This window comes from Arthrobacter sp. ISL-72 (assembly GCF_018613755.1).
Classification (GTDB): Bacteria; Actinomycetota; Actinomycetes; order Actinomycetales; family Micrococcaceae; genus Arthrobacter.
The window spans coordinates 1-55,952 of sequence record NZ_JAGGPP010000018.1; the positions used below are offsets into that span (position 1 = coordinate 1).

At 65.6% G+C, this 55,952-nt stretch carries 53 protein-coding genes and 1 pseudogene; 19 read left to right on the forward strand and 35 right to left on the reverse strand.

Annotated elements, in window-relative coordinates; translation table 11 throughout:
• Positions 1–202: 202 nt before the first annotated feature.
• From eda to J7I92_RS15835, 6 genes are all read right to left on the reverse strand, one after another.
• Positions 203–829, reverse strand: coding sequence for a bifunctional 4-hydroxy-2-oxoglutarate aldolase/2-dehydro-3-deoxy-phosphogluconate aldolase (gene eda, locus J7I92_RS15810; RefSeq protein WP_214842026.1), 627 nt, complete (start codon positions 827–829; stop codon positions 203–205).
• Positions 822–2,207, reverse strand: a complete 1,386-nt coding sequence (locus tag J7I92_RS15815; RefSeq protein WP_214842029.1) for a mannitol dehydrogenase family protein — start codon at positions 2,205–2,207, stop codon at positions 822–824. The genes eda and J7I92_RS15815 overlap by 8 nt, the downstream gene beginning before the upstream one ends.
• Before the next feature lie 116 nt (positions 2,208–2,323).
• Positions 2,324–3,262, reverse strand: a complete 939-nt coding sequence (locus J7I92_RS15820) for a PfkB family carbohydrate kinase (protein ID WP_214842151.1) — start codon at positions 3,260–3,262, stop codon at positions 2,324–2,326.
• A 59-nt stretch (positions 3,263–3,321) separates the two neighbouring features.
• Positions 3,322–4,533, reverse strand: a complete 1,212-nt coding sequence (manD, locus tag J7I92_RS15825) for a D-mannonate dehydratase ManD (protein ID WP_214842031.1) — start codon at positions 4,531–4,533, stop codon at positions 3,322–3,324.
• Between the two features lie 51 nt (positions 4,534–4,584).
• Complete coding sequence (locus J7I92_RS15830) at positions 4,585–5,616, reverse strand: L-idonate 5-dehydrogenase (protein WP_214842032.1); 1,032 nt, start codon at positions 5,614–5,616, stop codon at positions 4,585–4,587.
• The gene (locus J7I92_RS15835; protein WP_214842035.1) at positions 5,613–7,019 is read right to left on the reverse strand and encodes an MFS transporter; all 1,407 of its coding nucleotides are present in this window, start codon (positions 7,017–7,019) and stop codon (positions 5,613–5,615) included. Before J7I92_RS15835 ends, J7I92_RS15830 begins: the two co-directional genes overlap by 4 nt.
• A gap of 183 nt (positions 7,020–7,202) precedes the next feature.
• Here J7I92_RS15835 and J7I92_RS15840 point away from each other — a divergent pair, with 183 nt between their 5' ends.
• Complete coding sequence (locus tag J7I92_RS15840; protein ID WP_214842037.1) at positions 7,203–7,934, forward strand: GntR family transcriptional regulator; 732 nt, start codon at positions 7,203–7,205, stop codon at positions 7,932–7,934.
• A 98-nt stretch (positions 7,935–8,032) separates the two neighbouring features.
• Positions 8,033–8,437, forward strand: a complete 405-nt coding sequence (locus tag J7I92_RS15845) for a hypothetical protein (protein WP_311380394.1) — start codon at positions 8,033–8,035, stop codon at positions 8,435–8,437.
• 42 nt (positions 8,438–8,479) lie between these two features.
• On the opposite strand, the gene J7I92_RS15850 is transcribed toward J7I92_RS15845, so the two are convergent.
• From J7I92_RS15850 to J7I92_RS15880, 7 genes are all read right to left on the reverse strand, one after another.
• Positions 8,480–9,601 carry a Gfo/Idh/MocA family protein gene (locus J7I92_RS15850; RefSeq protein WP_214842039.1) on the reverse strand — a complete coding sequence of 374 codons (1,122 nt, stop codon included), beginning with the start codon at positions 9,599–9,601 and terminating at the stop codon, positions 8,480–8,482.
• Positions 9,598–10,365 (reverse strand): ThuA domain-containing protein, encoded by a 768-nt coding sequence (locus tag J7I92_RS15855; RefSeq protein WP_214842042.1) that lies wholly within the window; start codon positions 10,363–10,365, stop codon positions 9,598–9,600. The genes J7I92_RS15850 and J7I92_RS15855 overlap by 4 nt, the downstream gene beginning before the upstream one ends.
• Before the next feature lie 68 nt (positions 10,366–10,433).
• On the reverse strand, positions 10,434–11,288 hold the full coding sequence (locus tag J7I92_RS15860; RefSeq protein WP_214842044.1) for a carbohydrate ABC transporter permease: 855 nt from the start codon (positions 11,286–11,288) through the stop codon (positions 10,434–10,436).
• Between the two features lie 7 nt (positions 11,289–11,295).
• Positions 11,296–12,282, reverse strand: coding sequence for a carbohydrate ABC transporter permease (locus J7I92_RS15865; protein WP_214842046.1), 987 nt, complete (start codon positions 12,280–12,282; stop codon positions 11,296–11,298).
• A gap of 9 nt (positions 12,283–12,291) precedes the next feature.
• A complete protein-coding gene (locus J7I92_RS15870) occupies positions 12,292–13,524 on the reverse strand; it encodes an extracellular solute-binding protein (RefSeq protein WP_214842048.1) in 1,233 nt (410 codons plus the stop codon).
• A 133-nt stretch (positions 13,525–13,657) separates the two neighbouring features.
• Entirely contained in the window at positions 13,658–14,680 is a 1,023-nt protein-coding gene (locus J7I92_RS15875; RefSeq protein WP_214842050.1) for a LacI family DNA-binding transcriptional regulator, read from the reverse strand.
• 137 nt (positions 14,681–14,817) lie between these two features.
• Entirely contained in the window at positions 14,818–15,561 is a 744-nt protein-coding gene (locus J7I92_RS15880; protein WP_214842052.1) for a GAF and ANTAR domain-containing protein, read from the reverse strand.
• A 383-nt stretch (positions 15,562–15,944) separates the two neighbouring features.
• Here J7I92_RS15880 and J7I92_RS15885 point away from each other — a divergent pair, with 383 nt between their 5' ends.
• Positions 15,945–17,249, forward strand: a complete 1,305-nt coding sequence (locus J7I92_RS15885; RefSeq protein ID WP_214842055.1) for a phosphoribosyltransferase family protein — start codon at positions 15,945–15,947, stop codon at positions 17,247–17,249.
• 26 nt (positions 17,250–17,275) lie between these two features.
• Here the strand turns inward: J7I92_RS15885 and J7I92_RS15890 are convergent, their stop codons facing one another.
• Entirely contained in the window at positions 17,276–18,331 is a 1,056-nt protein-coding gene (locus J7I92_RS15890; RefSeq protein ID WP_214842058.1) for a glycosyltransferase family 4 protein, read from the reverse strand.
• A 255-nt stretch (positions 18,332–18,586) separates the two neighbouring features.
• Here J7I92_RS15890 and J7I92_RS15895 point away from each other — a divergent pair, with 255 nt between their 5' ends.
• Positions 18,587–20,257, forward strand: coding sequence for a GAF domain-containing sensor histidine kinase (locus J7I92_RS15895; protein ID WP_214842061.1), 1,671 nt, complete (start codon positions 18,587–18,589; stop codon positions 20,255–20,257).
• Positions 20,258–20,296: 39 nt separating this feature from the next.
• Here J7I92_RS15895 and J7I92_RS15900 read toward each other — a convergent pair whose 3' ends face one another.
• Positions 20,297–20,914, reverse strand: coding sequence for a response regulator transcription factor (locus J7I92_RS15900; RefSeq protein WP_214842064.1), 618 nt, complete (start codon positions 20,912–20,914; stop codon positions 20,297–20,299).
• Positions 20,915–21,168: 254 nt separating this feature from the next.
• Between J7I92_RS15900 and J7I92_RS15905 the strand changes: the two genes are divergently transcribed.
• Together J7I92_RS15905 and J7I92_RS15910 are read left to right on the forward strand one after the other, a co-directional pair.
• The gene (locus tag J7I92_RS15905) at positions 21,169–21,486 is read left to right on the forward strand and encodes a DUF3040 domain-containing protein (RefSeq protein ID WP_214842067.1); all 318 of its coding nucleotides are present in this window, start codon (positions 21,169–21,171) and stop codon (positions 21,484–21,486) included.
• 186 nt (positions 21,487–21,672) lie between these two features.
• Complete coding sequence (locus J7I92_RS15910; protein WP_214842070.1) at positions 21,673–22,545, forward strand: NAD(P)-dependent oxidoreductase; 873 nt, start codon at positions 21,673–21,675, stop codon at positions 22,543–22,545.
• Between the two features lie 55 nt (positions 22,546–22,600).
• On the opposite strand, the gene J7I92_RS15915 is transcribed toward J7I92_RS15910, so the two are convergent.
• From J7I92_RS15915 to J7I92_RS15940, 6 genes are all read right to left on the reverse strand, one after another.
• Positions 22,601–22,819, reverse strand: coding sequence for a hypothetical protein (locus tag J7I92_RS15915; protein ID WP_214842072.1), 219 nt, complete (start codon positions 22,817–22,819; stop codon positions 22,601–22,603).
• Positions 22,820–22,829: 10 nt separating this feature from the next.
• Positions 22,830–23,039: a hypothetical protein gene (locus tag J7I92_RS15920; RefSeq protein ID WP_214842073.1), complete on the reverse strand. Its 210-nt coding sequence runs from the start codon at positions 23,037–23,039 to the stop codon at positions 22,830–22,832.
• 48 nt (positions 23,040–23,087) lie between these two features.
• Positions 23,088–24,395: a multiple monosaccharide ABC transporter permease gene (gene mmsB / locus J7I92_RS15925; protein WP_251040016.1), complete on the reverse strand. Its 1,308-nt coding sequence runs from the start codon at positions 24,393–24,395 to the stop codon at positions 23,088–23,090.
• A 5-nt stretch (positions 24,396–24,400) separates the two neighbouring features.
• On the reverse strand, positions 24,401–25,930 hold the full coding sequence (gene mmsA, locus J7I92_RS15930; RefSeq protein ID WP_214842074.1) for a multiple monosaccharide ABC transporter ATP-binding protein: 1,530 nt from the start codon (positions 25,928–25,930) through the stop codon (positions 24,401–24,403).
• Positions 25,931–26,029: 99 nt separating this feature from the next.
• Positions 26,030–27,157, reverse strand: a complete 1,128-nt coding sequence (gene chvE / locus J7I92_RS15935) for a multiple monosaccharide ABC transporter substrate-binding protein (RefSeq protein ID WP_214842075.1) — start codon at positions 27,155–27,157, stop codon at positions 26,030–26,032.
• Between the two features lie 233 nt (positions 27,158–27,390).
• A complete protein-coding gene (locus tag J7I92_RS15940) occupies positions 27,391–28,431 on the reverse strand; it encodes a DNA alkylation repair protein (protein WP_251040018.1) in 1,041 nt (346 codons plus the stop codon).
• A gap of 234 nt (positions 28,432–28,665) precedes the next feature.
• Between J7I92_RS15940 and J7I92_RS15945 the strand changes: the two genes are divergently transcribed.
• Entirely contained in the window at positions 28,666–29,448 is a 783-nt protein-coding gene (locus tag J7I92_RS15945; protein ID WP_214842076.1) for a phosphatase PAP2 family protein, read from the forward strand.
• Positions 29,449–29,454: 6 nt separating this feature from the next.
• Positions 29,455–29,760, forward strand: a complete 306-nt coding sequence (locus tag J7I92_RS15950; protein ID WP_214842077.1) for an MmcQ/YjbR family DNA-binding protein — start codon at positions 29,455–29,457, stop codon at positions 29,758–29,760.
• 21 nt (positions 29,761–29,781) lie between these two features.
• Here J7I92_RS15950 and J7I92_RS15955 read toward each other — a convergent pair whose 3' ends face one another.
• Positions 29,782–30,126 carry a MerR family transcriptional regulator gene (locus tag J7I92_RS15955; RefSeq protein WP_214842078.1) on the reverse strand — a complete coding sequence of 115 codons (345 nt, stop codon included), beginning with the start codon at positions 30,124–30,126 and terminating at the stop codon, positions 29,782–29,784.
• Positions 30,127–30,265: 139 nt separating this feature from the next.
• On the opposite strand from J7I92_RS15955, the gene J7I92_RS15960 reads away from it, so the two are divergent.
• From J7I92_RS15960 to J7I92_RS15975, 4 genes are all read left to right on the forward strand, one after another.
• A complete protein-coding gene (locus J7I92_RS15960; RefSeq protein ID WP_214842154.1) occupies positions 30,266–30,691 on the forward strand; it encodes an Hsp20/alpha crystallin family protein in 426 nt (141 codons plus the stop codon).
• 78 nt (positions 30,692–30,769) lie between these two features.
• Positions 30,770–31,159, forward strand: a complete 390-nt coding sequence (locus J7I92_RS15965; protein WP_214842080.1) for a J domain-containing protein — start codon at positions 30,770–30,772, stop codon at positions 31,157–31,159.
• Between the two features lie 14 nt (positions 31,160–31,173).
• Complete coding sequence (locus J7I92_RS15970) at positions 31,174–31,563, forward strand: hypothetical protein (protein ID WP_214842083.1); 390 nt, start codon at positions 31,174–31,176, stop codon at positions 31,561–31,563.
• Between the two features lie 41 nt (positions 31,564–31,604).
• Positions 31,605–33,134, forward strand: a complete 1,530-nt coding sequence (locus J7I92_RS15975) for a glycoside hydrolase family 1 protein (protein WP_214842084.1) — start codon at positions 31,605–31,607, stop codon at positions 33,132–33,134.
• A 41-nt stretch (positions 33,135–33,175) separates the two neighbouring features.
• On the opposite strand, the gene J7I92_RS15980 is transcribed toward J7I92_RS15975, so the two are convergent.
• Together J7I92_RS15980 and J7I92_RS15985 are read right to left on the reverse strand one after the other, a co-directional pair.
• The gene (locus J7I92_RS15980; RefSeq protein ID WP_251040019.1) at positions 33,176–34,234 is read right to left on the reverse strand and encodes an App1 family protein; all 1,059 of its coding nucleotides are present in this window, start codon (positions 34,232–34,234) and stop codon (positions 33,176–33,178) included.
• A 55-nt stretch (positions 34,235–34,289) separates the two neighbouring features.
• Positions 34,290–35,021 carry a DUF72 domain-containing protein gene (locus J7I92_RS15985; RefSeq protein ID WP_214842089.1) on the reverse strand — a complete coding sequence of 244 codons (732 nt, stop codon included), beginning with the start codon at positions 35,019–35,021 and terminating at the stop codon, positions 34,290–34,292.
• 47 nt (positions 35,022–35,068) lie between these two features.
• Between J7I92_RS15985 and J7I92_RS15990 the strand changes: the two genes are divergently transcribed.
• The 4 genes from J7I92_RS15990 (at position 35,069) to J7I92_RS16005 (ending at position 39,059) form a co-directional block, all read left to right on the forward strand.
• Positions 35,069–36,862, forward strand: a complete 1,794-nt coding sequence (locus J7I92_RS15990; protein ID WP_214842090.1) for a glycoside hydrolase family 15 protein — start codon at positions 35,069–35,071, stop codon at positions 36,860–36,862.
• Between the two features lie 137 nt (positions 36,863–36,999).
• Positions 37,000–37,872, forward strand: coding sequence for a fumarylacetoacetate hydrolase family protein (locus J7I92_RS15995; RefSeq protein WP_214842092.1), 873 nt, complete (start codon positions 37,000–37,002; stop codon positions 37,870–37,872).
• Between the two features lie 159 nt (positions 37,873–38,031).
• Positions 38,032–38,343, forward strand: coding sequence for a DUF1508 domain-containing protein (locus tag J7I92_RS16000; protein ID WP_214842095.1), 312 nt, complete (start codon positions 38,032–38,034; stop codon positions 38,341–38,343).
• A 14-nt stretch (positions 38,344–38,357) separates the two neighbouring features.
• Complete coding sequence (locus J7I92_RS16005; RefSeq protein WP_214842099.1) at positions 38,358–39,059, forward strand: HAD family hydrolase; 702 nt, start codon at positions 38,358–38,360, stop codon at positions 39,057–39,059.
• Here J7I92_RS16005 and J7I92_RS16010 read toward each other — a convergent pair.
• Complete coding sequence (locus tag J7I92_RS16010; protein ID WP_214842102.1) at positions 39,056–39,295, reverse strand: hypothetical protein; 240 nt, start codon at positions 39,293–39,295, stop codon at positions 39,056–39,058. The genes J7I92_RS16005 and J7I92_RS16010 overlap by 4 nt on opposite strands.
• Positions 39,296–39,616: 321 nt before the next feature.
• Between J7I92_RS16010 and J7I92_RS16015 the strand changes: the two genes are divergently transcribed.
• Positions 39,617–40,792 carry a zinc-dependent alcohol dehydrogenase gene (locus tag J7I92_RS16015; RefSeq protein ID WP_214842103.1) on the forward strand — a complete coding sequence of 392 codons (1,176 nt, stop codon included), beginning with the start codon at positions 39,617–39,619 and terminating at the stop codon, positions 40,790–40,792.
• A 15-nt stretch (positions 40,793–40,807) separates the two neighbouring features.
• Here J7I92_RS16015 and J7I92_RS16020 read toward each other — a convergent pair whose 3' ends face one another.
• From J7I92_RS16020 to J7I92_RS16045, 6 genes are all read right to left on the reverse strand, one after another.
• Positions 40,808–41,800, reverse strand: coding sequence for a CHAD domain-containing protein (locus J7I92_RS16020; protein ID WP_214842104.1), 993 nt, complete (start codon positions 41,798–41,800; stop codon positions 40,808–40,810).
• A gap of 65 nt (positions 41,801–41,865) precedes the next feature.
• Positions 41,866–43,026: a serine hydrolase gene (locus J7I92_RS16025; RefSeq protein ID WP_251040021.1), complete on the reverse strand. Its 1,161-nt coding sequence runs from the start codon at positions 43,024–43,026 to the stop codon at positions 41,866–41,868.
• Between the two features lie 132 nt (positions 43,027–43,158).
• Positions 43,159–43,971 (reverse strand): bifunctional allantoicase/(S)-ureidoglycine aminohydrolase, encoded by an 813-nt coding sequence (locus J7I92_RS16030; RefSeq protein ID WP_214842105.1) that lies wholly within the window; start codon positions 43,969–43,971, stop codon positions 43,159–43,161.
• Positions 43,968–45,302, reverse strand: a complete 1,335-nt coding sequence (locus tag J7I92_RS16035) for a DUF6986 family protein (RefSeq protein ID WP_214842106.1) — start codon at positions 45,300–45,302, stop codon at positions 43,968–43,970. Before J7I92_RS16035 ends, J7I92_RS16030 begins: the two co-directional genes overlap by 4 nt.
• A gap of 3 nt (positions 45,303–45,305) precedes the next feature.
• A complete protein-coding gene (aceB, locus tag J7I92_RS16040) occupies positions 45,306–46,904 on the reverse strand; it encodes a malate synthase A (RefSeq protein ID WP_214842107.1) in 1,599 nt (532 codons plus the stop codon).
• Between the two features lie 26 nt (positions 46,905–46,930).
• The gene (locus J7I92_RS16045) at positions 46,931–48,385 is read right to left on the reverse strand and encodes an NAD-dependent malic enzyme (protein WP_214842108.1); all 1,455 of its coding nucleotides are present in this window, start codon (positions 48,383–48,385) and stop codon (positions 46,931–46,933) included.
• A 220-nt stretch (positions 48,386–48,605) separates the two neighbouring features.
• On the opposite strand from J7I92_RS16045, the gene J7I92_RS16050 reads away from it, so the two are divergent.
• Positions 48,606–49,361, forward strand: coding sequence for an IclR family transcriptional regulator (locus J7I92_RS16050; RefSeq protein ID WP_214842110.1), 756 nt, complete (start codon positions 48,606–48,608; stop codon positions 49,359–49,361).
• A gap of 183 nt (positions 49,362–49,544) precedes the next feature.
• Here J7I92_RS16050 and J7I92_RS16055 read toward each other — a convergent pair.
• Positions 49,545–51,106 (reverse strand): annotated as a pseudogene (locus J7I92_RS16055) (NCS1 family nucleobase:cation symporter-1).
• 431 nt (positions 51,107–51,537) lie between these two features.
• On the reverse strand, positions 51,538–52,362 hold the full coding sequence (locus J7I92_RS16060) for a MurR/RpiR family transcriptional regulator (protein WP_214842113.1): 825 nt from the start codon (positions 52,360–52,362) through the stop codon (positions 51,538–51,540).
• Between the two features lie 206 nt (positions 52,363–52,568).
• Between J7I92_RS16060 and J7I92_RS16065 the strand changes: the two genes are divergently transcribed.
• On the forward strand, positions 52,569–52,805 hold the full coding sequence (locus tag J7I92_RS16065) for an SCO4226 family nickel-binding protein (protein WP_214842116.1): 237 nt from the start codon (positions 52,569–52,571) through the stop codon (positions 52,803–52,805).
• Between the two features lie 148 nt (positions 52,806–52,953).
• On the opposite strand, the gene J7I92_RS16070 is transcribed toward J7I92_RS16065, so the two are convergent.
• Positions 52,954–54,459, reverse strand: a complete 1,506-nt coding sequence (locus tag J7I92_RS16070; RefSeq protein ID WP_214842119.1) for a nucleobase:cation symporter-2 family protein — start codon at positions 54,457–54,459, stop codon at positions 52,954–52,956.
• 230 nt (positions 54,460–54,689) lie between these two features.
• Positions 54,690–55,598 (reverse strand): factor-independent urate hydroxylase, encoded by a 909-nt coding sequence (gene pucL, locus J7I92_RS16075; protein ID WP_214842122.1) that lies wholly within the window; start codon positions 55,596–55,598, stop codon positions 54,690–54,692.
• Between the last annotated feature and the right edge of the window lie 354 nt (positions 55,599–55,952).

Here is a 55,952-nt window from a genome sequence, read left to right on the forward strand (position 1 = left end):
TATTCAATAGGAACAAAACTAGCACTGATCACCGGAACGACAAGCGAACACACGGCAAGGGGCAACAACTCCCCGGCCAGTGCCTCCACATCCAAATACCCGCGCTGCGCGTCCTCGCGTCCCTGCATAAGACCAGTCTTAACCACCAGCCGCGCCAGTCCAGCCGACGCGCCTTGACGCTCGCGATTAATTCAGCAGGCTCCTAGCTCCGGAGTGCTGCAGCCTCCCGGGCGAGGGCGCTGATCCTGTCCCAGTCGTTGGCTTCGACCGCAGTCCTCGGCGTGAGCCAGCTACCGCCTACGCAGGCCACGTTCGGGAGCTTGAGGTAATCCGGGGCGGTGGCCAGGCTGATGCCGCCGGTGGGGCAGAACTGCACCTGCGGGACCGGTGCGCCGATGGCCGCGAGGTAGTCCGGGCCGCCTGCCGATCCGGCGGGGAAGAACTTCATGGCTTTCAGCCCGTGCTCCAGGACCATCATCACTTCACCCACCGTGGCAACACCGGGGAGCACCGGAATTCCGAGGCCCAGCATGTGCTGCAGCAGTCCCGGGGTGACGCCGGGGCTGACGAGGAACGCGGCACCCGCTTCGGCGGCGGCGTCCGCCTGGCCGGGGGTGAGGATGGTGCCCGCGCCGACGCAGATCTCCGGGACCTCGCTGGCGATGAGCTTCAGGGAAGTGAGCGCGTTGGCGGTGCGGAGGGTCAGTTCGATGATGCCCACTCCGCCGTCGGCCAATGCACGCGCCACCGGGACGGCGTGCTGCGGATCGTCGATGGTCACCACCGGAATGACGGGGGAGAGCTGCAGGATGCGGGTGGCGTCAGCCATTGGTGATCTCTTTTCTCAGCGCATCCAGTCCAGTGGAGTCCAGGGCGCTGTACCAGTGCAAGAGGAGTTTTTCGAAGGTGGGGTTGGCGGCGAGGGCTTCGTCGAAGACGCTGCGCAGGCCCAGCAGGGCGGGTACCACTGCGTCCGCGGTCCGGGTGCCCGGCAGGGCTGCGTGCAGCTCCGCTGCGAGCGGATCGTTGAGCTCGCCCGGAGGGGTGGACGCGAAGTGGCGCATCCACGCTGCGACGGCGAGCGCTGCCCACCGCGGTTCGCGTCCGGCGTCGAGGTTGTCCTTCACGGTGGTGAGGAGCCGCAGCCCGATCTTCTGGGAACCGTCGCTGCCTACCTTGGCGGTGGTATGGCCCAGTGCCGGATTCGCGAACCGGTCGAGGACACCGGCGCAGTACGCCCCGCCGTCGAGCTCCCGGGGGAGCTCGATGACGGGAAGGACGTCCTCCAGCATCAAACCGCGGCAAGCGGCGCGGAAGGCATCGTCGGCCACGGCGTCGCTGATGGTTTCATAACCGGCCGCCATGCCCAGGTAAGCAAGCAGCGAGTGGCTCGCGTTGAGCAGCCGGAGCTTGGCGGCCTCCCACGGTGCGACGTCCTGCGTGAACACCGCGCCGGCGTCCTCCCAGCGGGGCCGCGGCCCGGCGAAGTTGTCCTCGATGATCCATTGCCGGAACGGCTCGGCCACCACAGCCGCTTCGTCGCGCAGCCCCAGGACGCGTTCGACGCCGTCGAGGTCGCTTCCGGTGGTGGCGGGAACCATCCGGTCCACCATGGTGCTGGGGAACGCCGTGTTCGCCGTGATCCACTCCGTCAGCGCAGCAGCTTCCTGCGCCGGGAGGGAAGCGGCAAAGTCGAGCACCAGCCGCCGGGTGAGCCCGCCGTTGTGCGGCAGGTTGTCGCAGGAGACGACGGTGACGGGGCCAGCGCCGTTTTCGGCGCGGCGCTGCAGTCCCCGGGCCAGCTGGCCGACGGCGGTCAGCGGCGGGGTACCCGCGACGTCGGCCCGTACGAGGTCGTCCGAGAGGTCCAGGCCGCCGGTTCGGGGATCGAAGCGGTAGCCCTTTTCGGTGATGGTCAGCGTGACCACAGTGGTCGTGGCGGCGGCGATGCGCTCCACGACGGCGTTGGGGTCGTCCCGCCCGGAGATTGCCTCCGTGATGCTGGCGACGACCCGCGGCGGTGCAGCTCGGGCACCCCGCTCGGCCACGGTGAAGAGGCAGTCCTGCGGGGCGAGCTGCCTGGCCACAGTGTCCGAGCGCTGCGTGACGCCGGTGATTCCCCAGCCCAGGTCGCCAGTGGCAAGCATGGCCTCTTCGGTGAACACGGCTGTGTGGGCGCGGGCAAATGCACCGAGGCCCAGGTGCACGATTCCGGCGGTGACGGCCCTGCCGGCGAGCGGGGCCGTGTAGCCCGACCCGGCGTCGGGTCCTGAGGCGGCGGAACCCGGCGCGTCCGAACGTGATGCGGCCAGCGCGGCGAGGCTCAGACGTGTGATGGCAGGCCTCCTCCGTTGAGTGCGTTGGCCGGGGAGGCGGCGTGCGCACGGGTCTGCGCCAGCGTCGGGATGAACCCGGTGCCGCCCTTGCCTCCCACCACCAGCGAGGCCGCTGCCGCACCGTAACGGGCTGCATCGGAAAGGGCGTCGCCCAGGACCAGCCGGGCAGTCAGCGTGCCCACGAAGGCGTCGCCCGCGCCGGTCTGGTCCACCACTGCAGGAGCGGGAATCGAGTCGATCCACGCCGAGCCAGTTTCGCTTTCCAACTGGATCCCCTCCGCGCCGCAAGTTACGGCGATATTGGCCGTGCCCAGCGACCGCAGCTTTGCGGCGGCCTCCTGTGGCGAGGACGTCGCCAGCAGCGCCGACGTTTCGCCGGGGAAGGAGGGCGTGACCAGGAAGGCCTTCGGCGCAAGCTCGGCGAGGACCGCCGTCGCCTCTTCAACGGTGGTGAGCCGGGGACGGTAGTTGGGGTCGAAAACAAAGCGGCTGGAAACCTGGGCGGCCTTGACGACGGCGGCCCGGGAGGATGCCGAGATGGCGCAGGCAATTCCTCCGGCGATTACTGCCCCGGCAGCGGCAAACACGGCGGGGTCGACGTCGTCCGGGCCCAGTGAGGAGCCCACGCTGCCGCTTCTGGCGTAGGAAAATTCGCGCTGGCCGTCCGGATCACAGTGCACCAGGTACACGCCCTGCTGGCCGGAGCGGTACTTGAGCAACTCGGTGGAAACTCCCAGTCCGCGGATCCTGGCCGTGATCGCCTGGCCGAGGTCGTCGTCGGTGAGGACTGCCAGGAGCCCCACCCGGGCGCCGGCCGCCGCGGCTGATGCCGCGACGTTCAACGCGTCGCCGGAGATGCCCAGTTGCGCCGGGACACCGTGGCCGAACGGTACGTCCGTGGCAACCTCAAGCAGGATTTCGCCCATGACGACGACGTCGAAAGGCTGGGGGAGGGAATCGCGCACGGAGTTTTGGGTTGCGTAGTTCACCAGTCATGCACCGATCCGTCGAGCCGCCGGTTGATTGGCAGGTACTTCGGGGCGAAGGGGAACGCGGCGGCGGCTTCCTCATCGAACTCTACGCCGAGGCCCGGAGCGTCGCCGGGGTGCATGTACCCGTCGGTGAAGGTGTAGGAGGTCTTGAAGACCTCGCCGGCGGGGTCGCGGTGGCCCATGTACTCCTGGACACCGAAGTTGGGGATGCTCATGTCCACGTGCAGGGCAGCGGCGAAGGAGGCCGGGGACAGGTCGCCGGCGCCGTGCGATCCGGAGCGGACACCGTAGAGGTCGGCCAGGGAGAAGATCCGGCGCAGGTGGGTGATGCCGCCGGCGTGCGAGACCGAGGTGCGGATGTAGTCGATCAGGCGTTCGGTGATCAGCTGCTGGCAGTCCCAGATCGAGTTGAACACCTCGCCGACGGCGATCGGCGTCGTGGTGTGCTGGCGGATCAGGCGGAACGCCGACTGGTCCTCGGCCGGCGTCGGGTCCTCTATCCAGAACGGGCGGAACGGCTCCAGCGAGGCGCCCAGCCGGCCGGCCTCGATCGGCGTTAGGCGGTGATGGACGTCGTGCAGGACGTGCACGCCGTAGCCGAACTGTTCACGCACGTGCGCCATCATCTTCGGCGCGAAGTCCAGGTACGCAGTGGTCTCCCACAGGTCCTCCTGCGGAATGTTGCCGCTGGCGGGCTCATAGGTCCTGCCGTCCACCGGCGCGATCCCGTAGGTCTTTTCCAGCCCCGGCACCGCGGCCTGCGCGCGGATCGCCTTGTAGCCGAGGTCCAGGTGGTGCTGGAAGTCGGCGCTGAGGTCCTCCAGGGTGGAGCCGCTCGCATGGCCGTAGACCATGACACCCTCACGGGCCGCGCCCCCCAGCAACTCGTACACCGGCATCCCGGCGGCCTTGCCCTTGATGTCCCACAGTGCGACGTCGATCGCAGCGATCGCCGTCATGGTCACCGGCCCGCGGCGCCAGTAGGCGCCCTTGTAGAAGTACTGCCAGGTGTCCTCGATGCGCCGGGCGTCGCGGCCGATCAGCAGCGGGCACAGGTGCTCCGTCAGGTAGGAGGCGACGGCGAGTTCCCGGCCGTTCAGGGTTGCGTCACCGATGCCGGTGATCCCGTCCTCGGTTTCGATAACGAGCGTCACGTAGTTCCGTCCGGGCGACGAAACCACTACGCGTGCGTCGGTGATCTTCACTGGTTGGTCCTTTTTACTTCAGGGTGGGGCGTGGAATGTGAGGGCGGGCGGTTAGCTGCGGGAGAGGCGGAGCATGACCTTGCTGCTGTCCGCGGTGGGATCCGCGGCGGTCTGCATGGCTTCTGCCGCCTGGTCGATGCCGAACCTGTGCGTGATGACCGGGGAAACGTCCAGGCCGTCGGCCATGGCGCGGAGGGCGTCGGTGATCTCGTCCACGAAACGGTACGAGCCGATCCACGTGATCTCCCGGGTGACCAGGTCCCCAAGCGCGGCCAGCGCCGGGGCTCCGGGCAGGTTCCCCACCTGGACGATGGTGCCGCCGCGGGCGGTAGCCCGCAGGACGCCGCCCAGCACGGCCGGGATGCCGGTGGCTTCAAACACCAGTTCCATGTCCTCCGGCAGGGTGCGGCCGCCGGAGACGTTCAGGACCTCGTCCGCGCCCATGGCCTTCGCGATCCGCAGCGAGGCATCGTTGATGTCCGTGGCAATGACTGTCCTGGCACCCGCGTACTTGGCCGCCGCGACCACCAGCGAGCCTATCGGCCCTGCCCCGTTCACCAGCAGGTCCCGTCCGGCGAGGTTGCCGGCACGGCTGACGGCGTGCATGGCGACGGCGAGCGGTTCCGCCAGTGCCCCGCGGAGGGTGTCCACGCCGTCGGGCAGCGGACGGATCTGTGCCGCCCGGACCAGCTTGCGTTCGCTGAAGCCGCCGTCCGTGTGCGGATCAAACGCCGCTGAACCGAAGTACCGGACCTGCGGGTAGAGGTTCGTCCTGCCCTGGAGGCGTGCCGGCATGGACCCGTCGCCCACCAGTTCGGCGGGGTGCACTGTGACGGGCTGGCCGACGTCGAGGTGTTCCACGCCGTCACCCAGCCGGGCGATCCGGCCGGCCACCTCGTGGCCCAGGACGAGCGGGGACTTCAGCTGCGCGGTTCCCGAGGCGCCGTGGCGCCAGTACGAAAGGTCCGATCCGCAGATGCCGCCCCATTCGACGTCGAGCACTACCTCGCCGGGTCCGGCCACGGGCTCTGGAAGCTCGTCGATCCGCAGGTCGTTGGGTCCGTGGACTACGACGGCTTTCATACTGCGTCCTCGAGGCGGACCATGTCGCGGCCGCGGACCTCGGGGCCGACTACGGCGGAAACCAGCGTGATCAGCGAGTAGCCGACGAGCATCGCGGCGAGCGGCCACCAGTGCCCGGTGACCGCGGTGAGCGTGGCGGCGAGCAGCGGGCCGATGGCGGTGGCGAGGATGCCGCCGATCTCCTTGGCGAGTGCCAGCTGGGTGAAGCGGGTGCGGGCTCCGAAGAACTCGGCCATGGTGACGCTTTCCATGGCGAACAGGCTCAGCACGCCAAGATTCAATCCGATCACCATGGCGATGGTGATGACCGCGGTGTTGCCGCTGGTGACCATCAGCATCATGGGGATGGCGAACAGGGCGGTGAGGGTGCTGAGGGCCAGGTAGAGGGGCCTGCGGCCGAAGCGGTCACCCAGGAAGCCCATGATCGGGATGGTGATGAAGCCGAGCAGGGAGCCGTACATGATGGCGCTGGTGCCGACAGTCTTGTCGACCAGCAGCACGGTGGCGAGGTAGCCCACCAGGAAGGTCTGCACGAGGCCGGAGTTGCCGGCCTGGCCGAAGCGGAGGCCGAGGGCGATCAGGAAGGCCTTGCCCTTGCGCTGGTGGAGAGCGGCTTCGATGGTGCTGGTGCCGGCAGCAGCGGCCGCGGCGGCCTCGAGCTTGGCGTCCCGCTTGGCGATCTCTTCCTTGGAGAGTGCGACGCCGTCAACGACGTCGGTGCGCTGCTCGAAGACCGGGCTTTCCTTGAGGGAGCGGCGGATCCAGACGGCGAAGATCATCAGCAGGAAGCTGGCCAGGAACGGGAGGCGCCAGCCCCAGCTGAGCAGCTGGTCCTCGGACAGCACGGCAACGAGGATGGCCCAGAGGGCGGACGCGGCCAGAGTGCCGGAGTTGGTGCCGAGGCAGACCAGCGAGGAGATCAGGCCGCGGCGGCGGGCCGGTGCGTACTCGGCGAGCATCACGGTGGCTCCCGCGATTTCGGCGCCGGCGCCGAAACCCTGGATGAGGCGCAGGGCCACGAGCAGGATGGGGGCCCAGATGCCGATCATGGCGTAGGTGGGGAGGACGCCGATGAGGGTGGTGGAGGCGCCCATCAGGGCGATGGTGATGAAGAGGACCTTCTTGCGGCCGATCCTGTCGCCCATGCGGCCGAAGTAGATGGCGCCCACGAGGCGGGCAACGTAGCCCACGCCGTAGGTTGCCATGGCGGCGATGAGGCCGATCACGGGGCTGACGTCGGGGAAGAAGATCTTGTTGAAGACGATGGCCGCGGCCAGCGAGTAGAGCTGGAAGTCCATGAACTCCATGGCGGTTCCGAGCCAGCCGGAAACGGCAACCTTGGCTAGGTCCTTCGTAGTCCGGGACTCGGCCCGGGTGGTGGGCGGCGCGATGCTCTCGGTCATCAGTTGCTCCTTTGCAGGCGATGAAAACAAAAATTGGGGAAAGGTGCCGGTGATCTGGGAGGGCCGCATGCCAAGTGCTTGATGCCAAGTTCTGGAGCTTCATGATGGCCTCAGCAGCGCCGCCCGATAACTACCATACAAGCACTACCATTCTAGTTTGTCAACGACGGCTAGACTGATTCCGTGGCTACCAAAAAACCTGGAATCGAGGCGGCTCCCCGCCTTTCGGTGCGCGACCAGACCCTCGACAAGCTCCGCCGCCGGATTATTTCCCTGGAGCTGCCGCCGGGCGCACCGCTGTCCGAAAACGAACTGGCTCAGGAACTCGGAGTCAGCCGGACGCCGGTGCGGGAGAGCCTGATTCTGCTGCGCGAAGAAGGCCTGGTCCAGGTTTTCCCGCAGATCGGCTCGTTCGTCTCGCTCGTGGACCTGGCCCGCGTGTCCGAAGCCCAGTTCGTCCGGGAAGCCATCGAGTGCGCGTCGCTGCAGGACGTGGTGGTGGAAAGCGAGGGGATCTCGGGGCTGCGGGAGATCCTGAAAGACCAGAGGGACGCCGAAGCAGCGGACGACATCGACGCGTTCTTCCGGCTGGACGAGGATTTCCACCGGGAACTGCTGCGGCTGGCGGGCCACGAAACAGCCTGGACGGCCGTCAACTCGGCAAAGGCGCACCTTGACCGGGCGCGGCGCCTCAGCCTGCTCGACACCCGGCCCGTGTCCACGCTGATTGAGCAGCATACGGCCGTGGTGGATGCCCTGGCCAGGAATGACCGCCCGGCGGCGGATGCATCGCTGCGCGGGCATCTCCGCGGCGTGTTCGACGACGTCAAGCGGATCCAGGAGTCGACGCCGGGACTGTTCTCCGACGGCTCCGTCCAGCGGCCCACCCGGCGGAGCGTGGCCCGCCTCGCCTGAGCCGGCGCGTGCCCTCGCCCGGCGGCGACTGTGTGACAAACGAGTGCGACAAAGCGGGCCCGGCCGGGTGCAGCGGGCAGGGCAGCGACGGTACCATCATGACCATGCCCGGAGTTCTCGACATCGCAGGTCCCATCCTGGAAGTGCTCACCTGGATTTGCCTGCCCGCCGGCCTGGTACTACTGGTTGCCGTTGAAACAATGCGGCGGTTCGAGGACCAGTGGACGCAGTCGGAAGGCGTAGTCTATTCCGATGAAACCGGCGTGGGGTTCCGCTGGTATGACCACCACTACCAGGTCCACAACGCCCCCATGTCTCCGCACGACATCCGGCACATGGTCCCGGGGGACGCCGTCACCATTCACTACGCGGTGAAGACGCCTACCCGGTGGCGGACCAGCGCCCCGGAGGTCCGGGGCGAGGCGGCCGGAGTCCTTGGCTGGATCCTGAGCGGCATCGGCGCGGCGGCGTTCGTCGCCGGCTTCCTGCTTCCGATGTTCTAGGGCTTACATGTTCTACCCAGCTGATGTTCCAGCCAGCGCTGCTCAGACAGCTGACAGCGCGGCGCGGACCGAAGGCCAGGACTTCAGGATCTCCAGGGCTCCCGGATCGCGCTCGGCCAGGATGGCCTCCCGGTAGGAATCCTCCAGCAGCGCATCCACGGAGACCCGGCTTCCGGTTGACGCGCTGAGGACGGCGGCCTCCACCATGGCCAGGCTCATGATGTTCCGGTGGACCAGCCCCATGGGAGTGCTGCCGGTGCGCAGCGCGGCGACGAAGTCCCGCAGCGAACCGGCGATCTCCTGCCCGGGATCCCCGCTGGGCACTCCTTCGGACACACGGGCTGACTCCACCGTGGGTCCGTTGTCGCCGTCCCACAGCACGGTTCCGTGTTCACCGCTGATCCGCCAGGCCCCGTTCCAGGAGGTTTCCTGTCCCGGACTGCACCAACTGCCGGTGAAGACGAAGCGCTCCCCGCCTGTCATCTCGAAGATGGCGCTGGCCCCGGCATCGCCCCGGTACCAGCTCCAGGCCGGGTTGTATTCCTCGCAGAAGACCGAGACGGGATCGGCGTCGAGCAGGAAACGTGCCATATCGAACTGGTGGATGGCCATGTCCAGCAGCAGCGGATGGTCCATGGCGTCGCGGAAGCCGCCGAAATGCGGTGCCTTGAAGAACTCAGCCGAGACGATCCCTACGCTGCCCAGCGAGGACGCAAGGCGCTTGGCCTCGAACAGCTGCCGGTTGTACCGCCGGGACTGGCTGACCATAAAGAGCTGGCCGGACAGTTCCGCCGCCGCGGCCAGGGACAGGCCCTGCGCCACGGTGGATGCCACAGGCTTCTCGCCCAGGACCGGCAGCCCGGCGGACAGTGCCTCGGCCGTGACCGGGTGGTGCGCGGCCGGGACGGTAACGTTGATGACCGCCTGGGCGCCGACGTCGGACGCCAGCCGGGCGGTGCCCGCACCGACCGGAAGGTGCGTCCGCCCAAGGGCGGCTGCTGCCGCGCGGGCGGCATCAAGGTCTAGATCCACGATGCCGGCAAGCTCCACCAGCGGAGACTCATCCACCGTCCGAAGCCAGGCGCGGCCCATCCCGCCGGCGCCGACGACGACGACGCGCAGGGGAGTGCCGTCGGCGGGGATGGTGGCGAAAGTGGTGCTCACGCGTTGGCTCCCTGGTAGCTCTTGCCGTTGAAGAAGTCGTTCGTTTCGTAGCGCAGCAGTTCGGGGTTGGTGCGTTCGGGGCGGTCGGTGAGGGCCCATTCGACGGCGTTGGCGATCACGCGGCGGACGTCCTTGTGATGGTAGACGGGGTAATCCTGGTCGCCCGGGCTGAAGAAGAAGATCTTGCCGTGGCCGCGGCGGAAGGTGCAGCCGGAGCGGAACACTTCGCCGCCGCTGAAGGAGCTGATGAACACCAGCTCCTCGGGGGTGGGGATGTCGAAGAATTCCCCGTACATTTCCTGCTGGTCGATCACGATCGGGTGCGGCACGCCCTTGGCGATGGGGTGCGTCGGGTCCACGGTCCACACGAGTTCGCGGTCCTGCTCGGAACGCCAGCGCAGCGTGCAGGACGTTCCCATGAGCTTGGTGAAGATCTTGGACCAATGCCCGGAGTGCAGCACGATCAGGCCCATGCCGGACAGGACGTGCCGGTGCACCCGCTCCACGATCTCGTCGTCCACGTCCGCGTGGGACATATGGCCCCACCAGGTCAGGACGTCCGTGTTGGCGAGGATTTCCTCGGTGAGGCCGTGCTCAGGTTCGTCCAGGGTGGCGGTGCGGACGTTGACTCGGGCGCCGAGGTTTTCCTCAATGCCGGCCTTGACGGCGCCGTGCATGCCCTCGGGGTAGAGCCGGGCGACGAGTTCGTCGCGCTTTTCGTGCCGGTTTTCGCTCCAGACAGTGACGCGGATCGGTTCAGTCATGATTTCTCCTTGAAGGATGTTGGTGGTCTGTCGGGTGAGGTTCGACGGCGGTGCGCCGCCGTGCGCTGCTATTTGACCGCTCCGCCGGTGGTGCCCGCCGCGATGTACTTCTGCGCCGCCACCAGCAGGATGATGGCCGGGATGGAGGCCAGCACGGCGGTCGCCATGACCGAACTCCAGTCGTTCACGTAGGCGCCGATGTACTGGAAGATGCCCAGCGTCACGGGCCGGACGGCTTCGGTGGTGGTCAGGGTCAGGGCGAACAGGAAGTCGCTCCAGGCGAAGAGGAACGTGAACAGCCCGGCGGTGATCAGCGAGTTCCGGCTCAGCGGCAGCACGATGGACCAGAAGGCGCGGACGTGGCCGGCGCCGTCCACCCGGGCGGCCTCGATGACCGAGGCGGGCATGCCGTTCATGAATGCCCTGATGATCAGGATCGCGAACGGAATGCCGTGTGCGGAGTCCGCCAGGATCAGGCCCGGGATGGAGTTGAGCAGGCCGAGGTCGTTGTACGCGGTGTACAGGGCGTTGGCCACCACGATGCCGGGAATCATCTGGCTGATCAGGATGGCGAACAGCACCACGCCGGCGCCGCGGACCTTGAAGTAGGACAGGGCGTACGCGGCCGGGGCTGCGATGGCCAGGCTCAGCGCCACGCTGCCGAGCGAGATCACCAGGCTGGTGCCCAGGTTGCCGCCCTGTTCGCTGATGGCTGTGGCGTAACCGGTGAAATCCGGTTTCAGCGGCAGCCAGGATGTTTCCAGCGTGGTGCCGTTGGGCTGCAGCGAGGCGTTGACCATCCAGTAGACCGGGAACAGCATGACTGCCAGGAAGAAGACTGCCAGGGCTGTGGAGCCCCAGTTCCTGCGGTCCGCGGCCACGCGGGAAGTAGTTGCGGGGCGGGACATGGTTGTCGTCGTCATGGTTTGCTCACTCATCTACGGCTCGCCGGCTGGCGCGCAGGTACAGGACCGCGAACACCAGCGAAATGACCACCAGGACGTTGCCCAGTGCCGCACCCTCGCCGAACTTGAACTCCGCAAAGGAGAGCGCGTAGGACTGCGTCGCGATGGTCTGGGTGGAGTTGGCCGGGCCGCCGTTGGTCAGGCCCAGGATGATGTCCAGCACCTTGAGCGTGTAGACGACGCCGAGCACCAGGACCACGCTCACCACCGGCCGGAGCATGGGCCAGGTGATGTGCCGGAATGCCTTCCAGCCGGTGGCGCCGTCGAGGGAACCTGCCTCATAGAGCTCGTCCGGGATTTCCTGCAGGCCTCCGTAGAGGATGGTCAGGTTGAACGGGATGCCGATCCAGATGTTCACCCCGACGACGGCGATCAGCGCCAACGACGTGCTGGTCAACCACGGCACCCCGGTGTCCACGACGCCCAGGTCGCCCAGGAACCGGTTCAGGGTGCCGCTGTCCTTGTCCAGGATCCAGCGCCACACGGCGCTCGAGACGATCAGCGGCAGCAGCCAGGGCAGGAGCAGCAGGCTCCGGAGGATCCCATTGAGCGGGAACTTCCGCTGGAAGAAGATGGCCAGCGCCAGGCCGATCACGAACTGCCCGGCAATCGAGCCGACGGTGAAAAGCGCCGTGTTGAGCAGGGAGGTGGAGAACAACGACGACGACAGCACCGTCGCATAGTTCGCCAGCCCCACCCACGGCGCTTCGCCGGTAAAGAACGTGGCAGTGGTGTAGTCCTGGAAGCTCATAACAACGTTCTTCACCACGGGGTAGCCGAAGAACAGCGCCATGTAGACCACAGCGGGAACCAGGAACAGCCATTGGAAGAGGCGCTCCCGCCGCTGGCGGATGCCCCGCCGCGCGGCCGGTATGGCATTCCCCTTTCCGGCCTTCCCCGCACCCGTTTTCCCCTTGGGCGTTGCCCGCGACAAATCAGTTGTCAGTGCCATTGCCGGAGCCTACTGTCCCTGGGCTTGCTTCAGGGCTTCAGCCGGCGACGCCTTGCCGGTGAGCGAGGCCTGGATTGCCGTGTAGATTTTCGTGGCCTGGGCGGGCCACTCCTCGCCGAGCTGTCCCGTGCGGGCACGCGCCGTTTTTACCAGTTCGGTGAAGGTGGCAAGTTTCGGGTTCTCCGCGGCGAATTTGTCGGCCAGGGTGGTCTTCGAAGGGATGGTGTTGCGGACCTTGGCCATGCCCAGCTGGTTTTCGTCGCTGTTCAGGCAGTCCACGATTTCGGCGGCCTTGGCCTGGCGGGCCTTGTTTCCGGTCTGCGGAACTGTCCAGACTTCTCCGCCGAGAGGAGCAACCACGGTCTGGCCTGCTTCCCGGACCGGGATCTTCACCACGCCGTACTGCAGCGAAGCCTGCTTGTCCAGGGACGGGATCTGCCAGGGGCCGTTGACCATCATGGCGGCCTTGCCGGCCAGGAACTGGTCCTTGACATCGGCCTGCGTCCAGTTCAGCGCGGAGGAGGACACTGAACCGTCCTTCACCAGGTCGGTCCAGAGCTGCAGGGCCTGGGCGGTTTCCTCGGTGTCGATGTTCTTTTCGTTGCCGCCGTTGGACCACATGACCGGCAGGAACTGCCACGTGCCCTCATAGGTGGGGTTGGCGTTGAACGCGAGCCCGTACTGGTCCCCGGAGGTGAGCTTGGCGGCCGCTGCTTCCAGTTCGTCCCAGGTTGACGGCGGGGTCACGCCGGTCTTGGCAAGGATGTCCTTGTTGTAGAAGAGGGCGATGGTGTTCACCGTCGGCGCCAGTCCGTAGACCTTGTCCTTGTACGTGCCCGCGCTCAGGACGCCGGGGGCGAAGTTGTCCGTGCTGATGTTGAAGTCGGCGAGCGGAGCCAGCGCGCCCGTGGCCGCAATCTGCTGCAGGTCCGGGTTGTCCAGCATCAGGACGTCGGGCAGCGTCTTGGAAGAGGATTGCTGCAGGACCTTGGAGATCAGGGACTTTCCTGGAACGGTTTCGCGCTTGATAGTGACGCCGGCCTTGGTGCCGCAGGCAGTGAGGGCGTCACCGATGAAGGTCTTGTCCGGTTCGTTGTTGTAGTAGTCCATGACGGAGATTTCCGAGACGGATTCGCTGGAGGATGATGGGGCGGTGCCGCATCCGGAGAGCAGGACCGGCAGGCCCACCAGTGCGGTGACTGCGACGGCAAGGGGCCGGTTTTTCCTATTTGCTGACTTCATTGTCTGTTCCTTGTGTTGTAGGGACTTGAAGGGATGTGAGCCGTAGTGCGAATCGTCGATGCGTATCGACGATGGTCAAAAAGATTTAAGGTCCGGAAAGGTGGGCCGGTTTTTGCGTGCGGGCCGAGGGGCTTTACGCCGTGCGGGGTGGACAGAGGGTGCTGGCCCGGTGGGTGATGACCGTGGGTACCAACTCCAGGGATTCATGCGGTCCCTGCGAATCGGTGGAGAGGAGCTGGCAGATGATCTTGACTGCCCGGCGGGAAACTTCCCCCGGGCGCAGATCGATGGTGGAGAGCGGAATGGGCTGAAGTTCGGCGAGCGTGGGGGAGGCGCTGCCGATGACGGACACGTCCACTCCGGGGGTAAGCCCGCGTGAGGCCAGGGTCCGGCGGAGGATGTCCTGGACGGTACCGTCAGGGGCGATAAACGCCGGCACTCCGGTGGTCTGTGCCAGGGCCTTGTCCACGGAGGCGGCGATGGTCTCCCGGTCCGCGCCGCCGGGCAGGTGCTGCACTGTCACGCCCACGGCGCGGGCGGCCGTGTCCGTGCCGCCCATGAAGCGGTCCACGTAGTTGACGTGCCGGTCCACCACTTCGGGCTGCCAGTCGATGACGGAAATGACTGAGTGTCCTGCCGCGGCCAGGTCACGGACGCACTGCTCGCCGGCCATTTCGAAATCGGCATCGATGCAGACGAGCCCGGACGGGTCGCGGGGGATGCCGATCAGCACCACGGGGACGTTGAGGGTCCGCGCCACCGGGAGCCGCTCGTCCTCGCCTTCGACCTGCATGAGGATCAGTCCGTCGCAGATCTGCTGGCCGACCACGCGGCGGAGTCCGGCGGCTCCTTCGTCCTCGGTGACCAGCAGGATGTCATGGTCGTACTGCCGTGCCGTGGTGGCTATGACGGAAACGAACTCCATGATGGAGGCCATGTGGAGCTCGGGAATGAAGGGGATCACCAGGCCGATGACCCGGGTCTTCCGGCTGGCCAGCGCCCGCGCTCCGGCGTTGGGCTGGTACGTCAGCTGTTCGATGGCCGCTTCGACCTTTTTGCGCGTCTTTTCGGAGATGGGGCGCTTGCCGCTCAGGACGTAGGAGACGGTGCTCTGGGCAACGCCCGCCGCTTCCGCCACGTCTTTGCTGGTTGGCACGCCTTCCCCTTCCTGTGCTGGTTTTCGATGCGGATCCAAAAGGGTTGTCGATACGTATCGTCGATGCGCATCGAGAATGAGTATGGCACGCATCACACAAGGGTGCAAGGAAAATTTCGGGCAGGGCCCGGTGCCGCTTACAGCTCGAAGTGCGTTCTTACCGGACCCTGCCCCAGCGAATCGACAATGGCCGTGGCCACGCCATGGAGCTTGACGTTCCGTGAACTCGAGGCCGCCTTGAGGAGTTCGAACGCCTCGTCCTGGCTGCAGCGGTTCTGGGCCATGATGATGCCGATGGCAACGTCAATGGCGGTGCGGGATTCCAGGGTTGCCTTGAGGTTGGCTGCCGTCTCGCTGAAGTGGGCGAACCGCACGGCCAGCCGGAGGGCCATGGACGTCTGGCTGACGAAGTCCTCCGCGAGCTCCATAACTTTTCCTTCGAACCGGCGGGGGCGGTGGGAGTAGAGGTTCAGTGCAGCCCGGGTGTCGCCGTCCAACCGGAAGGGCACGGCGAGGATTGAGCGGACTCCATGCCCCAGGACGGTTTCGGAGTACTTCGGCCAGCGTGGATGCGCCTCGAGGTCGTCGATGTGCACCGTCACCTGGTCCCGGGAGGCTGTCATGCACGGACCGTCCCCAAAGGCGTACTGGATTTCGTCCATGGCCTGGGCTTCGGGGCTGCTGCTGGCAACCGTGGCTGCTTTCCGGTGCCGCAGCAGCGTGATCCCGCAAAGGACGGCGTCGCCCGGTTCGGAGAGGCTGCGCGCAGACACGCGCGCGAGTTCGTGAAGGAATTCTTCTACATCTGAGCTGTTCAACACCATCTCGTGCAGGTGCTGGCTGATGGACGTTCCGGTGTATGCGGTCGACTCGCTGGCCACGATGTTCTTGCTGCCGTTTCGTTCAGGTCAAAACGAACCGGCCGCGCGGCTGTCCACCCCGAAGTTCATCACGGGGGGAGCAGCAGAGAAGCCGGATCGTAGAACTATCCAACGGCTCTCTGCTAAACCGTACCGGGAAAGTATATACATCTGCCGGCAGGCTCCGGATGCGTGTGACATGGCCCACTGCGGGCCGGTCCGATAGCTGGGCGCGCTGCTTTCAGTGCAGGCCGAATACGGGCCGAAAGGCCCTCGCAGCCGCCCGCGGCCTGCCGGATAGTGGAATAGAGCGGCCGCTGAAGTCCCTCCCCGCACAGGCTTGCACCACACTGGATTGCCCGGAGCAGGCGGGCGGCCTTGAGCCATGACGCGAACGGCTTGCCATGAGCATTTTCGAGGACAGGGTTGAAGCGGGGCGGCGGCTGGGGGAGCGTCTCGGGTATCTGCGCGGCCAGGACATCGTGGTCCTCGGGCTGCCCCGCGGCGGTGTCCCCGTGGCGTCTGAGGTGGCCATTGCGCTGGACGCCCCGCTGGACGTGATCGTCGTGCGGAAGCTGGGCGTCCCGTTCCAGCCTGAGCTGGCCATGGGAGCCATCGGCGAAGGCGGCGCACGCGTGCTGGACAAGAACATCATTTCGCACGTGCGGGTGACGGAAACCGAACTGGCAGCCGTGGAGGAGCGGGAGCGCGCGGTGCTCGAATCCCGGCTCTCCCGGTTCAGGAAAGGCCGGACCCGTGCCGATCTCGGGGGCCGCACCGCAGTCATCGTCGACGACGGAATCGCCACCGGGTCCACTGCCCGCGTTGCCTGTCGCGTTGCCCGGGAGCTGGGCGCCGCCAAGGTGGTTTTGGCGGTTCCTGTGGCGCCCGCCGACACCCTCGCCGACCTCACGGAACCCGACGAAGTCATCTGCCTGGCCACGCCCCGCCGGTTCAACGCCGTGGGCTCCCACTACCGCGACTTCTCGCCAACGGACGACGACGAGGTGGTGGTCCTGCTCGATGCGGCGGCAAGCCGCTGGCACGGCAGCCGCAAAGCTGCGAACGGACAGCGCATCGACGAGGACATCCGGATCGACGCCGGGGCGGTGCAGCTCGAAGGCCACTTGTATGTGCCGGCGCCAGGTGCCGCCGTCGTGGTTTTCGCGCACGGAAGCGGCAGCAGCAGGCACAGCCCCCGCAACCGCTTCGTGGCCTCCTTCCTGCAGCGTGCCGGGCTGGGAACCCTGTTGGTGGATCTGCTTACACCGGCTGAGGAACTCCACCGCGCCAACGTGTTCGATATCGGCTTGCTCGCGAGCCGGCTTTCGGCGGCGGCCCGATCACTGGCCAGCCGGGAGGACACCGCCGAAAGCAGGGTGGGCTATTTCGGGGCGAGCACGGGAGCCGGTGCCGCATTGTGGGCCGCTGCGGAAACCGGTGCCCGCGTCGAGGCCGTGGTCTCACGGGGCGGCCGGCCGGACCTTGCCGGGGACAGGCTGTCCGCCGTACGTGCGCCCACGCGCCTCATCGTGGGCGGGGCGGACAGCGAGGTGCTGGAACTGAACCGCTGGGCGCAGGCCCGGATGCAATGCCCCAATGAACTGTCCGTGGTTCCCGGCGCCACCCACCTGTTTGAGGAACCAGGGGCGTTGTCCGAAGCTGCGGCGCTGGCTAGGGAATGGTTCGTCCGCTACCTTCCCCGCTAGCCGCCAACGCCCCTGGTTACACAGTGTTAGCGTCCCTCGTAGCGCCCGTGCCGCAGCACGTTGTCCTGCAGCAGCTGCTGGTACAAGGAGACGTGATCGGCCACCATGCGCCCGAGGCTAAAGCGCACCTCGGCGGCCCGGCGGCAGGCGTCCCGGTCCAGGCCGGGGGCCCGGGACAGGGCTTCGGCCAGCTCGCCGGTGCCGGTCCGGAGGTAGCCCGTCACGCCGTCGTCCACGATTTCAGGAGCCGCACCGTAACCGGTGCCGACTACGGGAGTGCCGGTGGCCAGTGCCTCGATCATCACCAGGCCGAAGGGTTCCGGCCACTGGATGGGGTTGAGGAACGCCACTGCGCCGCCCATCAGCTGGTACTTCTCCCGGGCGCTCAGTTCACCCACGAACTCCGCTTCCGGCCCCAGGAGCGGGGCAATCTGGCTCTCGAAGTAGTCCTCTTCCTGCCTGCCCTGGACACGGGCGGACATCAGCAGCCTGAATCCCGCCTGCCGGGCGATCAGGATCGCCTCCCGCGGCCCCTTGTCCGGACTCATCCGTCCGAGGAAGGCCACATACCCGCCGTCGCCCGCACCGCGCGGTACGGCAGCCACATCGATGCCGTGGTGGATCACCCGGTCCACCCTGGCACCGGCGGCGTCAGCGGCCTGGCGGTGTGAGATGGCCACCATGGCCACTTCGGGTCCTATCAGGCGGTACAGGTCTCCCAGGAGGGAGCTGAACGGTCCGTGGTTGGTGGTCACCACGGGAAGGGAAGCAGGCCGGTTCCGGAAGAAAGGCCCGGCCACGGTGTGGTCGTGCACCAGGTCCACATCCGTCATGGCGGCGTAGGCCCGGGCGACGTGATAGAGCTCGGTGACAGCCGACCAGCCGGCGGACGTGCCCGCGCCGGGCTCGGGCATGTCCGGCACCAGCGGAACCGGGCAGGTGCTTCCCGACGGCGCCGCCAGCAGTACCTCGTGACCGGCGGCAACCAGTCCGCGGGCCAGACCGTCCACCACCACTTCGGTCCCGCCGTAGCGGGGAGGAGGCACCGGCAGCCACGGCGGAGCGATCAGTCCGATGCGCACGCCGGACCACCTCCTCACATGCCGGGAAGCCACGGTAAGGCGCTCCTTCAGCTTCCCAGCCCCGGATGCGGTTTTACAGTGCCTTTAGTCCCGCTCGCCGCCCTTGAGCGCCTATGTCCGCCTTGGTAGTGTTGACTCATCAGTCTGGGGTTGATGCACAAAAGTACGGTGAAGCAGACCGCCGTCAGTGTGTTGCTGCCGTGGGGAGTCGCATGAGCCCGGACATTCGGGTATTTGAGCTTTATCAGTGGCGCCATGTGGCGTGAACCTATCCGACGGCGCACCGAGGACCTGTTGCGCGACTTCGTGTCCCGGGCGGACGAATTGGTGCGTGCCCAGGACCAGATGCAGGGCTTGCTGGGCGCCGTGGTTTCGCTCACCGAAGACCTGAGCCTCGAAGCAGTGCTGGACCGGGTGGTGCAGTCCGCGTGCGAGCTGGTCGGCGCGCGCTACGGCGGGCTTGGCGTGATCGATGACGACAACAAGCTGGGGCACTTCATCACCGTGGGAATCGACGACGACGGCGCGCGGCTGATCGGCGAGGTCCCCACCGGCCGCGGGGTGCTGGGACACCTGATCCGCCAACCGGAGGCGCTGCGGCTGGATAATCTCGGTTCGCATGAAATGGCCAGCGGCTTCCCGCCGAACCACCCGGACATGAAGACGTTCCTGGGCGTACCCGTCAGGGTCCGTGGTTCCGTTTTTGGAAACCTCTACTTGACCGAGAAGCTCGACGGCGGGCCGTTCACCCCTGAGGACCAGGAGCTGGCTTTGGCGCTCGCGGCGGCCGCCGGCGTCGCGATCGAGAACGCGCGGCTGTATGAGGACACAAGGCGGCGCCAGCGCTGGCTTGAGGCCGGGCTTGAGGTCAGCGACCAGCTCAGTTCGGCGCTCTTCCCGCACGAAATGGACAACCTGGACCTCGTGGCGGAGCGGGCATTGACTGTGTCCGACTCGATCCTGGCCGTGATCGCGTACCCCGATGCGGACGGCACCCAGCGCTGCCGGACGATGGTCGGGGTGCAATCCGGATTTGCAGGACAGGAATTGCAGGCTTCCGGAGTCACCGCCGAAGTCCTGGAAACAGGATTGTCCGCCCTGGTCCGGGACCCCTCCGAGGTTTTCGGAACCGAATCCGGGGAGAAGCTGGGTCCGCTGCTGGTGGCGGCGCTGGGGCGCAAGAGCAGCGAACGGGGGCTGCTGATCCTCGCACGTCCCGCAGGAGGCGCCGTTTACCTCCAGTCCGATCTGCAGTCCAGCGCCGTTTTCGGCTCCCGGGTGGGTCTCGCGCTCGGGCTGGTCCGCGCCCGGCAACGGCGTGAGGAGCAGCTGCTGTCCATTGACCGCGACAGGATCGCACGCGACCTGCACGACCTGGTGATCCAGCGGCTCTTCGGGGCGGGCCTGAGCATGCAGAGCCTGCGCCGGTACATCCCCGACCCCGTGGCCCAGGAACGGATTTCCGCCGTAACGGCCGAACTGGACGGCACCATTCACGAGCTCCGGGACACCATCTACTCCATGCGGACCGGCCACGGCCAGAAGGAACCGCTGACGGGCCTCATCATGCGGACCATCCACGAGGGCATCCGCAATTCGGATTTTTCGCCGAAGGTGCAGCTGACGGGACCCGTGGACGACGCGGTTCCCGACGCCGTCGTCGAGCAGTTGCTTCCGGTGCTTTCCGAGGGACTAAGCAACGCGGTCCGGCACTCCGGTGCTGACCAAATCGACATCTCGCTCACCGCCCGCCCCGACAGGGTGGAGCTACGGATCGCGGACAACGGCTGCGGATTCGAAAACCCCACGCGCGTCAGCGGCATCGCGAACATGAAACACCGGGCAAGGGTCCTCGGCGGGGAATGCTCCATTAAGAGCAGCCCGGGACGCGGCACCCGCCTGACCTGGGCCGCCCCTTCTATCTGAGTGGTACTTCGACGTGGGCGGCCTTGGGTCGAAGCGGCCCTAGAAGCGGAGCTCGAAGCCCAGCTTCGCGAGGATTCCGGCCACCTGGATCCTGACGGCAGTGTGCGCGAAGCTGGTTTCTTCGCTGATCTGGCGATTCGTCAGCCCCCGCCCCATGAGGTCCAGGACCCGCAGTTCATCGGACGTCAGGGCGCTGAGTACGCCGGCCTCCGTGTTGAGCAAGCCGTCCATCACCGAACGTCCAGCATTGGGAGCCAGCAACGATTCGCCGGTGGCGACCTTGCGGATTCCCTCGATAACGGCAGTCCCGGGTAACTGCCGGAGCACGTAGCCGGCCGCACCGGCCAGCACTGCGGCGCTGAGGGCATGCTCGTCGTCGTAACTGCTGAGGAGCAGGCACCGGAGCGTCGGGTTGTCGGAGAGGATTTCCCGGCAGGCCCCGATGCCGGTGCCGTCAGGCAAGTGGGCGCCGATGACCACCAGGTCGGGACGCAGTGCCGGGATCCGGCGGCTTGCCTCGGCAGCCGATCCGGTCTCACCGACCACCACGAAGTGCGCCTCTTCCAGCAGCTCGCGGAGGCCCAGCCGCACCAGGGCGTGGCTGTCGAGGATATACACACGAGCTCCCCCAACAACGCCCGCCGTTGTTGCCTTCATGACGCTCCCGGGATTTTGACACGCGGTGCTCACCGCGTTCATGCCTTCAGGTTAGAACCTCGATGCGAAGCAGGATCAGGGCATAAAGTCACTGAACGGCCCGCCCCGTTGATGTCCCTGACTACCGGCCGGGCGCCGCCTGGCAGCCGCTTGCGGGGGCCCAAAATAAACGGGACCTGACCATGACTTTCGGCACTATTGACTTAATCGAATCCGGGACGATCCTTAATATCAATCCGGTTCGGAGGTCAACGATGCCGCTTTCTGAACATGAAAGGGACGTCCTCAGGCAGATGGAGCAGTCGCTCCACGAGGATGATCCGCGATTCGCCGCGCGCATGGAGGGGCAGTCGCGTTCCCTGATGCGCCGGGTTGTGCTCGGTGCACTGTGCGTGGTCTGCGGATTCGCCGCCGTGATCGCGGGCGCTGCCCTGCAGCTTTTGTACCTGGGCATCGCAGGGTTCGCGGTCATGGTCGCGGGCGGCTACTACGCCTCGTTCGGCATCAGCCCGAGCAGGCTGCCCTTCGGCCGTCCGAGCATGGGCTTACCGGGCCAGTCGCAGCATATCTGAAGACCTGCTCTTCAGCATCCGACTCCAAACACCCCGCCGCGCTGGGCAGCGCCGGCAGGGCAGGGACGTCTTTTCCTAGGACTCGGAGGGCCAGCCAGAAGGGCTGCATCCGTACCTGCGCGCCTCTAGGGTGGAATGACGGGCGCCGCGGCCAGCGGGGGCCGCCACAAGCCAGAGGAGTTCCCGATGAGAGTTGCTGTTACCGGAGGAAGCGGAAAACTGGGCAGGAGCGTGGTCCGAAGGTTGTCCGAGGACGGCCACGACGTCCTGAACCTGGACCGTGCGGGCACCAGGGGCCGCGGCTTCGCCGAAGTGGACCTGCGGAACTACGGGCAGGTGCTGGACGTCATTCTCGGCCTCGATGACCGGCACCAGGGCTTCGACGCGATCGTGCACCTGGGGGCCATTCCCGCTCCCGGCCTGGCGCCCGACGCGGCCACGTTCGAGAACAACATGCTCGCCACCTACAACGTCTTCCAGGCCGCCCGCCGTGCCGGGATCAAGAAGATTGTGTACGCTTCGAGCGAGACCGTGCTGGGGCTGCCGTTCGACATCGACCCGCCCTATATCCCGGTGGACGAGGAGTATCCGGCCCGGCCGGAGAGCACCTACTCGATGGTGAAGCACCTGGAAGAGCAGATGGCCATCCAGCTGACCCGCTGGGACCCCGAGCTGAGCATCACCGGCCTGCGGTTCTCCAATGTGATGGATCCGGAAGACTACGAGGACTTTCCTTCCTTCGACGCCGACGCCACGCTGCGGAAGTGGAACCTGTGGGGCTACATCGACGGCCGGGATGGGGCCCAGGCCGTGGCGCGGGCCTTGGAGAACGGCCAGCCGGGGTTTGAGGCCTTCATCATCGCCAACAAAGACACGGTCATGAGCCGCTCGAGTGCCAGCCTTGCGGCGGAAGTTTTTCCCGACGTCAAGGTGGTCAAGCAGCTTGGCGAGCACGAAACCCTGCTGTCCATTGACAAAGCCAGGCGCCTCCTCGGGTTCGCCCCGGAGCACAGCTGGCGCCACTACCACTCGAACCGCACTACGCCCACCGAGGACTGAGGAACACCAAAGGAGGGCCGACGGCGGCAGGTGACTGCCGCCGTCGGCCCTCCTTTCAGTTCCCTTCAGTGAGCCCGTCGCGGACCGGGTAGACCGCATAACCGTCTGTCTTGGCAACCAGCTGACGGGGATGGGTGCCGTTGAACTTGAGCCACATGATGGACGAGTCGGACGTCACGGCTTCGACTTCGCCGGTGCGGACAAGCTGATCCCCGCGCCGCAGCTCGATCCAGCTGCCAATCAGCAGTTGCCAGTCCTCCGGTGCCTCGGACATGCGGCGTCCTCTAGCGAATCACTTCGCGGGTCATCCCGAACGGAACCTGGTCGGACAGAGCCGCGGTGTAGTGTCCGGGGCTGTTTCGCGTGATCAGGATGCCGTGGCTCCCGGTACGCATGGCAACCTCGCGGAGGTCGCGGACGGCGGCCTCGAGGCGTTCGTCCAAGAGGTGCCGGCTTGCCACTTCGATGTAGATCGGTGCAATGACAGTGGACATGGACCTTACCTTTCTGGCTGTATCGGGCTTCCGGCGCGGGGGACTGGCTCAGGGGTTCCGGACAGCCTGCTGGCTGCCGGCTGGAACAGCCACCGGACGGTCAGCAGCCGGTTCCTTGGTTTCCGTGCCGGCAGGGGGAGTGGTCTTGAGCTTGAACCGTTTACCGATGCCGGATCCGCCGCCGCTGCTGCGGTTCTTGTTGAAGATGTCGAATCCGACGGCAAGGAGGAGGACTAGGCCCTTGATGAGCTGCTGGTAATCAGTGCCGAGGCCCAGGATGGACATGCCGTTGTTGAGCACGCCCATGATCAGGCCGCCCACCATGGCTCCCGCCACGGTGCCGATGCCGCCCTGGACTGCGGCGCCGCCGATGAAGGCTGCAGCGATGGAGTCCAGTTCGAAGCCGGTGCCGCCGGCAGGCTGGGCGGAGTTCAGGCGGGCGGTGAACACCAGGCCCGCCAGCGCGGCCAGCACACCCATGTTCACGAACAGCCGGAACGTCACGGCCTTGGTTTTGATGCCTGACAGTTCAGCTGCGTGGAGGTTGCCGCCGATGGCATAGGTGTGGCGGCCGAAGATGCTGTTGTTCATGAGGGCCGAGTAGACGATGACGAGGACGGCCAGCACGATGAGCACGATGGGCGTTCCCCGGTAGCTGGCGAGCAGGAACGTGATGGCGAGCATCAGCAGCGCAATGAACCCGGTCTTGATGGCAAACCACGCCATCGGTTCGTTCTCCAGGTTGAAGCGGCGGCGGATCCTGCGCTCCTTGATGGCCTGGAAGAGGATCGCTGCCGTGCCTCCGACGCCTAGGATGACGGTCAGCCATTCCAGTACCGAATTGCCGCCGGAAATGTCGGGCAGGAAGCCGCCGCCCAGGGCGCGCAGTTCGGCGGGAAACGGGGTGATCTGCTGGTTTTTTAGCGTGATCAGGGTCAGTCCGCGGAAGATCAGCATGCCGGCCAGTGTCACGATGAAGGCGGGAATGCCCACATAGGCGATCCAATAGCCCTGCCAGGCGCCCACCAGGGCACCGACGAGCAGGCAGGCCGGGATGGCGATCCACCAGGCCCACCCCCAATGCACGATCATCACACCCGATACCGCGCCGATAAAGCCGGCGATGGAGCCGACAGAGAGGTCGATATGGCCGGCGATGATGACCATGACCATGCCTATGGCCAGGATCAGGATGTAGCTGTTCTGGACCACGAGGTTGGTGACGTTCTGCGGCTGCAGCAGGATGCCGTCAGTCAGGACCTGGAAGAGCAGGACGATGAGGATCAGGGCGACGAAGATGCCAACCTGGCGGAGGCGGCTTGTAAGAAAGCCAAGGGATTCTCGTAGGGCGGACATGTTCGCTATTCCTTCTCTTGGGTCATGAAGTGCATGAGGGTTTCCTGGCTGGCCTCGGCGATCGGAACCTCACCGGTGACGTGGCCCGCTGACAGGGTGTAGATCCTGTCGCAGATGCCCAGGAGCTCCGGGAGCTCGGAGGAGATGACGATGACGGCCTTCCCCTCTGCTGCCAGCTCGGCGATGATCGTGTAGATCTCGAACTTGGCCCCGACATCGATGCCGCGGGTCGGTTCATCGAGGATCAGCACGTCCGGGTCGGAGAACATCCATTTGCTCAGCACGACTTTTTGCTGGTTACCGCCCGAGAGCTTCCCCGTGATTGCTGCAACGGAGGGCGCCTTGATGTTCATGCTCTTCCGGTAGCGGTTGGCCACGGTGGTTTCTTCGTTCTTATCCACCCAGCCGCGCTTGGCCAGCTTGTGCAGGGCCGCCATGGAGATGTTGCGCTTGATGTCTTCGATCAGGTTCAGTCCGTAGTGCTTACGGTCCTCAGTGGCGTAGGCGATGCCGTGCCGGATGGCGTCGGAGACCGTGGCCGTGTTGATTTCCTTGCCGTACTTGAACACCTTGCCTGATACTGCACGGCCGTACGTCCGGCCGAAGATGCTCATGGCCAGTTCGGTCCGGCCGGCGCCCATGAGTCCGGCCAGGCCCACCACTTCGCCCTTCCGGACGTTGAGGCTGGCGTTGTGGACCACGGTGCGGGTGTGGTCCTGCGGGTGCTGTACGGTCCAGTCTTCGATGCGGAGGACTTCCTCGCCGATGCTGGGCGTGCGGTCCGGGTACAGGCTTTCGAGGTCGCGGCCCACCATGCCGCGGATGATGCGTTCCTGGGTGATCTGTCCCTGGTCGAGCCGCAGGGTCTCAATCGACTTGCCGTCCCGGATGATGGTGACGGCGTCGGCGACCTTGCGGATTTCGTTCAGTTTGTGGCTGATGATAATGCTGGTGACGCCCTGGCCCTTCAGGTGCAGGATGAGGTCCAGCAGGTGGTCCGAGTCCTCGTCGTTGAGCGCGGCGGTGGGCTCATCGAGAATGAGGAGCTTCACTTCCTTCGAGAGTGCCTTGGCGATTTCGACCAGCTGCTGCTTGCCCACGCTGATGTGCTGGATCGGCGTAACGGGGTTTTCGCTCAGTCCGACGCGCGCGAGCAGCTTGGCCGCTTCGAGGTTCGTTTTGCGCCAGTCCACCCAGCCGTTGCGGGCCTGCTCGTTGCCGAGGTAGATGTTCTCGGCGATCGAAAGGTACGGGCTCAGCGCCAGTTCCTGGTGGATGATCACGATGCCGCGCTTTTCACTGTCGCTGATGCTGGAAAAGTCGCATGGTTCGTTCTCGAAGAGGATGTCGCCTTCAAACGTGTTGTGCGCGTACACCCCGGAGAGGACTTTCATGAGGGTGGATTTTCCTGCGCCGTTTTCACCGCAGATGGCATGCACCTCGCCGCGGTTCACGTCCAGGGTGACGTCCTGGAGGGCTTTTACCCCGGGAAAGGTTTTGGTGATTCCCCGCATTTGAAGAATAGGTACGTTCATGGTGATTCCCGATGACTTGTCAGAGCCGGACTCCTGCGGATGCAGTGTCCCCGGTTGGGGTGCGGCCGGGCCTAAGCCCTGCCGCACCCGGTACGGCGGCTACTTGATGTCGGCCTCCGTGTAATAACCGGAATCGATCAGTTCCTTCTTGTAATTGTCGTTGGTGATGATCACGGACTCGAGCAGGTAGGCCGGGACCACCTTGACCTTGTTGTTGTAGGTTTTCGTGTCGTTGGTTTCAGGCTCCTGGCCCTTCAGGACGGCGTCAACCATTTTCACTGCCTGCTCACCCAGCTTGCGGGTGTCCTTGAAGATGGTGGAGTACTGCTCGCCGGCGATGATGGACTTCACGGAGCCCTTCTCGGCGTCCTGTCCGGTGACGACCGGCAGGCTTCCCTTGGCGTAGCCGCCGGTGCTGGTCAGGGCGGAGATGATGCCGATGGACAGGCCGTCGTAGGGGGAGAGCACGCCGTCAAGCTTGGTGCCGGAGCTGTATGCCGCGGTGAGGATGTCCTCCATGCGCTTCTGGGCAACCGGGGCCTGCCAGCGGAGGATGGCTGCCTGCTCGAACTTGGTTTGGCCGCTGGGGACCTTCAGGGTTCCGGCGTCCAGGAACGGCTTGAGCGTGTCCATCGCACCGGTCCAGAAGAAGTTGGCGTTGTTGTCATCCGGGCTGCCTGCGAAGAGCTCAACGTTGAACGGGCCCTTGCCTTCCACCTTCTTGCCGCTGGCGTCGAGGAGGCCCAGGCCGGTCAGAAGCGACGTCGCCTGCTGGACGCCCACTGTGTAGTTGTCGAAGGTGGTGTAGTAATCGACGTTAGGAGTGCCGTTGATCAGGCGGTCGTATGCGATGACCTTGACGTTCTGCTCCTTCGCCTTGGCGAGGACGTCGGTCAGCGTGGTGCCGTCGATGGCGGCGATGATGAGGGCCTTGGCGCCCTTGGTCAGCATGTTTTCGATCTGCGACACCTGGGTGGGGATGTCGTCATTTGCGAACTGCAGGTCCGCCTTGTAGCCGAGCTTCGTGACTGAATCGGAGACGTTCTTGCCGTCCGCGATCCAGCGTTCGGACGTCTGGGTGGGCATCGAAATGCCGACGAGCGCGCCCGCCGCATCGGCGCTGCCGGACGATGGACTCGCCGCTCCGCCCCGGCTTCCGCACCCCGTGGCCCCCACTGTGACTGCGAGGACGACGGCGACTGCGCCCAGGAGTTTCTTGATTCTCACGTATATCTCCTTCCGCGGACGACTCCGTCCGCGAATTGGTGCTAAGCCGGAAGGCATCTGCGCTTCCCGGCGGAGGCCAGCCGGTTGTGATATCCGGACGGGCGGTGAACTGCTGTATTTTTCGAACTGCTGTAATGTTAGCGCTAACAACATTGGAATGAGCATAACTGGCGCTGTTCTTGTGAGTCAAATCACATTTATTCGCGCGGTCCACCTTACCGTCACAATGAGGCTCAGACTACGACGACGAACTCTGTGTGAGCGTACCGGACGCCGTTGATCTGAAGTTCCAGGGCATGACTGCCCGGATGGTGCACCCGGGTGGTCATCTGGCGGAAGGAATGGCGTTTGGACACCGTTCTGGTTTCGCCGGGGTTCAGGGTCAGGGCAGAGAGCTTGAAGACCTTTTCCGCTTGTGAGCCGTTCGCCTTCATGTAATGCACGATGTAGTCCACTGCCAGCCGGGCAGGATCGGCGCCCGTGTTGGAAATCTCGAAAGTGAAGGAGAGGTCCGCCGGTGGCGACGACACCGTGCTCCGGTCCAGCTGCGGCGGCGTCACCGCCACCGACGCCGGCGTAAAGCCCTGCAGGGCCAAGGCGCCCGGGTGGGCTTTCTTGATCAGGGTCCGCAGTCCGTGGCGGACCACCCATGGCGTATTGGCGTCCGGCCTGGCTGTCCAGGCTGTGGCCGCTGCCAGCACCGCGTCGGGGGAGTGGCGGGCCAGGTCGTTGAGGTGACTGGCCACCGAGCGGCGGACATACTCGTGCGGGTCCCGGTACAGGGCGTCGAGGATGGGGATCGTGGCCTCGGGCCGCCGGACGAGCTCAGGAACCCTGACGGCCCAAGGAAGATAGGGGCGGGTGCCTTCGCTGGCGAGGCGGCGCACATGCTCATCGGGGTGGGTGGTCCAGGTCAGTGCGACGGCGAGCGCGCGGTCCAGGTCGGCGGCCAACAGGCGCCGGATGGCGAACTCGCCGGTCAGCCGTGGAGTCAGTTCGGCGAGCAACTGGAGGCAGTCTTCGAAATCGGCCTGTTCGAAGGAGCCGAGGGCCAGCGTCACTGCTGTTTCGGTAACCGGCCAGAGAGTCCATCCGGTGAACTCCTGGTCCAGGAGGGCGCGGCGGAAGATGCGCGCCGCCGCCGGGTAATCCGCCGCCGGAATGCCCGCGGCGGCGAGATCCGCGAGCATTCCCCGGCTCACGTGGTCGGTGCGTTCGCGAAGGCTGAGGTCCGCGAGCGAAGCCCCCGCCTCCGCGAGGCGGGACCAGGCCATGCGGGGGCGGCGTCCTCCAGCACGCGGATCAGCCTGCCCACGGCGGCTTGGTCTATCAGTTCGTTCATGGCGCCCATGCTGTCAGGCTACCGTCGCAGCCGGTTCCGGGGGAGGATGTTCCGGCCATGCGGCGCCGGCGGCCGCGGGTTGCCGTTCCTCCGGCGCCAAAACCGCGGAACCGGGATAATGTCAGCGGATATAAATCTTTCAGGACTGCAGAGGCGGAAGCGGCAAATGGTTGAGGATCGCCCACGGAAATCGCCCCGCTGGTGGCGGGTCTTCCACGAGAAATTCGTGGTTGAAGAGCGGTACATGAGTGCTGCCTCCAGGAAGAACCTCTACCGGATCGCCATGATCCTGATGGTCCTGGGCGCCGGCCTGTTCCTGCTGACCTTGACGGATGTCCTGGGGCGGGACGGACTGACCGGCCTGGACGAACCCGCCCGGTCCTGGCTGGTCAGTCAGCGGTCGGAGCCCCTCACCGGCGTCATGATCTTCCTGGCGATCGTTTTCGGTCCGGTGGCGCTGCCGATCATCATCCTGGTGGTCACCGTGGCCTGGGGCATCGCCGCCAAGCATGCTTGGCGCCCCCTGGTGCTGGCCGGGGCCATGCTCACCGGAGTTGCGCTGGCCCAGATCATCGGCCGGTCGGTGGGACGCCAGCGACCGCCGCTGGACCTCATGCTGTTCGGTCCGGACGTCACGTTCTCCTTTCCTTCCGGGCACGTGCTCGGTGCCTGCGATTTTCTGCTGGTCACAGCGTTTCTTATCTTCTCGCGGCGCCAAAGCACCTGGCCGGCGGTGGCAGGCTTTGCCGCGGCCGTCGTCGGGATTTTCCTTGCATCGATCAGCCGGCTCTACCTGGGTTACCACTGGGTGAGTGACGCGCTGGCTTCGCTGTTTATTTCCTTCGTGGTCCTGGGTGCGGTCATCGCAGTGGATACCTGGCGCACGGCCCGCATCCCCGGTGAGCAGATCACCGGTGAACTGTCCAAGGCCGATACGGTGGAAAGCTAGCAAAAAATGGCCAGCGAGGAGGACGTCCGCCGCCTGTGCACCGCACTGCCGGGCGTCACCGAGCGGCCCAGCTGGAACCGGCCCGCGTGGTTTGCCCGGACGCTTATGGCCAGGATCTGGGAGGACGGCATCCTCACCGTCAAGACCCGGGAGCGGGAAGCGCTCGCCGGAACTTACCCGAAGACGTATTTCTGGACTCCGCATCACGAACGCTCACCACAGCTCGTCCTGGTCCGGCTGGACCGGATCGACGCCGGGGAGCTGGCGGAACTACTCGAGGAGTCCTACCTGATCGCCGGCGGCCGGCGGTAGCAAACAGCCCGCGTTCCCGGCTCAAGTCCCCGAGCCGGATCCCGGGCTGGTTCCCGTGTTGGTGCCCGGGCTGGTGCCGGAGCGCCGGCGGGCCTGCTGCAGCTGCAAGCGAAGCTTGGCGTTGGCAGCCTCAAGCTCCAGCACCTTCGCCACTCCGGCGAGGTTGAGGCCTTCGTCCAGCAGTTCGGCGATCCGTTTGAGTACGGCCAGGTCCGAGTCGCTGTATTGCCGGGTGCCGCCGGAAGTGCGCTCCGGCGTCAGCAGGCCCTTCCGTTCGTAGAGCCTGATGTTCTGTTGTCCGGTCCCTACAAGATGCGCCACCACGGAGATCGCGTAGACACCTGCCTCCCCATCATGCGCTGCCATGATCCTCCAAAATTTTCCTCATTTTGCCCTTGCCACAGTTTCTCACCGGTGCTATAAAAAATCTATATCCGCCACCACAGATATTGGGGGCGGGTAGACCGATGGAACTGCAACAACCACGCTGAAGGAGTGGGAAATGATGTTGATGCGTACGGACCCGTTCCGTGAGCTGGACAGGCTGACCCAGCAGGTGTTCGGGACGCAGGCAAGGCCGGCTGCAATGCCGATGGATGCCTGGCAGGAGGACGGCACCTTCGTCGTCTCGTTTGACCTGCCGGGTGTGGACATCGACTCCGTCGACCTCAATGTCGAACGCAATGTCCTGACCGTTCGGGCGGAACGGCGGGATCAAACGCAGCCCAACGTGGAGCTCGTAATTTCGGAACGTCCCCGCGGTGTCTTCAGCCGCCAGCTCATCCTCGGCGACACGCTGGACACGGAGAACGTGAAGGCAACCTATGACGCCGGCGTCCTGACGCTGCGCATCCCCGTGGCCGAGACTGCGAAGCCCCGCAAGATCGAGATCGAAGGCAAGAAGGACAAGATGCACGAGATCAGCACCTAGTCCGAACCGGACATGGGGCGGCCGCCGATAACGACCGGTGGCCGCCCCCGTCCGCCGTAGAGGAGTAGGAGAGCGGCCATGAGCAATCACCCGCCTGACTACTACGCCATCCTGAAGGTGGGCAGGACAGCAACGGGGCAGGAAATCGCCCGTGCATACCGCGCCCTCATGCGCGTCCACCATCCCGACGTCGAGCGCGGTACGTCCGAGGAAGGAACCAGCCGCCTGCTGGGAATCATGGAGGCGTTCGCCGTCCTTCGTGATCCCAAGACCCGCGCGGAGTACGACCGCACGCTGCGGCCGGTCCAACCTGCCCCGAGCGCGCCGCGCCAGGCGACGGCCCGCCAGGTGCCGGTACGCCAGGTTCCGGTACGCCATGTGCAGCCGAAGCAACCGCCGCTGCTGCGGGTGACCCCGGTGCGTTGGGAACGCGGCCCCGGCCGGGGATCGAATGACAAACAAAGCTAACCGAAGGAGTATCCATGAGTGCGTGGCGCCGTTACGATTCCCACCTTATTCCGGCGTTTCATGAACGTTTTGAACAACGGTGGGGAGTGGGCACAGCCCCGTTCCTGGATCCGGAAGCCCATGAGGAGCCGCTCCCGCGGGCCCAGTGGATCAATCCCGAAACAGGCGCTGCGCTTGCGGTCGTTCCCATCTGGTCGGTGGACGACACCCAGCACCGGTCCTTTGGAGTCTTTTACCTGCCGCCGGCCGGTGACATTTGGGTGCTGCGCCCGGGCTTCACCGGATATCTGGAACCGACGGCGGACGACACGGAGCACCTGGTCATGCTCCGCAACGACGCCTTCAAAAAGGCACTGGCCCACGCCAAGGAATTCCTCTACGGTTCCGAGGCCCCCGTGCACTAAGATCAATCTACTACCCGGTAACTACATAGGGGATCGAGCCGATGACCTTCTCCGCCAAAGACCTGGCTGCCAAGATCCCGCCAGCCTTCACCCTGGGCATCGCCACAGCGGCATTCCAGATTGAGGGCGCCCTCGATGAGGACGGCCGGGGGCCGTCAGGCTGGGATGTTTTCGCCGCGAAGCCCGGTGCCATTGTTGATGACCACAGCCCGGCCATCGCCTGCGACCACTATCACCGCATGCCCGAGGATGTTGCCCTGATGAAGCACCTGGGCATCGATTCCTACCGCTTCTCGCTGTCGTGGTCCCGCATCCAGCCGGGCGGCAGCGGGCCCGTGAACAGCGCCGGGCTGGATTTTTACGACCGGCTGCTGGACCAGCTGCTGGCCAGCGGAATCTCACCCATGGTGACCCTCTACCACTGGGACACTCCGTTGCCGCTTGACGAGGCCGGCGGCTGGATGAACCGCGACACCGCGTACCGCCTTGGCGAGTTCGCAGCGATTGCCGCTGCAGCCTATGGTGACCGGGTGGCCCGCTGGTGCACCGTCAACGAACCCGCAACCGTCACCACCAACGGCTACGCCCTGGGCCTCCACGCCCCTGGCGAAGCGCTGCTCCTCAAGGCACTGCCCACGGTCCACCATCAGCTTCTGGGCCACGGGCTTGCGCTCCAGGCTCTGCGCGCGGCAAACGTTCCCGGTGAGATCGGTATGACCAACGTGTACTCGCCCATGCTGCCGGCGTCGATCAACCCGCTGGACAAGCTGAGTTCGGGCCTGATGGATGTGGCCCAAAACCGGCTGTTCGCAGACCCTGTCCTCCTGGGCAAATACCCGGACGCGATCCGGGCGGCCACGTTCTTCACCTCGTTCAGTCCCTCGGACGAGGACATGCGCCTAATCTCCCAGCCGCTGGACTACTACGGTCTGAATTACTACATGCCGACATGTGTCGCGGCCGGCCCCGGCGAGGGATCGGTTCCGCCCGGCATGGCGGAGGCCATGGGAGACGACCTCAGCGGGACGACGCCCGGGGCCCCGTTCCACATCACCTCGTTTCCGGACGCCGAAATAACCGCCTACGGCTGGCCCATCAAGCCTGAATACATGGCGGTTGCCCTCGGCGAAATGGCCGAGCGGTACCCGGACCTGCCTCCGGTGTTCATCACCGAGGGCGGGGCCAGCTTTGAAGATGTGATTATCACCGACCACGCATCCGGGCAGATCATGATCCCCGACGAACGGCGGATCCGTTATCTGGCACAGCACATCGCCACCGCGCTGGAAGCCACGGCGCCGGGCGGGCCCGCGGAATCGATTGACCTGAAGGGCTACTACGTGTGGTCGCTGCTGGACAACTTCGAATGGTCAGCGGGATACAAGCAGCCCTTCGGCCTCCTCCACGTCGACCCCGGCACGCAGGAGAGGACACCCAAGGCCTCCTACTACTGGCTTCAGGAGATGCTTGCTGCCCGCAAGGACGCCGCCGCGGCAGCCGTCGGCGCCGTCATCTCCACTGGGCTGGAACCTGAGGCGGAACCTGAGGCCGAACCTGCGGCCGAGGCCTAGGTTAGCCCGCGCCGCGGTGGCTTCGGCTTATTTGCCGGGGCTCAGACGATTTTCAGGTCGGCCAGGCCTTTGGTGATTCCCGCGCCGTCGGGGGAGTAGATCCACGGGACGGATGAGGCGCTGTGGTCGCCCGTTTCCGAGTGCCCGCCGGCCAGCACCGATTCGCTAACCGAGAGCTGGCGGATGGCTATGGCTGCGACGCGGTCGCCGTGGTCCCTGGCGAACCTGGAATAGATCTGTTCGTCGTGTTGGCCGTTGTCCCCGATCAGGAGCCACTTCACGTCCGGGAATTCCCGGGCCAGCCGGTCCAGGTTGCCGTTCTTATGTTCCTGGCCGCTACGGAACCAGCGGTCCTGCGTCAGCCCCCAGTCGGTCAGGAGCAGCGGGCCCGCGGGATACATGTTGCGGCTGAGGAACCTGGCCAACGTGGGGGCCGCATTCCACGGCCCGGTCGACAGGTACATCACGGGCGCGTCCGGGTGCTCAACCACCAGCCGGTCCATCAGCACAGGCATGCCCGGCGTGGCCATCCGTGCACGCTCACTGAGCACAAACGTGTTCCAGAGGGCCAGGAAAGGCCGCGGGAGGGCGGTGACCATCACGGTGTCGTCGATGTCGGACACGATGCCGAATTTGGTGTCCGGGCCGATCACCAGGATGCTGGCCTGCACAGCCTCGGTGCCTTGGGCGCGCAGGGTTGCCGTGTTCCACCCCGGCGGAAGCGCAACATCCACCACAGTGTCCACCAGCCCGCCCCGGTCCGCCTTGACGCGGGTGGTCACGCCGCCGATTTCGATGTCCACCTCGGTGAACTGCAAGGGCACGCTGGTGAAGGCCCGCCAGCCGCGGACGTTCTGGTTGCCGTTCTTCGCGGCGTGCTCGGCCCGGCTGCCCGGTTTGGGCTTGGTGGTCAGCACCACGCGGCCAAGGACCCGTACCCACGAAGTGGAGCCGTACCCCTGGTAAGCAACCGTCTGCGGAGAAAAGTTCCAGCGCCTGGCCAGCTGGATGCGGATGTTGTTGGTCGTATCCGAGACCTTGTGTGCCACCCGAAGCGCGTGGGTTCCGGGCAACTGTGATTCCTGCGACGCCAGTTCCATGCCTCCACTTTGCCATAACCGCGCTTCCCGAAGACGGCGACGGGGAAACATTCCGTCAGCCGTCCCCCAGGATCCACCGCAGTGTGTCCGAGTTCCGCACGGCGTTGCCGCCGCCGTCGTTGTTGAAATACACAAACACGTCCTTGCCTGAACTGCGCCACTCCCGGATCCGGTCCGCCCACCACCGGAGATCGTCGTCCGAATAGGAACCCCCGTAAAGGTGCTGATGGTCCGGGCCGTGCATGCGGATGTAGACGAAAGGCGCTGTTGCCCGCAGGATGCAGGGAAGGTTCGCGCCGCTCATGATGCAGTAGGCGGCGCTGCGGCGTTCCAGCAGGGCGTAGACATCGGGGTGGTCCCAGCTGGGATGGCGGAACTCCACGGCCACCCGGATCCACCACGGCAAGGCCGACAGGAAGTAGTCAAGGCGTGCATCGTCCCGGGCAAAATCCGGCGGGAGCTGGACCAGCAGCACGGCCCGTTTCCCGTCCAGCTCATGCCAGCACTTGATGATCCGGTCCACCCAGACTTCGGGGCCGTAAAGCTTCTTCCCGTGCGTCAGCCCGCGCGGCGCCTTAACCGACATCGCGAACCCCTCGGGCAGGCGTCGGCGCCAGCTGGTGAACGACGACTCACGTGGCCAGCGGTAGAAGCTCGCGTTGAGCTCCACGGTGCTGAAGCGGGCTACGTAGTGCGCCAGCCGGTCGCGGGCGGGAAGGCCCGGCGGGTAGAGCACGTTCTCCCAGTGGTCGTAGCTCCAGCCGGACGTGCCAATGTGGATCCCCATGCCTCGGATAGTAGTCGGCTGCGGCAGGTTGTGGCACTGTAAGGTCCATGCCACGCATCGAGGATTACGCAGTGGTGGGCGATACGCAGACAGCAGCGCTCATCAGCACTGAAGGCTCCATCGACTGGCTGTGCTTGCCCCGGTTTGACTCCCCGGCCTGCTTCAATGCGCTGCTGGACAGCCCGAAATCCGGGAGGTGGCTGCTCGCCCCGGAGGGAGCCGGCAACTGCACCCGGCGCCACTACCGCAAGGGCACGCTGATCCTGGAAACCGAATGGGAAACTGCCAGCGGCAAAGTGAAGGTTATTGACTTCATGCCGCCCCGTGACAACGTGGCGGATATTGTGCGGATCGTGGTGGGCGTGCGCGGCACCGTCAGGATGCGCGGCGAACTGGCGCTGCGGTTCGACTACGGGCACATCGTGCCGTGGGTACGGCACGACGACCACGGCATCCACGCCATCGCCGGTCCCGATGCGGCATACCTCGTCACGAAGGCGCCGCTGCGCGGCGAGAAGATGCAGACCATCAGCGATTTCACGGTGCGGGCGGGGGAGCGGATCCCCTTCGTACTGACGTGGACCCCCAGCCACTTCCGCCGGCCCCGGACTATCGATCCGGAGGCTGTGCTGGCGTCCACTGAAAAGTTCTGGCAGCAGTGGTCCGCGAAATGCACCATCACCGGACCGTACCGGGATGCCATCGAGCGCTCGCTGATCACGCTTAAGGCGCTGACCTACGCTCCCACCGGCGGGATCGTGGCGGCGGTGACCACGTCGTTGCCGGAGCAGCTGGGCGGTCCGCGGAACTGGGATTACCGCTACTGCTGGCTGCGGGACGCCACGCTGACGCTGCAGGCCCTGCTGGCCGCAGGCTACACGGAGGAAGCCGCCTCGTGGCGGGACTGGCTGCTTCGGGCCGTGGCCGGCGATCCGGCGGATTTGCAGATCATGTACGGCATCCATGGCGAGCGCCGGCTGCCTGAAATGGAGCTCCCGTGGCTGGAAGGCTACGAAAAGTCCACTCCGGTGCGCATCGGGAACGGTGCTGCCGGCCAGCTTCAGCTGGACGTCTGGGGCGAAGTGCTGGATTGCCTTGCCCTGACCCGGCACTCCCTGCTGAAGCACACCGACGAGGCCTGGGACGTGCAGGTCGCCCTCATGGAACATCTTGAACGCGCCTGGGACCGCCCGGACAACGGACTCTGGGAGGTGCGCGGGCCGCGGCGCCACTTCACGCACTCAAAAGTCATGGCGTGGGTTGCGGCGGACCGCATGGTCCAGGGTGTGCGGGAGTACGGGCTGGTGGGGCCGGCCGACCGCTGGGAGGAGCTGCGCGACACCATCCGTGCCGACGTCATGGCCAACGGCTACGACGCGGAACGCAATACCTTTGTGCAGTCCTACGGACGGCCCGAGCTGGACGCGAGCCTGCTGCTGATACCGCGCGTCGGCTTCCTGCCGCCCGATGACCCGAAGGTGGTGGGCACTGTTGAGGCCGTGCAGCGTGAACTCACCCATGACGGGTTCCTGCTCCGCTACCGCCCGGCCGACGTCGACGACGGCTTGCCCGGCGACGAAGGCGTCTTCCTTGCCTGCTCCTTCTGGCTGGTGGAAGCGCTCATCGGTGTGGGCCGGCGCAGCGAGGCCCAGGAACTGTTCGAACGGCTGCTCGCACTGCGCAACGATGTTGGCCTCCTCAGCGAGGAATGGGGCGTGGACTCGGGCCGCCAGCTGGGAAACACGCCGCAGGCCTTCAGTCATTTCGCGCTGGTCATGAGCGCACTGGAGCTGCACGAGGACAGTGTTCAGCGCAGCGACGCTCCCATGCACGGGCACTGATCGCGGCGGGTTCTTCCAGGCCCCGCGAGGCCGCCGGCTGCCGGCTGGTCACATTTGGTTCGGCTGGGGGCCGGCGTCCGTTGCGTGGTTCCATGGTCACGGAAGCTACGGAGCAGGGCACGAAGGAGTGTGGACCGGTGAAATTTGCGCGTCTCGGAGATCCAGGCAGGGAACAGCCGGCCGTTCAGCCCGGCGGGCCTGAGGCCGACGGGAAGTGGTTTTCCCTGGATGGTATTACGGCGGACATCGACGGAAGGTTCCTGGAAAACGACGGCGTCGCCCGGGTCCGCGAGGCCCTTGCCGCCGGGATCCTTGCAGAGATCGTCGACGCCACCGGGCTGCGCGCCGGCGCTCCGCTGGCCCGCCCGGGCGCCGTGATAGGCATCGGACTGAACTATGCCGGCCACGCCGCCGAATCCGGTGCCGCCGTGCCGGAGGTTCCGGTCGTCTTCCTGAAGCCAAGCAACACCGTGGCAGGGCCGTTCGACGACGCCCCCATCCCGCCGCTGTCCCGCAAGTACGACTGGGAAGTTGAGCTGGCCGTCGTAATCGGGCGGCGCGCCTCCTATCTGACCTCGGCTGAGGAAGCCGCTGACTGCGTCGCTGGCTACGTCCTGGCTAACGACCTCTCCGAGCGCGACTATCAGCTGCCCGGCGCCGCCGGCCAGTGGGTCAAAGGAAAGTCACTCCCCGCGTCCACACCCATTGGGCCCTGGTTCGTTCCGGCCTCCGAGCTGGATCCGTCGGCCCTGCGGCTGCGGAGCTGGGTGAACGGCGAGTTGCGGCAGGACTCGTCCACGGCCGATCTCATCTTCGATGTCCCGGCCGTGGTCCATCACCTGAGCCAGTTCATGGTTCTGGAACCAGGCGATGTTGTCCTTACCGGAACGCCCGAGGGAGTGGCCCTCTCCGGGCGTTTCCCCTACCTTGAGGACGGCGATGTGCTGGAGCTTGAAGTCGAGGGGCTTGGCCGTCAGCGCCAGCTTCTGCGGCGCGCCACGGCCCCTTAAAGTGCAATCCGGTGGTTCAAGGACCCCGCCGGCTGCGTGCTTTCGGTGATCAACGCCTGAGTGTAATCAACTCCCGGGTAACTTCAAGACTTCCGTAATTCGGATAGGTAAGTATACTTACTAATACCTCATCTTGGGGCGACGAACGGAGGAGTTGCAATGGCTGGATATTTCGAGCTTGTTGATGCCCCCGACGGCGGGTACCGCGTCAGGCTTATCGACGGCAGCGGAAACCTGATGGCCATCTCAGTTACCTTCCCGACCAAGCGGGCAGCCGCCGCCGGCGTGGCCAGGGCAAGGGAGATTGCGGGTACCGGACTGATCCGCGACCTCAGCGCGAGCCAGGAGTCCGCTCCCCTCAAGCAGCCACCCGTGCGGCAGCACACCACATCGCCGAAAAACATCGGCGTTCTTGGGGCCGGCCGGCCGGCGGGAGTCATTGGGCACAAACGGGCCCGGACGCATCTCTGATCCCGAAGGCGGCCATGCCCAGTAACGGAACCCGCGGCAGGCGTAAACTCGGCGTCCTGTTCGACGTCGACGGAACGCTGGTGGACTCCTCGTACCTTCACACTGTCGCGTGGTGGCAGGCCTTCCGGCATTCCGGGCTGGATGTCCCCATGGCCTCCATCCACCGTTCGGTGGGAATGGGCGGGGACAAATTGGTGGACCGGCTGCTTCCGCCCGGCCGCGACAAGTCCCTGGACTCGTCCATCATGGCCGCGCACGGCGCTGTGTTTTCCACCTTCTGGCCGGCGCTGCGGGCGTTCGACGGAGCGCGGGACCTGCTGGCCCAGTGCTACGAAAGCGGCTTCGCCGTCGCGCTGGCGTCCTCCGCTCGGGAAGAGGACCTCGCGGCACTGCGCTCCACCCTGCATGCCGATTCGTACATCCATGCCGCCACCAGCGCCAACGATGCCAAGGAGAGCAAGCCGGATCCGGACATCCTCGTGGCCGCCTTGGAGGCTGCCGGCGTACAGGCCGAGGACGTGGTGTACGTCGGCGATGCCGTCTGGGACGTCTACGCCGCGGCCAAGCTGGGCATTCCTACCATCGGACTGGCCTGCGGCGGCACTGCCGGCACCCAGCTGGTGGAGGCCGGCGCCGTCGAGGTCTACGAGAATCCCCGGGAACTCCTGGCGAACCTGCGCGACAGTGCGATCGGCAGGCTCGCCGGAAGATCCTAGGCGCCTGCCGCGTCGCCCTGGGCGTCGGCGATGGCGCTCTTGTTCCAGGACACGGCAACGCTGACGGAGCCGTCATCGCTCCGCTCAACCTCGGTGACTACTTCCGAAGGCCCCGCGCCCATTTCCATGAGCCTCGCCCGGTAGGAAGTGATTAGCTCCTCAAGGCTGGATTCGGTCCACTCGCCCGGACGCATGCGTGTTGAAATCTCAACCGGCTCTGGCTGGTACAGCGACATTTCGGTGCCTTTCCTTGATGCTGGGGATGACCCCACGCTATGGTCCGCCACAGCCTCATGCAAGGAATTTACTCAGGTGGCTTAGTTTTCCGCTGCCAGGAGATAATAAGTGTGCTGATCTTCACTTGTCCTGAAATCGGCGCTACGGTCAAAGTGGACCGGATAGGGCGCAGCCGAACGCTGACAGCAGAGACGTGACAGCAGAGCCGTGACAGCAGAGTCGTGACAGCAGAGTCGTGACAGCAAGACACTGACAGCAAGACACTGACAGCGAACACTGACAGCGAACACTGACAGCGAACACTGACAGAAGGGCTCAGCATGAAGGCACTCACGTGGCAGGGAAAGCGCTCCGTCACCGTGGAGAACGTTCCGGATCCCGCTATTCAAGAGCCAACCGACGCGATTATCCGTGTGACTTCCACCGCCATCTGCGGCTCAGACCTCCATCTTTACGAGGTCCTTGGTCCGTACCTGAGCAAAGGAGACGTGCTGGGACACGAGCCCATGGGCATCGTGGAGGAAGTGGGCAGCGCAGTGCCCCACCTTTCCAAAGGCGACCGCGTGGTGGTCCCGTTCAACATTTCCTGCGGCCACTGTTTTATGTGCGACCGGGGGCTGCAGTCGCAGTGCGAGACGACCCAGGTGAGGGAAAAGGGCTCCGGGGCGGCGCTGTTCGGCTATACCGCGCTTTACGGCTCGGTTCCCGGCGGACAGGCGGAATTCCTTCGCGTACCCTTCGCAAACTACGGACCCATCAAGGTCGGAACCGAGCTGCCGGACGAACGGTACCTGTTCCTTTCGGACATCCTGCCCACAGCCTGGCAGGCCGTGAAATACGCGGAGACCCCTGAAGGCGGCACCTTGGCGGTATTCGGCCTGGGGCCGGTGGGGCAGTTCGCCACACGCATTGGGAAACACTTCGGCCTGCGGGTGATCGGGATTGACCCTGTGCCTGAGCGCCGGGCAATGGCCGAACGCCACGGCATCGAAACCATGGACTACGGCAAAACCACCGCCGACGAGATCCGTGAGACAACTGGCGGCCGCGGCGCTGACGCGATGGTCGACGCCGTCGGCATGGAAGCGCACGGCTCGCCCGTGGCCGCCTTCGCCCACCAAGCGCTGGGCCTGCTGCCCGACAAGCTGGCGCAGAAGGCCATGGAAACAGCCGGGGTTGACCGGCTGGCCGCCTTGCATGCCTCGCTGGACACGGTCCGGCGCGGAGGAACCGTATCGCTCAGCGGCGTCTATGGCGGGCAGGCAAGCCCGATGCCGTTGCTGTCGATGTTCGACAAGCAGATCCAGCTCCGGATGGGCCAGTGCAATGTCCGGAACTGGACGGATCAGCTGCTGCCCCTGGTGGAGGACGACGCCGATCCACTGGGCGTCATGGACTTAACGACCCACCGCGTCGGGCTGGGCGAAGCACCGGCAATGTACGAGAAATTCCAGAAGAAGGAGGACGGCTGCATCAAAGTGGTGCTGCTGCCATAGCCTTAACTGCGGGCCTCAGGTACGGGGGAACTTCTTCCAGGCCTTCCAGAATTTGGCCTCGGACAGGTCGGCAAGACCTTCCTCCCGGGCGTGCAGCCGTCCATACGTGAAGCCGCTGTCGCCGCTGCGGAACGCGCGGCCGCCCAGATCGGCCAGCTGGGCCCGCGCCACAACGCTGTCCTGGTGCAGTCCGAGGAGCTTCTGCACTTTGTGCGCGCGCTTGGCCATCTTTGCCGCCTTCTTGCCCGCGACCGGCTCGGCAGCCTCTGCGGCATAACGCAGCCGCTTGGCAGCTTTGCGCACCTCGTGCAGGCCCACGTCGTGGGCGGAACCGAGGTGTGCAGGGGCATTGTGCCCGGAAGCGTGCTGCCCGGAACCTTGCTGCCCCGAGCCCGGCTGCCCGAAAGCCTGCTGCCCCCCGGAACCTTGGTGCCCGGGGCTGGTGCCGGGGCTGCCGCCGTCGGAATTGTCTTCCAATTTTCCGACCATGCGCTGCACTCTCGCCGCATCCTTCGCGACCAGCTTCAGCATGGTTTTGCGCGGCGGACGCGATGCCTTGCCCGCCAGGGGAGGAGCGGCCGCGAGCTCCGCGAGCCGGGAGGCGAGAGCGGCGTAGCGGTCGCTGTCGAGGGCCTCCAGGGTGGCCTGCCGGCCCGCGGCGGAGGCGGCATCAAGAATCTCGTCAATCCGCCTGGCGGCGGGTCCGAAGACCAGCGCGTCGGGTTCCTCGGACAGAAGTTCGCCCAGCCGCTCGCGCAGCACTTCGGGGTCCCGCGCCGAACCGAGCACCCCCGACAGCCATTTGAGTTCCGCCCGCACATCAGTGACGACTTCTTCGTCAAGCAGCTTCTTCGCGGTTGCCAGCAACGACCGAAGCCGGCGGACGGACATGCGCATCTGATGGACCGCGTCCGGCTGGTTTTCCCGTACCAGCGGCTCCTGATGCTTGAGCTCGGCAAACTGCTCTGCCAGGTAGTTTGTCAGGACCTCGCCGGCTGTGGTGGGCATGCTTTACTCTACGTCCCGGGCGGCTACCGTCAGAAGAAGCGGAAGCGGTGCCGTGCGCACGCACACTAGCAGCTGGCGTTGAGGGCTTCCTCCACCATGTCCGTCAGCTCCTTCAGTATGCCGTTGCCCGTGGAGCTGAACGGAGCCGGGGGATAGGCGAGGGAGACCGACGCCTGCCGCGATCCATCCGCGCTGGACATCGAGACCGTGCCGTATCCGACGCCGTCGCCGGTGTGCCCGTAGTAATAGTTGTTGGTGCAGGTGTCGTTCCAGCGCTGGATGCCCAGGCCGTACCGGGCGTACTGCGGGCTCTGCATTTCCGTGACCATGGCCGCGGGAACCAGCCGGCCCTGCAGCAGTGCAGCGTAGAACGTGTTCAGGTCCCCGACGGTGGACACCAAGCCGCCGGCAGGGTCGCCTGCGTGAAAGGCGGGGTAACCGACGTCCAGGCGCTCGCCGGAAGTGGTCACGTAGCCGTGGACCAGCGAAGGCGGGGCGGGACCCGTGTCGGTCAGCCGGGTGGCCGTAAGGCCCAGCGGCTCGACAATCTCGGACCGCAGCACGTCCGCGAGCGGGCGCCCGCGCAGCCGTTCCACGATCATGCCCAGCGCAACGTAGTTCGAGGCGGAGTATTCAAATCCCTGTGCCAGCCGCCGCTCCCATTTCCGGGTCGCGGCCAGGGCAAGGAGTTCCCGGTGACTCCGGCTGGTCGCAAGCACTTCGCCCAGGGCGCCCTGTTGCAGCAGCGGGACGACGTAGTCCGGCATCCCTGACTGGTGTTGCAGCAACCGGCGGACGGTGACCGGCTCCGGCGGGTGCATGATGCTTTCGAAGTCCGGCAGATGCCGGCTGACGGAATCCTCGAGTCCCAGCGTTCCTTCCGCTGCCAGCTTGAGCACGGACACTGCCACGAATGATTCGGTCACGCTGGCGACGTGCAGAGGATCGCCGGTCTCTACGGCCTCGCCGCCGCCCAGGCTCCTCACACCGGAAACCCGCGCCCATTCTTCGCCCCGCACTTTGGCCTGCATCAGGACGGCGGGGGCGCCGTCGTCGAGCATTCCGTTGCCGAAATCTTCCAGCGCTTCGGCCAACCGCGCCAGCGAAGAGGGCTGCTCCGAGGGATCCGGCGCCACGGTGCAGCCGCCCAGTCCGGCCACGAGCGCTACGGCCGTTGCTGCCGCGAGCCGGAACGGCAGGGCCCGAATCCACGTCACGGAACTCATGTTCCTCAGGGCGTGCGGACGCGTCAATAGCCCTCAGATTCCCGCGAAATCGCTGGAAACGCGCGGAATCGCCGGAGGGAGCCTGCGGCGAACTCGCAGGTTCCCGGCGACCTCTGTGCTCGGCGCGGGTGGCTAGGTCAGGCGGATCTGACGGTTGACGTCCTTGTAGAGGAGGTAGCGGAAATTCCCCGGGCCACCGGCGTAGCAGGCCTGCGGGCAGAAGGCGCGGAGCCACATGAAGTCGCCGGCCTCCACCTCGACCCAGTCGTCGTTGAGCCGGTACACGGCTTTGCCTTCGAGGACGAACAAGCCGTGTTCCATCACGTGGGTCTCCGCGAACGGGATGGACGCCCCGGGCTGGAACGTGACGATGTTGACGTGCATGTCGTGGGCCATGTCGTCGGGGTCCACGAACCGGGTGGTGGCCCAGGCACCGTTGGTTCCGGGCATCGGGCGAGGCTCCACGTCCTGGTCGCGGGTGACGAAGGACTTGGCGGTGAAACCTTCCAGGGGCTCATAGGCCTTGCGGACCCACTGGAAACTGGCGATGTCCTGGGAATCGTTCTTCACGGACCAGTCCGCGCCCGCCGCGAGGTAGGCGTAGCCGCCCTCCTCGAGGTGGTGGATTTCGCCGTCGAGGGTCAGGTCCAGCTTGCCTTTGGTGAGGAAGATGACACCTTCGACGCCGGCCTCCGCCTCGGGCTTCTGGGAACCGCCGCCCGGAGCCACCTCAACGATGAGCTGGGAGAACGTGGTGGCGAAGCCGGCGATGGGCCGGGCGATGATCCAGGCGCGGGTGTTGGTCCAGCCGGGAAGGTTGGACGTGACGATGTCCCGCAGCACGCCCTTGGGGATGACGGTGTACGCCTCCTTGACCACAGCGCGGTCCGTGAGGAGCTGCGTCTGCGGCGGCAGGCCGCCTTCGGGGTAGAAATAGTTGCTCATGAGTGGGCTCCTTGGGGGTTGGAGGTGTGGGGAAGGCCGGACTCGGCAAGTGAGGAATCGGCCAGGGACGACTGTGCCAGCCGAGGGTGCGCAAGGCCGGTGAGCTGGGGGATTCCGACGCCGGCAAGAGCCAGGACGTCTTCGGCATCCACGGCGCCGCACTGCACGCCCCGGAGCACGAACGCTGCCAGCGCGCGGGCGGTGGCGGGTTCGTCCATGACCCCGCCCTCGGTGTGCTCAACATACTTGCGCAGCCGCGCCGCCGCAGCAGGCAGCCCCTGGCGGTAGAACGCGTAGGTGGCCGCGAACCGGCTGGGCAGCTGGGCGGGGTGCAGGTCCCAGCCCTGGTAATAGCCGCGCTCCAGGGAACGCCGGACCAGGCGGCCGTGCAGGCGCCACGCGTTTTCCACGTTGTCGCCCACCGGGATGATGTTGGTGGAACCGTCCGAAAGCCGGATTCCGGTTCCGGCCACTGCCAGCTGCATGACTTCCTTGGCGAAGTCCGCCACGGGGTGCTCCATGGACTGGTGCTCGGCTGAAATCTGCAGTGAGGCCGAGTAGTCGTACGTTCCGTAGTGCAGGCTGCTGATCCGTCCGGGCACTGCGTGCGGAAGCTGCGCCACCGGTGACGTGCCGTCCGGCCCGAGGATGAGCTGCGGCGTCTCCACCTGCACTTCGAACCGCAGCCGGCCGGCCGGAAGTGAGTGCGCTTCCTCCAGTCTGGACACCGCGAAGTCCATGGCCTTCACCTGCGCCACGGTGGTGACCTTGGGCAGGGTGAGGATCAGGCCGCGGGGCAGTTCGCCGGCGGCGGCGAGGCCCGAGACGAAGAGGTCCAGTGTCCGCAGGCCGCGCGCGCGGGTGGCCGCCTCGAAGCACTTAAAGCGGATACCGATAAACGGGGGAGCGCTGCCGGCCGCGACTGCCTCAGCCACGGCGGACGCCGCGGCGACAGCGGCGGCGTCCTCGGCGTCGTCGCCCCTGTCCCCGAAGCCGTCCTCGAAGTCCAGCCGGAGGTCCTCGACGGGTTCACTTTCCAGCTTCGCCTGGACCTGGGACGCCACCGCCTCGGCGAGGTCCGGCTCCTGGCCCAGCAGGTGGCCCAGCCGCTCCAGGCCGCCGTGGGCTTCCGCCGTCGCCAGCGCCTGGGCACCCCAGTCGGAAGGGAACGACGGCGTGAAACGGTCCGCCGGTACATACACCGTATGCACAGGCTGGCGGGAGCCGTCGTCGCCCGGGTAGTTGCGCTCCAGCAACTGGTCCGTGGCCGCCAGCTGCACATCGATCTGCGTCAGATCCTTGGGGGTGAGTGATCCGGAGGGTGCCGCCATGCCTCAGCCCACCAGTTCGTAGGCCGGAGTGGTAAGGAAGTCCGTGTAGTCCTCCGACAGGCAGATGTCCGCGATCAGGTCGCTGGCCGGCCGGTAGTACTTGGCGAAGGCGTCGTCACTCACCTCGCCGCGGAGCTTTTCGGTCTCCTCGGCAAGGATGCTGCTGACCAGCTCGCGGGTCACCGTGTTGCCGGTGTCGGCCAGGACCACGCCGTTGCGGATCTGCTGCCAGACCTGCGAACGGGAAATCTCGGCCGTGGCGGCGTCCTCCATCAGGTTGTGGATGGCCACGGCGCCGTTGCCGGAGATCCAGACGGCCGTGTAGGCGACGGCGACGTAGAGGTTCAGGCGCAGCCCCGCCTCGGTGACGGTGCCGTCGGCGGAGGAGATGTCCAGCAGCTGGTCCGCCGTGACGTTGACCTCCGGGCGCTGCTTGTCCAGCTGGTTGGGGCGCTCGCCGAGGACGGCATCGAACACTTCCTGGCACACCGGCACCAGGTCCGGGTGGGCAACCCAGGAGCCGTCGAAGCCGTCGTTGGCCTCGCGCGTCTTGTCTGCGCGGACCTTCTCGAATGCCTGGGCGGTGACCTCGGGTTCCCGGCGGTTGGGGATGACGGCAGCCATGCCGCCCATCGCGAAGGCGCCGCGGTGGTGGCAGGTCTTGACGAGCAGCTCGGTGTAAGCGCGCATGAAGGGTGCCGTCATGGCCACCGTGGCGCGGTCCGGGAGGACAAAGCCCGCTCCGGCGTCGCGGAAATACTTGATGATGCTGAACAGGTAGTCCCAACGGCCGGCGTTCAGCCCGGCTGCGTGGTCACGGAGCTCATAGAGGATCTCGTCCATCTCGAACGCTGCCGGGATGGTCTCGATCAGCACGGTGGCCTTGATGCTGCCCTGCGGGATGCCCAGGAACTCCTGCGCGAAGACGAACACGTCGTTCCAGAGGCGCGCCTCAAGGTGGCTTTCCATCTTGGGCAGGTAGTAGTACGGGCCGTGGCCGTTGAGGAGCAGCTGCTTGGCGGTGTGGAAGAAGTGCAGGCCGAAGTCCACGAGCGCACCCACCGTGTGTTCGCCGTCGAGCAGGAGGTGGCGTTCGTCCATGTGCCAGCCGCGGGGCCGGGCCACCACGACAGCGAGCGGCGCGTCGGTGCGGAGCCGGTATTCCTTGCCCTCCGGGGACGTGTAGCTCAGGGTCCCGGTGGCGGCGTCGCGCAGGTTCAGGAGCGCGTCAATGACGTTCGCCCAGGTGGGCGTGCTGGCGTCCTCGAGGTCGGCAAGCCACACCTTGGCGCCCGAGTTGAGGGCGTTGATGGCCATCTTGGCGGGGGAGGCCGGGCCGGTCATTTCCACGCGGCGGTCCTGCAGCGCGGCGGGCGCCGGCGAAACCTTCCAGTCGCCCTCGCGGACATCCTTGGTTTCCGGCAGGAAATCAAGCTTTCCGGTCCGGGCAACCTGCTCGCGCTTGGCCACGCGGGCTTTCAGGAGTTCGGCGCGGGTGCCCGCAAACCGCTTGTGGAGCTCCTCCACAAAGGCCAGGGCCTTCGGGGTGAGGATTTCCTCTGCTCGTGCAATCGGCTGCGGGTCTGTGACTGAGAGAGCCATTGTCCGGGTCCTTTCTGGGCTGCGAATCAGGCGTTGGCGGGTTCTAGGTTTGTGTGCTGCGCGGCGGCGTCGGCAGCGGCAGCGGTTTTGCCGGCGGCCGCGTTGGCTGCTGCATTTGCCACGGCGGTTGCGACGTCGGCGGCAACGTGCGGGTCAAAGACGCTGGGAATGATGTAGCTGGCATTGAGCTCGTCGTCAGCCACGCGGTTGGCGATGGCTTCCGCTGCGGCGACGAGCATGTCGGGGGTGATGTCCGAGGCGCCGGCGTCCAGCAGCCCGCGGAAGAAACCCGGGAAGGCCAGGACGTTGTTGATCTGGTTCGGGAAGTCGCTGCGCCCCGTAGCCACCACTGCCGCATGCTTCGACGCTACCACCGGGTCGATTTCCGGTGTGGGGTTGGCCATGGCAAATACGATCGCGTTCTCCGCCATGGCGGCCACCTGCTCCTCGCCCATCACGTGCGGGGCGCTGACGCCGATGAAAACGTCCGCCTCGACGAGTGCCTCGTGCAGAGTCCCGGAGAAGCCCTCTTCATTGGTGTTGGCTGCAATCCAGCTGCGGTGCTCGTCACTGTATTCCTCGCCCGAATGGATGGCGCCGGAACGCCCGGCGGCCACGATGTGCCGTGCCCCCTGCGCCTTCAGGAGCTGGATGATGGCCGAGCCTGCGGCGCCGACGCCGGAAACCACGATCCGCACCTCGGAGAGCTTCTTGCCCACCACGCGCAGGGCGTTGACCAGGGCGGCCAGGGTGACGATTGCCGTGCCGTGCTGGTCATCGTGGAAGACCGGAATGTCGAGTTCCGCGCGGAGGCGGTTCTCGATTTCGAAGCAGCGCGGGGCGGCGATGTCCTCCAGGTTCACTCCGCCGTAGACAGGCGCGAGGGCCTTGACGATCTTGATGATCTCCTCGGTGTCCTGGGTGTCCAGGCAGACCGGCCAGGCATCCACGTTGGCGAACTGCTTGAACAGGGCGGCCTTGCCTTCCATCACCGGCAGAGCGGCGGCTGGGCCGATGTTGCCCAGGCCAAGGACGGCGGAGCCGTCGGTGACGACGGCGATGGTGTTGCGCTTGACGGTCAGGTTGCGCGCCGCGGCCGGGTCCTCCGCAATGGCCAGGCAGACGCGGGCGACGCCGGGAGTGTAGGCGCGGGAGAGATCGTCGCGGTTGCGCAGGGCGACTTTGGGGACGACTTCGAGCTTGCCGCCGAGGTGCATCAGGAAGGTGCGGTCGAAGACGTGCTGGACCGTGACGCCGTCGAGCTCGTTCAGGGCGTCCTTGACGCGGGCGGCGTGTTCGTCGTCGGTGGTGTTGCAGGTGACGTCCACAACCAGGGTTTCGTGGTGGGATTCGGTGACGTCCAGGGCGGTGATGGCTGCGCCGGCAGCTCCGACGGCGGCGGCCAGCTCGCTTGTTGCGGTGAAGCTGGACGGTGCTTCCACACGTAGGGTGATTGAATTTCCGGGGCTCGGGTTCGCCATTGAATGTTCCTCCTGGTCGGGCCCGGACGCTGAGCGCAGCCGGGCGTACTGCTCAATCAAATGTTTTCGTATTATGGATATTATTATCTACTTTGTGGAAATACAAGCCCCTTCGTCGCGTCGACGGAGGAGGGAGTGTGCTGTATCTTGGGTCTTCTAAGCAACTTTTTCACCATGTGGATAAGAGTTGTCGGAACCGATACCGCAGGAGACAACGGTTATGGCTGAAAAAGCCCCAGGAGGCGTGCAGTCCGTTGAGCGCGTCTTCGAACTTTTGGAACTGATCACCGACGCCGGAGGAGACGTCACGCTCAGTGAACTGTCATCCTCCACCGACCTGCCGCTCCCCACCATCCACCGACTGCTGCGCACCCTGGTCACGCTGGGCTACATCCGGCAGCTGCCCAACCGGCGCTATGCTCTCGGCCCGCGGCTCATCCGTCTTGGCGAAGGGGCCAACAAACAACTCGGGGCCTTGGCGCGGCCGCAGCTCAAGTCGCTTGTGGACCGGCTGGGTGAGACGTCCAACATGGCCGTGCTGGACTCGGACATGGTCATCTACGTGGCCCAGGTGCCGTCCCTGCATTCCATGCGCATGTTCACGGAAGTGGGCCGCCGCGCGCACACCCACGCCACCGGCGTCGGCAAGGCGATCCTGGCACAGCTCGACGACGAAACGGTCCGCGGGATCATCCAGCGCAGCGGTATGCCCACGCCAACCCCCAAGAGCATCGGCGACATCGACTCCCTGCTCCTGGACCTGAAGCTCATCCGTGAACGCGGCTACTCCATTGACGAGGAGGAGCAGGAGATCGGCGTCCGGTGCTTTGCCATGGCGGTCCCGAACGCGCCGACTCCCACGGCCATTTCCGTGTCCGGGCCAGTGTCCCGCGTGGACCAGTCCTTCGCGGAGCGCGCCGTCCCGCTCCTGCGCGAGGCAGCCCAGACGATCTCCGAGGAGCTCAACCAAAGCTGACCCCGCCGTCGTGAGTTCAGCGCGAACGGACACTTAAGCCCCCAGGGCGACACGCCGTCGACGTCCATTCCCCGCCTTAACACCGGAGTTTTCGTCCAGACAATGGCTTCTAAATAAGCTTTAGGGCGCATTATCTGGACAAAAACTCCATGGGTTGAGTGCCGGTGCTGCGGGAGCGGGGTACTAAACCAGCGGGCCGTCGCTGACCGCTGCGGTCTCCTCGTCGCCGGGTTCGAGCGAGATCATCGGGGACCTGCGCTCCAGTGCCCGGAAGGCGACATAGCCAAGCGCGCAGCCGAGGAACCAGCTGTAGTTTCCGATCCACGTGGCGTTCACCGAGGTGGCGCCGGTGTCGAGCAGGATCTTGGGGATCAGCACGGAGGCGATAGAGATTGCGCCGCTGATGACCACGGCCTTGACGGCGTTGGGGTTGTAGCCGTTCCGGAACCAGTACCGGCCCGTGGTCTTCAGCGTGTACATGTCGTCCACCCAGACTTTCTGGCGGCCGACCACGTAGTAGCCGGCGATCAGGATGCCGAACAGCGGTCCGATCAACGCCCCCAGGACCCCCAGCGTGTAGTGGATGGCGTCGTTGTTGGAGTACCAGTTCCACGGGGTCAGGATGACGGAGCCGACGGCGGCAATCATGCCGCCTGCCCGCCAGCTGATTTTCTGCGGGCTGACATTGGAGAAGTCGAAGGCCGGCGAGATGAAGTTGGCCACGATGTTGATGCCCACGGTGGCGATGACGAAGGTCAGGCCGCCCAGCAGCACGGCGAACACGGTGTCGATTTCCTGGACGGTCTTGACTGGGTCCGTGATCAGGCGGCCGAACACCGGGATGGTGGCGGATGCCGTGATAACGGTCAGGAGCGAGAAGAACAGGAAGTTCACCGGCAGGCCCAGGAAGTTGCCCTTCTTGACCGCCTTGTAGCTCTTGCCGTAGCGGGCGAAATCGCCGAAGTTCAGCATCGGCCCGGAGAAGTATGACACCACCAGGGCGATGGCAGAGATCATCACGGGGATGGATGCCGCGAAGTCGAGCGGCGGCCCGCTGGACAGATTCAGGCTGATGTTGCCGATGCCCGCCTTGGAGACGAGGTAGATGGCCAGGACCAGCATGACCACGTAGACAGCGGGGCTGGCGAAGTCGATGAATTTGCGGATGCTTTCCATGCCGTTCCAGAAGAGCGCGGCCTGCGCCACCCAGAGGATGCCGTAGCAGATCCATCCTAGGGTGGAGAGCCCCAGGAATCCGTGCTGCCCGACGTCGTAGAGGGGTGCCATTCCGGGGAAGAACTTGAGGAAGACGATCGCCAGGGCCTCGGACGCCAGGAAGGTCTGGACGCCGTACCACGCCACGGCGATGAGCCCGCGGATGATGGCCGGGATGTTGGCTCCCTTGACGCCGAAGACGGCCCGGTTGATGACGGGGTACGGGACGCCGGTCAGCTGGCTGGGCTTGGCGACGAGGTTGCAGAAGATATTGACGATCACAATGCCGACCAGCAGGCGACGAGGACCTGCCAGCTGGCCAGGCCCAGTGCGAACAGGCTTCCTGCCGTGACGTAGCCGCCGATGCTGTGGACGTCCGACATCCAGAAGGCGAACAGGTTGTAGCTTGTCCAGCGCTGGTTCTTCAGGGGGACCAGGTCCTCATTGCTGAGCTGCGGATCGTAGTCAGGGAGGTTGCTGGTGCGGGCAGGTGCTTCAGCCCGGGCTGCGGCCATTGCGGAATCGGTCATGGTTTCCTCTAGGAGATTGGGACAGCCGCCGGTCCGGCCGTTTCGCACAATCAATTAGATGGAACGAATGTTTCAAGGCTGTTTCTGTTGGAACAATTCCTCTTTACTTCTCACTGCGCCCGCCGGCAGCGCTGCCGCGGGCGCAGCTGGAAAGCCAAGGAGCGCAGATCTGTGGCAATCACCGGCAAGACCACAGGCCGCGCTAAAGTTTTGGGAATCCACCTTGGGGGATTTGCGATGGAAGAATCTGTTGGTTCGGCCCGCCGTCTACCGTGGCCGGCGGTGTTCTTACAGCAGTGGGCGTCAGTGTGTGTCACACTCCGGGTATCGTCCTTCGCCCGTTACATGTGCCGGCACAGACCTTCTCTGACGCTTGCCACTCGGGAGGCTTCGAGTTGGCGGGGGTTGTCCGTCCACGAGAGCGTCCGGTGTCAGCGCGCCTCGATCTCGGCCAAGGTGTCGAACATGCCCGTGACCTTTCGCACGCGTTCGCGGCCGGAACGTCCCGTGGCCATCAGTGCACCGCTGGCAAGGATGCTGACCAGGCTCATCGCCGCCGCATAACTGTCAAAGGCGTGGGCACCGTCCACCGGGCACTCGAGCCAAAGCCCGGCGTCGGCGGCCAGCCGGCGTGCGCTCGGGTCCCCGATGAGGATGGTAGCCGCCCCGGTCGCCGCCGCAGCTTGGAGGACCCGGCGGAACTCGGCGGGCCGCCGTCGGAAGCCGAAGAGCACCACCACGTCCCCGGAACCCAGCCCTGCGAGCTCTTCGCCCAGGCTTTGCCCCGGCTGCGGGGCCACGGACACGCCCTTCCGGCACTGGAGCAGCTGCTGCCGCAAATGCAGTGCCAAGGGATAGCTGTTGCGGAAGCCGAGCAGCAGCACTGTTCCTGCAATTGCGAGGGTGCTGCTTGCCGCCGACAGCTTTTCCTCGTCGATTGATTCAGCCAGGCGGCGGAGGTTGTCCTGTTCCTGCCCCAGGTGGGCGGCCAGGCCGCCGTCGGGCGACTGCGGACCGAGCGGCATGCCACTGGAACGGATGGACCGCGTGTGTTCCTTGACCTCGTTGAAATCCTCGAAACCCAGGCGGCGGAACAGCCGGCTCATGGTTGCTTTGGAGACGCCGCTGAGCCTTGCGAGTTCCGCGGCGTTGTAGACAGCGAGATCGCCCAGACGGTCCAGAAGGGTGTCGGCCGCCTTCTGCTCCTGGGGGCTCAGCTCGGCGTAGTGCCGTTCGATTCGTTTGTCGATCCTCACGAAACTACCGTCTCACGCGGGCAGCATCCGCGGCATCAGGCGGCGGAACGTCAGGCGGCAGGAGGCCCCGGCGTCGAGCGCGAACGGACGCCTAAAGCCCCTTGAAGAGGCGAATCTCCATGCCGTTGACCGACCGTGGCTGCGGGCGTACGATCAGGCCCATCTCATTGGATTCTGACCCATCGGGGGCTATTATGGCGCAATTCATGGACGTTCACCACAACATGGTCGGTATCACAGCGGAGCAACTCCAGGCTGCCCACAATGCCGACCTGGAGATCCAAGGTGACGAACAAGTTGATTTCAAACAGGCATGGGCGGACCCGGAATCCGGCGTGGTCTATTGCCTCTCAGAGGCTCCTTCGGCGGATGCCGTGAAACGTATTCACGAACGGACAGGGCACCCCGCCGATGAGATCCACCCCGTACCCCTTGTCGTTTGATCCTGGATCCCGGATAACCCTGGATCCCGGAACAGTCCCGGCGCATTTTGCGCCGGGACTGTTCTTGTTGTCGGACCAGGGGGCTGCCGACGGGCGCCAACTGTCCGTTCGCGCTCTAGGGTAGTGCTTCGTTATGTGGGGGAGAGCCTTAGTGCTCAGTCGTCGACGTCGACTCCACCGGGACTTCCTTGCCGTCGCAGTCGATCAGCTTGCCGTCCTCGAAGCGGTCGCCGTCGGCCAGGCACTTGAGGTCCTCTTCCCGGACCACGCGTCCCGTCCCGGCAACAAACACGGACTGGTTCTCGGAATTGCCGGCCTTGAAATGGTTGAACAACACGTTCAGCAGGATGGCCATCACGGCAGCCGAGCTGATGCCCGAGTGGAAAATGGTGCCGAACCAGGACGGGAACTGATCGTAGAACGAGGGGGCGGCAATCGGGATCATGCCGAAGCCGATGGACGCAGCCACGATGATCAGGTTCATGTTGTTTCTGTACTCCACTTTGGCGAGCGTCCGGATGCCGCTCGCGGCAACAGTTCCAAAGAGTACGACGCCGGCGCCGCCCAGGACGGGCGTCGGCACCGCGGCGACAACGCGGCCAAGAACCGGCAGCAGTCCAAGGATGACCAGGATCAGGCCGCCGGCGCTGACCACGAAGCGGCTCTTGACGCCAGTGATGGCAACCAGGCCCACGTTCTGGGCGAAGGCGCTCTGGGTGAAGGAGTTGAACAGGGGCGAGATGGCGCTGGAGAGCATGTCGGCCCGCAGGCCGTCGCCGATGCGCTTGGAGTCAACCTTGGTGCCGACGATCTCGCCCACGGCAATGATGTCCGCGGAGGTCTCCGTGAGCGTCACCAGGATGACGATCAGCATGGAGATGATGGCGGCGATCTCGAAGGTGGGCGGTCCGAACGCGAACGGGGTGGGGAAGGCGACGATTTCGCCCTGGCCGACCTTGGAGAAATCAGCCATTCCGAACACGAAGGCAATCACGGTCCCGAGCACCATGGCCAGCAGGATGGACAGCCGGGAGATGGCCGCGTTGCCTACCTTGCTCAGCAGCAGCACGATCGCCATGGTGGCCGCAGCGAGGCCGATGTTGGCCATGCTGCCGTAGTTGGGTGCCTTGCTGTTGCCGCCCATGGCCCAGTTGGCCGCGACCGGCATCAGCGTCAGGCCGATGGTGGTGATGACCGTGCCGGTGACCACCGGCGGGAAAAAGCGGATGATCTTGGAAAACAGCGGGGTGATGAGCAGGCCGATCAGGGAGGCTGCGATCACGGAGCCAAAGACGGCCTGGATCCCGCCGCCGCCGTGGACGATCGCCACCATGGTGGAAACACCGGCGAAGGAAACCCCCTGCACCAGCGGGAGCTGGGACCCGAAGAACCGAATGCCCACCGTCTGGAGGATGGTGGCCAGGCCTCCGACGAAGAGGCAGGCCGCGATCAGCAGGCCGATGTCCTGCGCCGACATCCCGGCTGCCGCGCCGATGATCAGCGGCGGGGCGATGATGCCGCCGTACATGGTGAGGACGTGCTGGAAACCGTAGGCGAACGTGCTTCCGATGGAGAGCCTCTGGTCCTCGGGGCGGTCGGACTGCTTGCGGCCTGTGCGGGCCACTGCAGCGGCCGATTTCTTCTTGGTGTTCATGGCAGACTTTCTTGGTGTTCATGGCAGACGTCTTTGTCTGGCTAACGGTGTCTGGCTAACAGCTTTTGGATCATGGGTGGGCCGGATGACCCGGCGTGCAACGTGGAGGGCCAAGGCCTGGACCCGGACCCGGAGTTTTTGTCCAGCTAATGGGCGTTCAGGGGCGCTAAAGCCCCGGTATCTGGACAAAAACTCCGAGCCGGGCAGGTGGCTGCTGCGCTAGGAGCGGCCTAGCAGAAGCCGGCGATGCCGGACCAGGCAATGTCCGCCGGAGCGGCGTCCTCGCGCTGGACCGTGGCCTCGATCAGGCCGTACGGGCGGTCTGCCGCGAAGAAGACCTCGTTGGGGTTGTCGAGGCCGAACGGCGAGAGGTCCACCAGGAAGTGGTGCTTGTTCGGCATGGAGAACTTGATCTCGTCGATCTCGCTGTGTGCTTCCAGGACCTTGGCGCCCATGTCGAACAGGGTCTGCTGCAGGGCGTGGGAGTACTTTTCCGTGAAGCCCTCGAGCAGGAGGCTCTTGACGTCGTCGTAGCTCTTGTTGAAGTCGAGGGCGCTGAAGTCCGTGTTGGCATTGAAGCGCCAGCGTGCGGAAACGTCCGTGGCCAGGATGCGGTCCGTGGTCTCCGGCAGGGTGGTGTATTTGTCCTTCGGGTACCCGACGAAGCCGGACTGGGTGGATTTGAGGACCGTGAGGTCCTTCAGGCCCGAGATAAGGTGGGATGCCGCGCCGTCGCGGACCAGCACCGCGGTTCGGACTTCCTGGCCGTTGCGGACAAAGGAGTGGTCGTGCTCCGCGCCGTGGGCCTGGATACGGTCCCAGCTGTAGGACTCGGCTTCCCAGCGGCCCCCGGTGACCCAGTCGAAGCTGGACGTGAAGTGCTCGCCCAGCCGCAGGAGGAACGCCTCCGGTGAGCCGACGCCTTCACGGGCAAACGCATAGATCGTGTTCTTTTGCGTATCCGTGGCCACGACGTGGCTGTTGTCGCCTTCAAGGTGGGCGGCGGCGAAGTCCCCGCGGAGCTGCGAGGTGACGTTCAGGTCTTCGATCTCGTGGCGGTCGGTGTCCCTGGTGATTTTGACGACCCGGACTTCGGCCTTGCCGTACTGGTTCTGGCCGAGGATGATCTTGCTGCTCATGGTCTGTTCCCAACTTCCGTGATGTGGAACCTAGGTTCCATCATTGAAATTAAGCGCGTGTTTCGCACGCGTTTCTGATGGAGCCGACCCAACAAAAAAAGAGCCGGCATCCAATGACGCCAGCTCATTACGACCCTGCCTGCTGCTCCCAGGTTACGTGACGTACGCCACGAGTTGATTTAAAGCGTAGCCGAGCTTCGCCGTGGTGTACATCACTAATCCAAAAATCCGATTGTGACCGGTGGCCCGCGGCAGTCACCTCCACCGGCCGGACGACCCTTGACCGGACCGGTGGGCGGCCTCTAAGATTTCCATATTACAAAAAACAGTTTCCATATCATGGAAACGCTGCAA

Coding starts and splice junctions, on each gene's coding strand:
- eda (WP_214842026.1), bottom strand. CDS start 829: ATGGCTGACGCCACCCGCATCCTGCAGCTCTCCCCCGTCATTCCGGTG.
- J7I92_RS15820 (WP_214842151.1), bottom strand. CDS start 3,262: ATGGGCGAAATCCTGCTTGAGGTTGCCACGGACGTACCGTTCGGCCAC.
- J7I92_RS15830 (WP_214842032.1), bottom strand. CDS start 5,616: ATGAAAGCCGTCGTAGTCCACGGACCCAACGACCTGCGGATCGACGAG.
- J7I92_RS15835 (WP_214842035.1), bottom strand. CDS start 7,019: ATGACCGAGAGCATCGCGCCGCCCACCACCCGGGCCGAGTCCCGGACT.
- J7I92_RS15845 (WP_311380394.1), top strand. CDS start 8,033: ATGACCATGCCCGGAGTTCTCGACATCGCAGGTCCCATCCTGGAAGTG.
- J7I92_RS15855 (WP_214842042.1), bottom strand. CDS start 10,365: ATGACTGAACCGATCCGCGTCACTGTCTGGAGCGAAAACCGGCACGAA.
- J7I92_RS15860 (WP_214842044.1), bottom strand. CDS start 11,288: ATGACGACGACAACCATGTCCCGCCCCGCAACTACTTCCCGCGTGGCC.
- J7I92_RS15865 (WP_214842046.1), bottom strand. CDS start 12,282: ATGGCACTGACAACTGATTTGTCGCGGGCAACGCCCAAGGGGAAAACG.
- J7I92_RS15870 (WP_214842048.1), bottom strand. CDS start 13,524: ATGAAGTCAGCAAATAGGAAAAACCGGCCCCTTGCCGTCGCAGTCACC.
- J7I92_RS15885 (WP_214842055.1), top strand. CDS start 15,945: ATGAGCATTTTCGAGGACAGGGTTGAAGCGGGGCGGCGGCTGGGGGAG.
- J7I92_RS15895 (WP_214842061.1), top strand. CDS start 18,587: ATGTGGCGTGAACCTATCCGACGGCGCACCGAGGACCTGTTGCGCGAC.
- J7I92_RS15900 (WP_214842064.1), bottom strand. CDS start 20,914: ATGAAGGCAACAACGGCGGGCGTTGTTGGGGGAGCTCGTGTGTATATC.
- J7I92_RS15905 (WP_214842067.1), top strand. CDS start 21,169: ATGCCGCTTTCTGAACATGAAAGGGACGTCCTCAGGCAGATGGAGCAG.
- J7I92_RS15910 (WP_214842070.1), top strand. CDS start 21,673: ATGAGAGTTGCTGTTACCGGAGGAAGCGGAAAACTGGGCAGGAGCGTG.
- J7I92_RS15915 (WP_214842072.1), bottom strand. CDS start 22,819: ATGTCCGAGGCACCGGAGGACTGGCAACTGCTGATTGGCAGCTGGATC.
- J7I92_RS15920 (WP_214842073.1), bottom strand. CDS start 23,039: ATGTCCACTGTCATTGCACCGATCTACATCGAAGTGGCAAGCCGGCAC.
- mmsB (WP_251040016.1), bottom strand. CDS start 24,395: ATGTCCGCCCTACGAGAATCCCTTGGCTTTCTTACAAGCCGCCTCCGC.
- mmsA (WP_214842074.1), bottom strand. CDS start 25,930: ATGAACGTACCTATTCTTCAAATGCGGGGAATCACCAAAACCTTTCCC.
- J7I92_RS15940 (WP_251040018.1), bottom strand. CDS start 28,431: ATGGCCTGGTCCCGCCTCGCGGAGGCGGGGGCTTCGCTCGCGGACCTC.
- J7I92_RS15945 (WP_214842076.1), top strand. CDS start 28,666: ATGGTTGAGGATCGCCCACGGAAATCGCCCCGCTGGTGGCGGGTCTTC.
- J7I92_RS15950 (WP_214842077.1), top strand. CDS start 29,455: ATGGCCAGCGAGGAGGACGTCCGCCGCCTGTGCACCGCACTGCCGGGC.
- J7I92_RS15955 (WP_214842078.1), bottom strand. CDS start 30,126: ATGGCAGCGCATGATGGGGAGGCAGGTGTCTACGCGATCTCCGTGGTG.
- J7I92_RS15960 (WP_214842154.1), top strand. CDS start 30,266: ATGTTGATGCGTACGGACCCGTTCCGTGAGCTGGACAGGCTGACCCAG.
- J7I92_RS15965 (WP_214842080.1), top strand. CDS start 30,770: ATGAGCAATCACCCGCCTGACTACTACGCCATCCTGAAGGTGGGCAGG.
- J7I92_RS15970 (WP_214842083.1), top strand. CDS start 31,174: ATGAGTGCGTGGCGCCGTTACGATTCCCACCTTATTCCGGCGTTTCAT.
- J7I92_RS15975 (WP_214842084.1), top strand. CDS start 31,605: ATGACCTTCTCCGCCAAAGACCTGGCTGCCAAGATCCCGCCAGCCTTC.
- J7I92_RS15980 (WP_251040019.1), bottom strand. CDS start 34,234: ATGGAACTGGCGTCGCAGGAATCACAGTTGCCCGGAACCCACGCGCTT.
- J7I92_RS15985 (WP_214842089.1), bottom strand. CDS start 35,021: ATGGGGATCCACATTGGCACGTCCGGCTGGAGCTACGACCACTGGGAG.
- J7I92_RS15990 (WP_214842090.1), top strand. CDS start 35,069: ATGCCACGCATCGAGGATTACGCAGTGGTGGGCGATACGCAGACAGCA.
- J7I92_RS16000 (WP_214842095.1), top strand. CDS start 38,032: ATGGCTGGATATTTCGAGCTTGTTGATGCCCCCGACGGCGGGTACCGC.
- J7I92_RS16005 (WP_214842099.1), top strand. CDS start 38,358: ATGCCCAGTAACGGAACCCGCGGCAGGCGTAAACTCGGCGTCCTGTTC.
- J7I92_RS16010 (WP_214842102.1), bottom strand. CDS start 39,295: ATGTCGCTGTACCAGCCAGAGCCGGTTGAGATTTCAACACGCATGCGT.
- J7I92_RS16015 (WP_214842103.1), top strand. CDS start 39,617: ATGAAGGCACTCACGTGGCAGGGAAAGCGCTCCGTCACCGTGGAGAAC.
- J7I92_RS16020 (WP_214842104.1), bottom strand. CDS start 41,800: ATGCCCACCACAGCCGGCGAGGTCCTGACAAACTACCTGGCAGAGCAG.
- J7I92_RS16025 (WP_251040021.1), bottom strand. CDS start 43,026: ATGAGTTCCGTGACGTGGATTCGGGCCCTGCCGTTCCGGCTCGCGGCA.
- J7I92_RS16030 (WP_214842105.1), bottom strand. CDS start 43,971: ATGAGCAACTATTTCTACCCCGAAGGCGGCCTGCCGCCGCAGACGCAG.
- J7I92_RS16035 (WP_214842106.1), bottom strand. CDS start 45,302: ATGGCGGCACCCTCCGGATCACTCACCCCCAAGGATCTGACGCAGATC.
- aceB (WP_214842107.1), bottom strand. CDS start 46,904: ATGGCTCTCTCAGTCACAGACCCGCAGCCGATTGCACGAGCAGAGGAA.
- J7I92_RS16045 (WP_214842108.1), bottom strand. CDS start 48,385: ATGGCGAACCCGAGCCCCGGAAATTCAATCACCCTACGTGTGGAAGCA.
- J7I92_RS16050 (WP_214842110.1), top strand. CDS start 48,606: ATGGCTGAAAAAGCCCCAGGAGGCGTGCAGTCCGTTGAGCGCGTCTTC.
- J7I92_RS16065 (WP_214842116.1), top strand. CDS start 52,569: ATGGACGTTCACCACAACATGGTCGGTATCACAGCGGAGCAACTCCAG.
- J7I92_RS16070 (WP_214842119.1), bottom strand. CDS start 54,459: ATGAACACCAAGAAGAAATCGGCCGCTGCAGTGGCCCGCACAGGCCGC.
- pucL (WP_214842122.1), bottom strand. CDS start 55,598: ATGAGCAGCAAGATCATCCTCGGCCAGAACCAGTACGGCAAGGCCGAA.